Annotated in this window: 53 protein-coding genes and 1 pseudogene (2 of these 54 cut by a window edge); 26 read left to right on the plus strand and 28 right to left on the minus strand. The window is 64.2% G+C overall.

The window, feature by feature from the left end; all coding sequences use genetic code 11:
• The 3 genes in view from CHRYSEO8AT_RS14810 to metC are tightly spaced (at most 23 nt apart) and all read right to left on the minus strand, a layout consistent with a single transcriptional unit that may run on beyond the window.
• Window positions 1-474, minus strand: partial view of a DNA topoisomerase IV subunit B gene (locus tag CHRYSEO8AT_RS14810; protein WP_159851284.1) — the 5' portion only. The gene continues 1,608 nt to the left of window position 1, outside the view; the window shows 474 of its 2,082 coding nt (coding positions 1-474); its start codon is at window positions 472-474; its stop codon lies beyond the left edge, outside the window.
• Window positions 449-1,795 carry an O-antigen ligase gene (locus CHRYSEO8AT_RS14815; protein WP_159851286.1) on the minus strand — a complete coding sequence of 449 codons (1,347 nt, stop codon included), beginning with the start codon at window positions 1,793-1,795 and terminating at the stop codon, window positions 449-451. The genes CHRYSEO8AT_RS14810 and CHRYSEO8AT_RS14815 overlap by 26 nt, the downstream gene beginning before the upstream one ends.
• A gap of 23 nt (window positions 1,796-1,818) precedes the next feature.
• Window positions 1,819-2,997 (minus strand): cystathionine beta-lyase, encoded by a 1,179-nt coding sequence (metC, locus tag CHRYSEO8AT_RS14820; protein ID WP_159851288.1) that lies wholly within the window; start codon window positions 2,995-2,997, stop codon window positions 1,819-1,821.
• 80 nt (window positions 2,998-3,077) lie between these two features.
• Between metC and CHRYSEO8AT_RS14825 the strand changes: the two genes are divergently transcribed.
• Both CHRYSEO8AT_RS14825 and CHRYSEO8AT_RS14830 read left to right on the plus strand, forming a co-directional pair.
• Entirely contained in the window at window positions 3,078-4,169 is a 1,092-nt protein-coding gene (locus CHRYSEO8AT_RS14825; protein ID WP_236547564.1) for an amino acid ABC transporter substrate-binding protein, read from the plus strand.
• A gap of 33 nt (window positions 4,170-4,202) precedes the next feature.
• Window positions 4,203-5,525: a dicarboxylate/amino acid:cation symporter gene (locus tag CHRYSEO8AT_RS14830; RefSeq protein WP_159851290.1), complete on the plus strand. Its 1,323-nt coding sequence runs from the start codon at window positions 4,203-4,205 to the stop codon at window positions 5,523-5,525.
• Window positions 5,526-5,528: 3 nt separating this feature from the next.
• Here CHRYSEO8AT_RS14830 and sseA read toward each other — a convergent pair whose 3' ends face one another.
• Genes sseA through CHRYSEO8AT_RS14845 form a run of 3 tightly spaced genes read right to left on the minus strand, consistent with a single transcriptional unit; the run spans window position 5,529 to window position 9,043 of the window.
• Window positions 5,529-6,353: a 3-mercaptopyruvate sulfurtransferase gene (gene sseA, locus CHRYSEO8AT_RS14835; protein WP_159851292.1), complete on the minus strand. Its 825-nt coding sequence runs from the start codon at window positions 6,351-6,353 to the stop codon at window positions 5,529-5,531.
• On the minus strand, window positions 6,350-7,570 hold the full coding sequence (locus tag CHRYSEO8AT_RS14840) for a cyclopropane-fatty-acyl-phospholipid synthase family protein (protein WP_159851294.1): 1,221 nt from the start codon (window positions 7,568-7,570) through the stop codon (window positions 6,350-6,352). Before CHRYSEO8AT_RS14840 ends, sseA begins: the two co-directional genes overlap by 4 nt.
• Window positions 7,571-7,588: 18 nt before the next feature.
• A complete protein-coding gene (locus CHRYSEO8AT_RS14845) occupies window positions 7,589-9,043 on the minus strand; it encodes a deoxyribodipyrimidine photo-lyase (protein ID WP_159851296.1) in 1,455 nt (484 codons plus the stop codon).
• Window positions 9,044-9,155: 112 nt separating this feature from the next.
• Here CHRYSEO8AT_RS14845 and kdsA point away from each other — a divergent pair, with 112 nt between their 5' ends.
• The 7 genes from kdsA to CHRYSEO8AT_RS14880 all read left to right on the plus strand — a co-directional run bounded on the left by kdsA (window position 9,156) and on the right by CHRYSEO8AT_RS14880 (window position 16,576).
• Window positions 9,156-10,025, plus strand: a complete 870-nt coding sequence (gene kdsA / locus CHRYSEO8AT_RS14850) for a 3-deoxy-8-phosphooctulonate synthase (RefSeq protein ID WP_370514246.1) — start codon at window positions 9,156-9,158, stop codon at window positions 10,023-10,025.
• Window positions 10,026-10,052: 27 nt separating this feature from the next.
• Entirely contained in the window at window positions 10,053-11,510 is a 1,458-nt protein-coding gene (gene rfaE2, locus CHRYSEO8AT_RS14855) for a D-glycero-beta-D-manno-heptose 1-phosphate adenylyltransferase (RefSeq protein WP_159851298.1), read from the plus strand.
• Complete coding sequence (rfaD, locus tag CHRYSEO8AT_RS14860; protein ID WP_236547565.1) at window positions 11,507-12,508, plus strand: ADP-glyceromanno-heptose 6-epimerase; 1,002 nt, start codon at window positions 11,507-11,509, stop codon at window positions 12,506-12,508. The genes rfaE2 and rfaD overlap by 4 nt, the downstream gene beginning before the upstream one ends.
• The gene (locus CHRYSEO8AT_RS14865) at window positions 12,508-13,599 is read left to right on the plus strand and encodes a DUF3089 domain-containing protein (RefSeq protein ID WP_159851300.1); all 1,092 of its coding nucleotides are present in this window, start codon (window positions 12,508-12,510) and stop codon (window positions 13,597-13,599) included. The genes rfaD and CHRYSEO8AT_RS14865 overlap by 1 nt, the downstream gene beginning before the upstream one ends.
• 76 nt (window positions 13,600-13,675) lie before the next feature.
• On the plus strand, window positions 13,676-14,671 hold the full coding sequence (locus CHRYSEO8AT_RS14870; RefSeq protein WP_159851302.1) for an SPFH domain-containing protein: 996 nt from the start codon (window positions 13,676-13,678) through the stop codon (window positions 14,669-14,671).
• A 17-nt stretch (window positions 14,672-14,688) separates the two neighbouring features.
• Window positions 14,689-15,147, plus strand: coding sequence for an NfeD family protein (locus CHRYSEO8AT_RS14875; protein ID WP_159851304.1), 459 nt, complete (start codon window positions 14,689-14,691; stop codon window positions 15,145-15,147).
• 31 nt (window positions 15,148-15,178) lie between these two features.
• Entirely contained in the window at window positions 15,179-16,576 is a 1,398-nt protein-coding gene (locus tag CHRYSEO8AT_RS14880; RefSeq protein ID WP_159851306.1) for an MFS transporter, read from the plus strand.
• Here the strand turns inward: CHRYSEO8AT_RS14880 and rnhA are convergent.
• Entirely contained in the window at window positions 16,573-17,025 is a 453-nt protein-coding gene (gene rnhA, locus CHRYSEO8AT_RS14885; protein ID WP_159851308.1) for a ribonuclease HI, read from the minus strand. The two genes, CHRYSEO8AT_RS14880 and rnhA, sit on opposite strands and share 4 nt — an antisense overlap.
• 110 nt (window positions 17,026-17,135) lie before the next feature.
• On the opposite strand from rnhA, the gene CHRYSEO8AT_RS14890 reads away from it, so the two are divergent.
• The 3 genes from CHRYSEO8AT_RS14890 to tatC are packed head-to-tail and all read left to right on the plus strand — an operon-like array spanning window position 17,136 to window position 18,834.
• A complete protein-coding gene (locus tag CHRYSEO8AT_RS14890; RefSeq protein ID WP_159851310.1) occupies window positions 17,136-17,354 on the plus strand; it encodes a twin-arginine translocase TatA/TatE family subunit in 219 nt (72 codons plus the stop codon).
• Between the two features lie 23 nt (window positions 17,355-17,377).
• A complete protein-coding gene (gene tatB / locus CHRYSEO8AT_RS14895) occupies window positions 17,378-17,947 on the plus strand; it encodes a Sec-independent protein translocase protein TatB (RefSeq protein ID WP_159851312.1) in 570 nt (189 codons plus the stop codon).
• On the plus strand, window positions 17,944-18,834 hold the full coding sequence (gene tatC, locus CHRYSEO8AT_RS14900) for a twin-arginine translocase subunit TatC (RefSeq protein WP_159851314.1): 891 nt from the start codon (window positions 17,944-17,946) through the stop codon (window positions 18,832-18,834). Before tatB ends, tatC begins: the two co-directional genes overlap by 4 nt.
• A gap of 107 nt (window positions 18,835-18,941) precedes the next feature.
• Here tatC and glnA read toward each other — a convergent pair whose 3' ends face one another.
• Both glnA and CHRYSEO8AT_RS14910 read right to left on the minus strand, forming a co-directional pair.
• Complete coding sequence (gene glnA, locus CHRYSEO8AT_RS14905) at window positions 18,942-20,348, minus strand: type I glutamate--ammonia ligase (protein WP_159851316.1); 1,407 nt, start codon at window positions 20,346-20,348, stop codon at window positions 18,942-18,944.
• A gap of 83 nt (window positions 20,349-20,431) precedes the next feature.
• Complete coding sequence (locus CHRYSEO8AT_RS14910; protein ID WP_008261682.1) at window positions 20,432-20,770, minus strand: P-II family nitrogen regulator; 339 nt, start codon at window positions 20,768-20,770, stop codon at window positions 20,432-20,434.
• 114 nt (window positions 20,771-20,884) lie between these two features.
• Between CHRYSEO8AT_RS14910 and CHRYSEO8AT_RS14915 the strand changes: the two genes are divergently transcribed.
• Entirely contained in the window at window positions 20,885-21,709 is an 825-nt protein-coding gene (locus CHRYSEO8AT_RS14915) for an NAD(P)H-hydrate dehydratase (protein WP_159851318.1), read from the plus strand.
• 108 nt (window positions 21,710-21,817) lie between these two features.
• On the opposite strand, the gene CHRYSEO8AT_RS14920 is transcribed toward CHRYSEO8AT_RS14915, so the two are convergent.
• The 4 genes from CHRYSEO8AT_RS14920 to CHRYSEO8AT_RS14935 form a co-directional block, all read right to left on the minus strand.
• Window positions 21,818-22,015, minus strand: coding sequence for a hypothetical protein (locus CHRYSEO8AT_RS14920; protein ID WP_159851320.1), 198 nt, complete (start codon window positions 22,013-22,015; stop codon window positions 21,818-21,820).
• Window positions 22,016-22,094: 79 nt separating this feature from the next.
• Entirely contained in the window at window positions 22,095-23,081 is a 987-nt protein-coding gene (locus CHRYSEO8AT_RS14925; protein WP_159851322.1) for a hypothetical protein, read from the minus strand.
• A gap of 544 nt (window positions 23,082-23,625) precedes the next feature.
• The gene (locus CHRYSEO8AT_RS14930) at window positions 23,626-23,928 is read right to left on the minus strand and encodes a nucleotidyltransferase family protein (RefSeq protein ID WP_159851324.1); all 303 of its coding nucleotides are present in this window, start codon (window positions 23,926-23,928) and stop codon (window positions 23,626-23,628) included.
• 6 nt (window positions 23,929-23,934) lie between these two features.
• Window positions 23,935-24,516, minus strand: a complete 582-nt coding sequence (locus tag CHRYSEO8AT_RS14935; RefSeq protein WP_159851773.1) for a recombinase family protein — start codon at window positions 24,514-24,516, stop codon at window positions 23,935-23,937.
• A gap of 404 nt (window positions 24,517-24,920) precedes the next feature.
• Here CHRYSEO8AT_RS14935 and CHRYSEO8AT_RS14940 point away from each other — a divergent pair, with 404 nt between their 5' ends.
• Complete coding sequence (locus CHRYSEO8AT_RS14940) at window positions 24,921-25,217, plus strand: hypothetical protein (RefSeq protein WP_159851325.1); 297 nt, start codon at window positions 24,921-24,923, stop codon at window positions 25,215-25,217.
• A gap of 60 nt (window positions 25,218-25,277) precedes the next feature.
• Here CHRYSEO8AT_RS14940 and CHRYSEO8AT_RS14945 read toward each other — a convergent pair whose 3' ends face one another.
• Entirely contained in the window at window positions 25,278-25,511 is a 234-nt protein-coding gene (locus CHRYSEO8AT_RS14945) for a hypothetical protein (RefSeq protein ID WP_159851327.1), read from the minus strand.
• Between the two features lie 186 nt (window positions 25,512-25,697).
• Here CHRYSEO8AT_RS14945 and CHRYSEO8AT_RS14950 point away from each other — a divergent pair, with 186 nt between their 5' ends.
• On the plus strand, window positions 25,698-26,405 hold the full coding sequence (locus CHRYSEO8AT_RS14950; protein ID WP_159851329.1) for a hypothetical protein: 708 nt from the start codon (window positions 25,698-25,700) through the stop codon (window positions 26,403-26,405).
• Window positions 26,406-26,678, plus strand: coding sequence for a hypothetical protein (locus CHRYSEO8AT_RS14955; RefSeq protein ID WP_159851331.1), 273 nt, complete (start codon window positions 26,406-26,408; stop codon window positions 26,676-26,678). It begins immediately after the preceding gene.
• A 265-nt stretch (window positions 26,679-26,943) separates the two neighbouring features.
• On the opposite strand, the gene CHRYSEO8AT_RS14960 is transcribed toward CHRYSEO8AT_RS14955, so the two are convergent.
• Both CHRYSEO8AT_RS14960 and CHRYSEO8AT_RS14965 read right to left on the minus strand, forming a co-directional pair.
• Window positions 26,944-28,005 (minus strand): PIN domain-containing protein, encoded by a 1,062-nt coding sequence (locus tag CHRYSEO8AT_RS14960; protein ID WP_201304454.1) that lies wholly within the window; start codon window positions 28,003-28,005, stop codon window positions 26,944-26,946.
• 88 nt (window positions 28,006-28,093) lie between these two features.
• Entirely contained in the window at window positions 28,094-28,825 is a 732-nt protein-coding gene (locus tag CHRYSEO8AT_RS14965; protein WP_159851333.1) for a hypothetical protein, read from the minus strand.
• Between the two features lie 189 nt (window positions 28,826-29,014).
• Between CHRYSEO8AT_RS14965 and CHRYSEO8AT_RS14970 the strand changes: the two genes are divergently transcribed.
• Entirely contained in the window at window positions 29,015-29,608 is a 594-nt protein-coding gene (locus CHRYSEO8AT_RS14970; RefSeq protein ID WP_159851335.1) for a sce7726 family protein, read from the plus strand.
• On the opposite strand, the gene CHRYSEO8AT_RS14975 is transcribed toward CHRYSEO8AT_RS14970, so the two are convergent.
• The 3 genes from CHRYSEO8AT_RS14975 to CHRYSEO8AT_RS14985 are packed head-to-tail and all read right to left on the minus strand — an operon-like array spanning window position 29,565 to window position 32,289.
• Window positions 29,565-30,650, minus strand: a complete 1,086-nt coding sequence (locus tag CHRYSEO8AT_RS14975; protein ID WP_159851337.1) for a beta family protein — start codon at window positions 30,648-30,650, stop codon at window positions 29,565-29,567. The two genes, CHRYSEO8AT_RS14970 and CHRYSEO8AT_RS14975, sit on opposite strands and share 44 nt — an antisense overlap.
• Window positions 30,641-31,915, minus strand: a complete 1,275-nt coding sequence (locus CHRYSEO8AT_RS14980) for an XRE family transcriptional regulator (protein WP_159851339.1) — start codon at window positions 31,913-31,915, stop codon at window positions 30,641-30,643. Before CHRYSEO8AT_RS14980 ends, CHRYSEO8AT_RS14975 begins: the two co-directional genes overlap by 10 nt.
• Window positions 31,912-32,289: a hypothetical protein gene (locus CHRYSEO8AT_RS14985; RefSeq protein WP_201304455.1), complete on the minus strand. Its 378-nt coding sequence runs from the start codon at window positions 32,287-32,289 to the stop codon at window positions 31,912-31,914. Before CHRYSEO8AT_RS14985 ends, CHRYSEO8AT_RS14980 begins: the two co-directional genes overlap by 4 nt.
• A gap of 659 nt (window positions 32,290-32,948) precedes the next feature.
• On the opposite strand from CHRYSEO8AT_RS14985, the gene CHRYSEO8AT_RS14990 reads away from it, so the two are divergent.
• Window positions 32,949-34,448 carry an FRG domain-containing protein gene (locus tag CHRYSEO8AT_RS14990; RefSeq protein WP_159851343.1) on the plus strand — a complete coding sequence of 500 codons (1,500 nt, stop codon included), beginning with the start codon at window positions 32,949-32,951 and terminating at the stop codon, window positions 34,446-34,448.
• 157 nt (window positions 34,449-34,605) lie between these two features.
• A complete protein-coding gene (locus CHRYSEO8AT_RS14995) occupies window positions 34,606-39,138 on the plus strand; it encodes a sacsin N-terminal ATP-binding-like domain-containing protein (protein WP_159851345.1) in 4,533 nt (1,510 codons plus the stop codon).
• Window positions 39,139-39,692: 554 nt separating this feature from the next.
• On the opposite strand, the gene CHRYSEO8AT_RS15000 is transcribed toward CHRYSEO8AT_RS14995, so the two are convergent.
• Complete coding sequence (locus tag CHRYSEO8AT_RS15000; protein ID WP_159851347.1) at window positions 39,693-40,508, minus strand: hypothetical protein; 816 nt, start codon at window positions 40,506-40,508, stop codon at window positions 39,693-39,695.
• 363 nt (window positions 40,509-40,871) lie between these two features.
• Between CHRYSEO8AT_RS15000 and CHRYSEO8AT_RS15005 the strand changes: the two genes are divergently transcribed.
• Both CHRYSEO8AT_RS15005 and CHRYSEO8AT_RS15010 read left to right on the plus strand, forming a co-directional pair.
• On the plus strand, window positions 40,872-41,861 hold the full coding sequence (locus tag CHRYSEO8AT_RS15005; RefSeq protein ID WP_159851349.1) for a hypothetical protein: 990 nt from the start codon (window positions 40,872-40,874) through the stop codon (window positions 41,859-41,861).
• Between the two features lie 75 nt (window positions 41,862-41,936).
• On the plus strand, window positions 41,937-42,287 hold the full coding sequence (locus CHRYSEO8AT_RS15010) for a hypothetical protein (protein WP_159851351.1): 351 nt from the start codon (window positions 41,937-41,939) through the stop codon (window positions 42,285-42,287).
• Window positions 42,288-43,107: 820 nt separating this feature from the next.
• Here CHRYSEO8AT_RS15010 and CHRYSEO8AT_RS16185 read toward each other — a convergent pair.
• Window positions 43,108-44,079, minus strand: a complete 972-nt coding sequence (locus CHRYSEO8AT_RS16185) for a serine hydrolase (protein ID WP_236547621.1) — start codon at window positions 44,077-44,079, stop codon at window positions 43,108-43,110.
• On the opposite strand from CHRYSEO8AT_RS16185, the pseudogene CHRYSEO8AT_RS15015 reads away from it, so the two are divergent.
• Window positions 43,999-44,370, plus strand: a pseudogene (locus CHRYSEO8AT_RS15015) (recombinase family protein); the annotation flags it as partial. The gene CHRYSEO8AT_RS16185 and the pseudogene CHRYSEO8AT_RS15015 sit on opposite strands and share 81 nt — an antisense overlap.
• 285 nt (window positions 44,371-44,655) lie before the next feature.
• Here CHRYSEO8AT_RS15015 and CHRYSEO8AT_RS15020 read toward each other — a convergent pair.
• A complete protein-coding gene (locus CHRYSEO8AT_RS15020) occupies window positions 44,656-44,868 on the minus strand; it encodes a hypothetical protein (RefSeq protein ID WP_159851355.1) in 213 nt (70 codons plus the stop codon).
• Window positions 44,869-45,046: 178 nt separating this feature from the next.
• Window positions 45,047-45,586, minus strand: a complete 540-nt coding sequence (locus CHRYSEO8AT_RS15025) for an arylesterase (RefSeq protein WP_236547566.1) — start codon at window positions 45,584-45,586, stop codon at window positions 45,047-45,049.
• A 240-nt stretch (window positions 45,587-45,826) separates the two neighbouring features.
• On the opposite strand from CHRYSEO8AT_RS15025, the gene CHRYSEO8AT_RS15030 reads away from it, so the two are divergent.
• Both CHRYSEO8AT_RS15030 and CHRYSEO8AT_RS15035 read left to right on the plus strand, forming a co-directional pair.
• Entirely contained in the window at window positions 45,827-46,519 is a 693-nt protein-coding gene (locus CHRYSEO8AT_RS15030) for an ABC transporter ATP-binding protein (protein WP_159851357.1), read from the plus strand.
• Window positions 46,516-49,029 carry an ABC transporter permease gene (locus CHRYSEO8AT_RS15035; RefSeq protein ID WP_159851359.1) on the plus strand — a complete coding sequence of 838 codons (2,514 nt, stop codon included), beginning with the start codon at window positions 46,516-46,518 and terminating at the stop codon, window positions 49,027-49,029. The genes CHRYSEO8AT_RS15030 and CHRYSEO8AT_RS15035 overlap by 4 nt, the downstream gene beginning before the upstream one ends.
• A gap of 387 nt (window positions 49,030-49,416) precedes the next feature.
• Here the strand turns inward: CHRYSEO8AT_RS15035 and CHRYSEO8AT_RS15040 are convergent, their stop codons facing one another.
• Both CHRYSEO8AT_RS15040 and CHRYSEO8AT_RS15045 read right to left on the minus strand, forming a co-directional pair.
• Entirely contained in the window at window positions 49,417-50,247 is an 831-nt protein-coding gene (locus tag CHRYSEO8AT_RS15040) for an alpha/beta fold hydrolase (protein ID WP_236547567.1), read from the minus strand.
• Window positions 50,248-50,518: 271 nt separating this feature from the next.
• Window positions 50,519-51,094, minus strand: a complete 576-nt coding sequence (locus tag CHRYSEO8AT_RS15045; RefSeq protein WP_159851363.1) for an AraC family transcriptional regulator — start codon at window positions 51,092-51,094, stop codon at window positions 50,519-50,521.
• 197 nt (window positions 51,095-51,291) lie between these two features.
• Here CHRYSEO8AT_RS15045 and CHRYSEO8AT_RS15050 point away from each other — a divergent pair, with 197 nt between their 5' ends.
• Window positions 51,292-52,956 (plus strand): cyclic nucleotide-binding domain-containing thioredoxin-disulfide reductase, encoded by a 1,665-nt coding sequence (locus CHRYSEO8AT_RS15050; RefSeq protein ID WP_159851365.1) that lies wholly within the window; start codon window positions 51,292-51,294, stop codon window positions 52,954-52,956.
• Window positions 52,957-53,007: 51 nt separating this feature from the next.
• Here CHRYSEO8AT_RS15050 and CHRYSEO8AT_RS15055 read toward each other — a convergent pair whose 3' ends face one another.
• From CHRYSEO8AT_RS15055 to CHRYSEO8AT_RS15065, 3 genes are read right to left on the minus strand one after another with little or no spacing between them, the layout of a single operon-like run.
• Complete coding sequence (locus CHRYSEO8AT_RS15055) at window positions 53,008-53,307, minus strand: UBP-type zinc finger domain-containing protein (RefSeq protein ID WP_159851367.1); 300 nt, start codon at window positions 53,305-53,307, stop codon at window positions 53,008-53,010.
• A gap of 11 nt (window positions 53,308-53,318) precedes the next feature.
• A complete protein-coding gene (locus CHRYSEO8AT_RS15060; protein WP_159851369.1) occupies window positions 53,319-53,684 on the minus strand; it encodes a response regulator transcription factor in 366 nt (121 codons plus the stop codon).
• Window positions 53,685-53,726: 42 nt separating this feature from the next.
• Window positions 53,727-54,248 (minus strand): Dps family protein, encoded by a 522-nt coding sequence (locus CHRYSEO8AT_RS15065; RefSeq protein ID WP_159851371.1) that lies wholly within the window; start codon window positions 54,246-54,248, stop codon window positions 53,727-53,729.
• A 185-nt stretch (window positions 54,249-54,433) separates the two neighbouring features.
• Between CHRYSEO8AT_RS15065 and CHRYSEO8AT_RS15070 the strand changes: the two genes are divergently transcribed.
• Window positions 54,434-54,682, plus strand: partial view of a sensor histidine kinase gene (locus CHRYSEO8AT_RS15070; RefSeq protein ID WP_159851373.1) — the start only. 1,314 nt of this gene lie beyond the right edge of the window; only the first 249 of its 1,563 coding nucleotides appear in the window; it begins with the start codon at window positions 54,434-54,436; its stop codon lies beyond the right edge, outside the window.

Below are 54,682 nucleotides of genomic sequence, written 5' to 3' on the forward strand. Positions count from 1 at the left end.
ATAGGCCTTGCCCGAGAACTTGCCGCCAGAGTGGAGGACGGTCATGACCACTTCCAGCGCCGACTTGCCGGGGTGTTTGGGGTGAGGATCGACAGGGATGCCGCGCCCGTCGTCGCGGACCGACAGATAACCCTCAGCGTCCAGATCGACGGTGATCAGCTTGGCGTGTTTGGCCACCGCCTCGTCCATGGCGTTGTCCAGAACTTCGGCGAACAGGTGGTGCAGGGCCCGCTCGTCCGTGCCGCCGATATACATGCCGGGGCGTTTTCGGACGGGCTCCAGCCCTTCCAGCACCTCGATGGAGGAAGCGGAATAGGCGTTGGCGCTGCCGGCCGTCGGCGCGGCGGCTGCGTTTGGGGCAGGGGATGGCGTAGGCGCGGGCGGCGCCTCGGGCGGCTTCACCGCAACACGTTTGGGAGGCTCGGGTTTGCGAGCTTCGGGTTCGTCGTCAAAAGCGAAGAGGTCGGCGGCCATTCACATAGTCTGAGGCGATTCGGGACCGGGTCTGGTAGGCCCGTGAGGCCGGTCGAGCAAGCGGCGCGCGAACAGGGGCCGGATCGAAGGTCACGGCGCGGGCCATGATCGCCAGCATTAGGATCCACGGCAGGTTGGCGTGGGTCAGCAGGACGCTCTCCGACAGGCTCAGCGCCGTGAACACTGTCAGATAGGCGATGCTCCAATAGCCTTCGCGCGCGCCCTGGCCGTTCAGCCGCGCCACGATCAGGATCGCCGAGATCGCCATGACGGCGCCCACAGCCACCGCGCCGGGCCAGCCCAGCTGGACCAGAAGGTCAATCCAGCCGTTGTGCGCGGACGGCACGGGCCATTGGGTCTCGATGCGGATTTCGCGAGCGGGAATGGAGTCCACGCCCCAGAAGGCGCTGAAGCCGTAGCCGGTCCAGGGACGTTCGGCGACCTTTCGCATCAGGGCTTCCCAGATCAGGGTGCGGCCTGTCAGGGACGGATCCTTGCCCAGGGCCTCCAGGATCGCCGCCGAATCCGAGTTCCACAGCCAGGTCGCCGCCGCCGCCGTCACGACGCCCAGCCAAATTCCGGCGACCGTGATCACCGCGCCGCCCTGTTTCAGCGTCCACCAGCCGCCCACCATGCCCAGGCCCAGGCCCCAGCAAAGGAGGGAGGTCTTGGATTGGGTGGCGAGCACCAAGAGCGTGGTCAGGCCCAGAGTCAGCAGGCACACCCAGAAACGGTTGCTGCGTCCGGCGATATGATCGGCGGCCAGGGTCGCTGCGGCCGAAACGGCGCCGATCACCATGACCAGCCCCATCTGGTTCTTCTCGTACCAGAGACCACGCCAAAGGCCGGCGTTGTCGAACTGGTGCACACCCACCTGGGGATAGCCGAACACCATGATCAGGCTGCCCACGGCCATCACCAGACATGTGTACATCAGAACGCGAGGCAGAGCGTCGTCGCGGAATCGGGTGCCCAGATAGATGGCGAAGGCGCTGTTGATGGCCATCGCGATCACGCGGCGCTCGGTCACGCCGGGATCGATGGACCAATATTTCGACACGAAACACAGGGCGACCAAGCCAAACATCATCAACCAGGCCGGCCAGGCCCGAATGACCTTGTCGAAGCGAAAGACGATCAGGCCTGCGATAACGGCGTAGACGGGCAACCAGATGAACCGCAGGATCGGCGTCTCGACCTGGGTCGGCGCGATGACGGGGGCGATCAGGGCGCCGGTCAGCATGAAGACGACGAAACCGGCCGCCCACTGTTCCCACAGGGGCGGCGAATCATCCGGGGTCTGAACGGGCGGTTCGCGCACGGGCGCACACTCTCTTGCGTCGCTTAAGGAACCGTGAGTGCAGCGGTGAAGGCGGCGAGGCCCCGTTCCAGATCGGCGATCAGGTCGGCGGGGTCTTCAAGCCCGACATGGAGGCGGATCAGTTCGCCCTCCAGCACGGGCGGGTGGTCGCGATAGGCCATCTGATGCGTCTCGTGGGTGATCAGGCTCTCGAACCCGCCCCAGGAATAGCCCAGACCGAACAGGGTGAGAGCGTTCAGGAAGGCCTCGCCCGCCGCCTGGTCGCCGCCCTTCATGACCACGCCCATTAGGGAAGCCGCGCCGGTGAAGTCTCGCCGCCACAGGTCGTGGCCGGTCGAGCCGGGCAGGGGTGGGTAGGAGACGCGAGAAACCTCGGGCCTGGCTTGAAGCCATTCCGCGACGATGAGGCCCGACCTTGCCTGTTCCGCATAGCGCAGCGGAAGGGTGCGCAGGCCGCGAAGCGCCAGCCAGGCGTCGTCGGGCGAGACGTGCCAGCCGAGATCCTCGATGGTGTCGCCGATGGCGCGCAGACAGATGGGGTCATTCGAGGCGATGCTGCCCATCAGCACGTCCGAATGACCGCCGACGTATTTGGTGACGGCCTGGACGCTGACATCCACGTCATGGGCCAGCGGGCGATAGGCCAGGCCGGCGGCCCAGGTATTGTCCACCACCGTCAGGACGCCTCGCGTGCGGCAGGCTTGGACCACGGCGGCGACATCGACCATTTCGAACGTCAATGACGACGGCGACTCCATCAGCACCAGTCGCGTGCGGTCGCCTAGGGCGGCCACGATGGCGGACGCGTCGGCGCCGGCGGGAAGGAAGCGGGTCGTGACGCCGCGCGCGGTCTGATAGCGGCTGAGAAAACGACGCGTCGGGCCATAGACGGCGTCCGTGGTAATCACCTCGTCGCCCGATCGCAGCAGCGCCAGCAGCGGAACCGTGACGGCCGCCAGGCCGGAGGGAACCAGAAAGGCGTCCTTGGCGCCCTCCAGATCGGCCAGAGCGCGGCGGAGATCGCGGGCGGCGCTGGTTCCGCTGAGACCATAGGTCGGGCCATCTGTCTCGTCGCGCATGACGCCGGCGGTGTCGCTGAGCATGGTCGAGGCGCGTTCGATGGGCGGGTTCACACCTCGCCGCCCTTGCCCCCGGCGTGTGGCGGCGGCGATCAGGCGTGTGCGGTCCGAATGCGGCGACATGGCGTTTCCGATGGGTTGCGGATCGGGGCCTAAAGGCCTCTAAAGCCAGCGGGGCGCAAGCGGCGAGGGATTGAAACGCGATGCGGTGCTGGATGATCGGAGCAATGGCGGCGGTGCTGCTGACGGCCGCTTGCGGGCGACAGGACGCCGATCCGACGCCGGAGACGACAGTTGTCGCGCCGACAACGACCACACCCAGCGCCGTCCCCGAAAGCCCGACACTGGCGGCGATCAAGCGACGCGGACGCCTGAACTGCGGCGTGCATCAGGGACTGGTCGGGTTCGCCTATACCGACAATCGCGGTCAGTGGCGCGGGTTCGACGTCGATTTCTGTCGCGCCACGGCGGCGGCCGTATTGGGGGATGCAAACGCCGTGCGGTTTGTGCCTCTTTCAGCGTCGGATCGGTTCGTGGCGCTGAACGACGGACGGATCGACGTGCTTTGGCGCAACTCGTCCTGGACCATGAGCCGCGACGCCGGCGAGGGTTTCATCTTCGCCGGCATCAACTATTACGACGGCCAGGGTTTCCTGGTGAGGCGCTCGCTGAACCTGAACAGCGCGACGGAGCTGAACGGGGCGCGGGTTTGCGTGCAGTCCGGCTCGACTTCGCAAGCCAACGCCGCCGACTATTTCCGCTCGCGCGGCGTGGAATATCGGCCTGTGGTCTTTGAAACCGAAGAGGCGGCGCGCGACGCCTATGGCCGTGAGGACTGCGACGCCTTCAGCGCCGACATCTCCGCCCTCGCCGCCGCCCGGACCGTTTTGACCAATCCCAACGAACATGTGATCCTGTCGGATGTGGCGTCCAAGGAGCCGCTGGGACCGGTCGTCAAGGCAGGCGATGAACGCTGGGCCTCGACCGTACGCTGGACCCTGAACGCCCTGATGCTGGCTGAGGAGCTGGGGGTGAGCAAGGCCAGTGTGGAGGCGCAATCAAAGACCGCGACCGACCCGCGCGTGCGGCGTTTGCTGGGTGTCGAGGGCGAGTTCGGACCTATGCTGGGGCTGTCCAAGACCTGGGCCAGGGACGCTGTCGGGGCGGTCGGCAATTACGGCGAGATTTTCGAGCGGAATCTGGGGTCGCAATCGGCGCTCGACCTGGCGCGTGGTTTGAACGCACAATGGAACGCGCGCCCGGCTGGCTTGATCTATGGTCTGCCGATCCGATAAGCGCCGACGTTTGTATCGCTTCCTGGGGGATAGATGACCGAGACGAAACGTGGCGGCCTTGCGCTGCACTGGCTGATGCTGATCGGTTTCGCCGTGGGTTTGGGGGGCGGCCTGATCGTCAATCTGACGCTGGGCGCCGACACGGGCTGGGTCGTCTGGTTGACGGACAACGTCACGGGGCCGTTGGGTCAGATCTTCCTGCGCCTGCTGTTCATGATGGTCATTCCCCTTCTGTTTTCGGCCCTAGTGGTCGGGGTGGCCGAGATGGGCGATCTCAGCTCGCTGGGGCGAGCGGGGATCAAGACCCTGATGCTGACGATCCTGGTGTCCAGCATCGCCGTGGTGATCGGCCTGGTCATGGTCAATGTGTTCCAACCCGGACGTGGCGTCGACCCCGTGCTCGCGCAACAACTGCTTGAGCAGGGCCGCGACGGCGCTGCCGGCATCGTGCGCGGTGCGCCCGAAACCATCCAGTTGGGCGACTTCTTCCTGGACCTGATTCCGTCGAACGTCTTCACGGCGGCGGCCGAGAACCAGATCCTGCCAGTGATGGTGTTCGCCCTGTTCTTCGGCATCGGCCTGGTGATGGCCAAGTCGCCCGCCACTGACCGGCTGCAGCAGGTCATCGAGGGCATGTTCGAAGTCACGATGAAGCTGATCAACCTCTTCATCAAACTGGCCCCCATCGCCATCGCCTGCCTGATGTTCAACCTGGCGGCCCTGTTCGGATGGGACCTGCTGGTGCGGCTGGCGGCCTATGTCGGCGTCGCCGTTGGGGCCATGGCGATCCATATGTTCGTGGTCTATCCGCTGGTGATCTGGATCCTGGGCGGCCGTTCGCCCATCGCCTTCTTCAAGGGCGTGCGCGAGCCGATGGTTGTGGCCTTCTCGACCGCCTCGTCCAATGCGTCGTTGCCGGTGTCGTTGAAGGCGGCCGAAGAAGAGCTGAAGCTGCCGCGCAAGATCGCGCGTTTCGTGTTGACGGTCGGCGCGACAGCCAACCAGAACGGCACGGCCCTGTTCGAGGGTGTGACTGTGCTGTTCCTGGCCCAGTTCTTTGGCGTCGATCTGACCATCACGCAGCAGGTCATTGTCATGCTGGTGTGCGTGCTCGGCGGGATCGGCACGGCGGGGGTGCCGGCAGGTTCGCTTCCGGTCGTGGCGATGATTTTGGTGATGGTGAAGGTGCCGCCGGAAGGGATCGGCCTGATCCTGGGCGTGGATCGCTTCCTGGACATGTGCCGCACGACGCTGAACGTCACCGGCGACCTCGTCTTGGCGACTGTGGTGTCGCGTGGTGAAGAGGACGAACCCGTCGAAGCCGACGATGTCGTCCCTGTCGCGCCGCCGGCCTGAGATTCAGCCTGTCTCGACCGGGGTGTCCTCGCGGGCGCCCCATTCGGACCAGGAACCGTCGTAAAGTTTTGACGGTCGGCCCAGCTCTGCCAGGCCCAGGGTCAGGATGGCGGCGGTGACGCCGGAGCCGCATGTGGTGACGACGGGCTGGTCGAGGTCCACGCCAACTTCGATGAAGGTCTGCTTCAGCGCTGAACCGCGCTTCATCGTGCCGTCCTCGTTCAGCAGACGACCGTAGGGCAGGTTGAACGCACCTGGCATACGACCGCCACGAACACCGGGGCGGGGTTCGGCGGCCTGACCGTTGAAGCGCGCAGCGCCGCGCGCATCGACGACCTGAATGCCTTGGGCCAAGGCGTCTCGAACATCATCGATCGAGGCGATGGCCTTCCCGGGATCTGCGGCTTCGAAGATGGTCGCGACGGCCCCGGATTCGCCGGTCTGCACCGGTCGGTCCTGCGCCAGCCAACGTGGGAGACCGCCGTCCAGAACTTGAACGTGCTTTGCGCCCATCGTCTTCAACATCCACCAGACGCGGGCCGCCGAGAACAGGCCGGCCGTGTCATAGACGACGATCCGATCGTCGCTGCCGATGCCGAGGGCGCCCACGGATGCTGCGAACGATTGCGGCGACGGCATCATGTGGGGCAGGGGGCTGTCGCGGTCCGACAAGGCGTCCAGATCGAAGAAGACGGCGCCGGGAATATGAGCCTGCTCGAAGTCGGCGCGCGCGTCCCGTCCGTCCAGATTCCAGCTGCCATCGACGATTCGCAGGTCGGGTTCGCCGAGGCGGGCGGCGAGATCTTCGGTGGAAATTAGAAAGCTCATGGTCGGGACAGGGCCAGTTGGATGACGTCGGTGCGGCCGGAGCGGAAGCCGGCCTCGCAATAGGCGAGATAAAAGCGCCATAGCCGCCGGAAACGCTCGTCGAAACCGGGAATCCTGCTGATGTAGGACCAACTGGCCTGGAAGCGCTCGTCCCAGCGTTTCAGGGTGGAGGCGTAGTCGAGGCCGAACCGCTCGACGGCCTGCCATGACAGGCCCGCCGCAGAGGTGACGGGCGCCAGTCGCTCCTCCGACGGCAGCATGCCGCCAGGGAAGACGTACTTCTGAATGAAGTCGGTGCGGGCGTTGTACTCCTCGAACAGGACGTCCTGGATGGTGATGATCTGTAGCCCCGCGACGCCGCCCGGCTTGAGGACATCGTGGACCTTGTCGAAATAGGCGGGCCAGTATTCCTTGCCCACTGCCTCGAACATTTCGATGGAAGCGACACGGTCGAACTGGCCCTGAACATCGCGGTAATCGACCAGATCGACCTTGGCTTTTTCGGCCAGCCCCGCATTGAACAGCCGTTGCTGCGCAAAGTCGTGCTGCTCTTTCGAGATGGTGATGCCGGTGACGTTGGCGCCGACCTCACGCGCTGCGAACTCGGCGAAGCCGCCCCAGCCGCAGCCAATTTCCAAGACCGACATGCCGGGTTTCAGGTCCATCATCCGAGCCAGGCTGGCGTATTTCTCGCGCTGACCGGCTTCCAGCGTCTCGTCCTCGCGACTGAAACGCGCCGACGAATAGGTCATCGAGGCGTCCAGCCAGTTCAGATAGAAGGCGTTGCCGAGGTCGTAATGGGCGTGGATGTTCTTTTTGGACCCCGTGCGGCTGTTGCGGTTGCTGCGGTGCGACAGCCAGTTGACCGCCATCATCAGCCAGTTGCCGTCGAACAAGCGGCGGATGTGGTCGTAGTTATCGACCAAGGTCTCCAGCAGGGCGGCCAGATGCGGGCTTTCCCATTCGCCGGCCATATAGCCCTCTGCGAATCCGATATCGCCGGCGGCCAGGACACGGCGCGCGAAGCCGTAATCCTTGACGTGCATCACGCCGCTGGGGCCGGGCTGTTTGCCTTCCAGCACATGCGCTTCGCCATTCGGTAGATGCACCGTTAGGCGCCCGAAGGTCCAGTTGGAGGCGAGCAGGCGAAGCAGCATCGCAAAGACGCGGGGCGTCCGGGCGGCGGCGGCCTCTAGGTCGGTCGTGGCGAGACTCATGATGAACCTTTCTACGCGTCAATCACGGTCGGTCGTGTCGTCGCCGCGTCCCGACACCGTCTTGAGGGCGTCGAGGGCGCGGGCGCGAGCTTGGCCATGATTCAAGATGGGGTGGGGATAGTCTTTGCCAAGCCTGACACCGGCGTCGCGCAACACTTCGGCCGGGGCGGTCCAGGGAGCCTGGAGCCAGCGGTCGGGCAGGGCGCGCAACTCGGGAACCCAGCGGCGGACATAGCCGCCCTTGACGTCGAACTTTTCGCCTTGGGCGATCGGATTGAAGATGCGGAAATAGGGCGAGGCGTCGGCCCCGGACCCGGCGACCCACTGCCAGTTCTGCACATTGCTGGCCAGATCGGCATCGACCAGCGTGTCCCAGAACCAGGCCTCGCCCTCGCGCCAGTCGATCAGCAGGTGTTTGACCAAGAACGAGGCGGCGACCATCCGCACGCGATTATGCATCCAGCCGGTCGTCCAAAGTTGGCGCATGCCGGCATCAACCAAAGGATAGCCCGTGCGGCCGCGCTTCCAGGCCTCCAGGCCCTTGGGATCGTCACGCCAAGGCATGGCGTCGTATTCAGGGCGGAAGGCGCGCTCGGGCATGGTCGGGAAATGGTGGAGTAGGTGGGCGGAAAAATCGCGCCAACCGATTTCGGCGACGAACTTTTCGGCCTCGGCGGCGGGGACCTTGCCTATCTCTGCCGCATCGCGCGCACGCTCGACAGCGCGCCACGGACTGATCTCGCCCCAATGCAGGTGCGGCGACAGGCGGCTGGTCGCGGGACGGTCAGGGTGGTCGCGGCCGACCGCGTAGGTCTTCAATCCGCCGGACAAAAATTCGGACAGGGCGGCCGAGGCGCCGTCTTCGCCCGGCGTCCAGTCGAAGCCTTTGGACCAGTCCGGTTCGGTCGGATGCAGCTTCAAATCGTCAATCGATTCGCTTTCGATGGCGGATGGCGTGTCGATGTCACGAGGGCCAGTCGTGTGCGCGGGCGCCTCGGCCTTGGCCAAAAGCGCCTTCAGAAAGGGGGTGAAGACCTTGTAGGGGCCGCCCGTGCCGTTCAGCACTGCGCCGGGGCGGCACAGCAGCGATCCGTTGAATCCGCGGCAGTCGATGGCGTCGGCTTTCAACGCATGGGCGATCTCGGCGTCGCGTTCGAACGCCTGGGGTTCGAACAGCCGGTTCATGAAGACCACGTCGGCATCTGTCTCGTCGATCAGGCTCTGAAGCTGGACCAACGAATCGCCGCTGCGCAAAATCAGCCGCGAACCGCGCGCCTGAAGCGATGCGTCGAGCGCCCGCAACGACTTGTCGAGCCACCACAGCGACGCCGCGCCGGTTGGGCGGTCGGGGCTGTGATCCAGGATGAAGACCGGCAGGATGGGCCGGCCCGTCTCGGCGGCGTGATTCAGGGCGGGGTTGTCGTGCAGGCGCAGGTCGCGGCGGAACCAGAGGATGACAGGCTTGGTGGCCACGCGGGCGAACTCCGTGATAACTTGCGCTCAACCATTCAGAGCGCCACCTGATGGCCCAATAGCTGCGGCAAACGCCGCCTCCACAACACCCGAACTTCGAAAGAGCCGCCTCGTGAGCCGACCCAACGCAGTCATTACGTTGTCCGAAGGTCTTCGGACGCCTGTCGTCATCGGCGGCGGCGCCAGAATCGCCTTTATCGCCGGTCCTTGCCAGATGGAGAGCCGTCAGCACGCGCTGGAAACGGCCCATGCGCTGAAGGAAATCGGCGAGCGGCTGAACGTCGGCATCATCTACAAGACCAGTTTCGACAAGGCGAACCGCACCAGCGCCAGCGCCGCGCGTGGCATTGGCCTGAAGGAGGCCATGCCGATCTTCGCCGAGATTCGCGAAGTGACCGGCCTGCCGACCCTGACCGACGTCCACTCCGAGGCCCAGTGCGGTCCGGTGGGCGAAGTGGTCGACGTGCTGCAGATCCCCGCCTTCCTCAGCCGCCAGACCGACCTGCTGCTGGCCGCCGCCGCAACCGGCAAGGCGATCAACATCAAGAAGGGTCAGTTCCTAGCCCCCTGGGACATGAAGAACGTCATCGCCAAGGTCGTCGGCGCCGGTAATCCCAACGTCATGGCCTGCGAGCGGGGCGCCAGCTTCGGCTACAACACCCTGGTCAGCGACATGCGGGCGCTTCCGGTGTTGCGTGAAATCGGCTGCCCTGTCGTGTTCGACGCGACCCACAGCGTGCAACAGCCGGGCGGGCAGGGCACGTCCTCGGGCGGCCAGCGCGAGTTCGTGCCGGTGCTGGCGCGCGCCGCCGTCTCGGTCGGGGTGGACGCGGTGTTCGTGGAAACCCACCCGGACCCGGACAATGCGCCGTCGGACGGTCCCAACATGGTGCCGCTGGACCAGTTCGAGGCCCTGGCCGCGCAACTGATCGCCTTCGACGACCTGGCCATCAAGATCGGGGCCAAGGCGCCGGTGGCGTAGGCCGCCTGAATCCTCTAGGTCGGACCCATGTCTGACACCCTGGACCTGGGCGCCCTGCAAAGCCTGCTGGAGCGCGTGCGCGGCCTGAAGATCGCCTGCGTCGGCGATCTGATGCTGGACCGCTACGTCTATGGCGAGGTCAGCCGCATCTCGCCCGAGGCGCCGATACCGGTGCTGCGCGCCGCCCGCACCGTCGCCATGCCCGGCGGCATCGGCAATGTGGCGCGCAATATCGCGGCTTTGGGCGGTGTGGCCCGTTTGGGCGCCGTCGTCGGGGACGATGCGGCGGGCGCGGAGCTCACTGCTCTCATCGCCGCCGAGCCCCGCATCGAGGATGCACTGACACGGCCAGCCCAAGCCGCCACCATCGTCAAGACGCGGTTCGTTTCGGCGGGACAGCAGTTGTTACGTCTGGACGACGAAGCTGCCCCAGTATCCATCGATAGTTCCGACGCGTTTACAGGTGCTTCCGTCTATCTCCTCTCCGACTATGCTAAGGGCGTTGTCGGCGACGAGCTGATCGCCTCGGCTCTGACGGCGGCTCAGACGTCGGGCGCGCCGATCGTGGTCGATCCCAAGGGACGCGACTTCGCCCGCTATGGGGCGGTCGATGTGATCAAGCCCAATGGTTCGGAACTGGCTGGCGCGACCGGCCTCCAGGTCGGGACGGACGCGGAGGTCGAGACGGCGCTGGAGGCTCTGCTAGCCGCCACGACCGCCAAGGCCGTGATCGTCACGCGCGCGGGCAAGGGCATGAGCCTGGCCCGGCGAGGCCAGCCGGTAAAGCATTTCCCCGGACGCGCGCGCGAAGTGTTCGACGTCTCGGGCGCCGGCGATACCTGTCTTGCCGCCATCGGCCTGGCCCTGGGCGCGGGAGCCCCGCTGGAGACGGCGGTCGAGTTCGCCATCCTGGCTTCGGGCGTGGTGGTGGGAAAAGCCGGGACGGCCGTGGTGACGCCCGCTGAACTGATCGAAGCCGAACTGGGCCAACATGCCACCGCCGCCGTCGCCAAGGTCACGCCGCTGGACGAATTGGCGGCCGAGGTCGAGGCTTGGCGGCGTCAGGGGCTGAAGGTCGGTTTCACCAACGGCTGTTTCGACATTCTCCACCGGGGCCACGTCGCCTATCTGGCCCAGGCGCGCAGCTGGTGCGACCGGCTGGTGGTGGCGCTGAACACCGACGCCTCGGTCAGGCGGCTGAAAGGCGAGGGACGGCCCGTCAACGATCTGGACAGCCGGGCGGTCGTCATCGGCGGCCTGGCCAGTGTGGATCGCGTGACCAGTTTTGACGATCCGACGCCGGTCGCCTTGATCGAACGGCTGCGGCCCGACGTGCTGATCAAGGGCTCCGACTACACGCGCGAGGGCGTGGTCGGCGGCGATCTGGTCGAGAGCTGGGGGGGCGAGGTCAGGCTGGCGGACTTCAAGGACGGCTATTCGACCACGCGGACGATCGAGAAGATGACCACAGGATCCCAGCAATGACGCCTCGCATGATCGTCGTCACCGGCGGTGCCGGCTTCATCGGCTCCAACATCGTGGCGCGCCTGACGGCCGAGACGGCCTATGACGTCGTGGTCTGCGATCGGCTGGAGACCGCCGACCTGGCCAAGTGGAAGAACGTAGCCAAACACGCCATTGCCGACTTCTGGTCGCCCGAGGAGTTGTTCGAACAGTTGGAGCGTCACGCCGAACGGATCGAGGCTGTCGTGCACATGGGCGCCATCTCTTCGACGACTGAACCAGATGCGGACCTGATCCTGCGAACCAACTTCACCTTGTCGCGGGAGCTATGGGACTGGTGCACGATCCGGGACGCCAGGATGATCTACGCGTCCTCGGCCGCCACCTATGGCGACGGCGACGCTGGATTCAACGACGATGATGATGCGGAGTCTCTATCGAAGCTCCGGCCGCTAAACGCCTATGGATATTCGAAAATGCTGTTCGATCAGCATGCCGTGCGCCAGTCGGATCGCGGCCAGGCGCCGCGCCAGTGGGCCGGACTGAAATTCTTCAACGTCTATGGGCCGAACGAGGGTCACAAGGGCGGGATGAAGTCGGTCGTGGCCCAGATCTGGCCCAAGGTCGAGGCGGGCGACGCGGTCAGCCTGTTCCGGTCGTACAATCCGAGCTATCCCGACGGCGGCCAGCTGCGCGACTTCGTCTATGTCGACGACGTGGTCGATATCATCGAGTTCCTGCTGCAATCGCCCGAGGTGTCCGGCGTCTTTAACGCCGGGTCCGGTCAGGCGAGGTCGTTCGCCGATCTGGCGCGCGCCACATTCGCTGCCGCCGGCAAGGAGCCGTCGATCGAGTACATCGACATGCCCGAGGTGATCCGCGACCGGTACCAGTATTTCACCGAGGCGCGCATGGACCGCATCCGCGCCGCTGGATTTGAGGGGCAATCCACGCCGCTGGAAGAAGGTGTGCGTCGCTACGTCCAGGACTTCCTCTCTATGGCCGATCCGTACCGCTGATGCGCCGGCTGACCTTCAGGCAATGGGTCGGCTATGCGGGCTTCGCCGCCGTGTTCGCCCTTACGGTCGCCGTCGCGGTGTGGAGTGGTGACATCCTTCGCGCCGGGCTGGACCCTCAGGTGCCGTTCCAGACCTATCAGCCGCCGCCTGCGCCGGATTATCGGTCGGCGTCGTCCTGGGCGCTGATGGACGAAGGCGCGCCGGACCAGGCGGCCGTCTTCTTCGTCATGCCGACCACATTCGACGGCGGCGCGGAGTGGAACGGGCCGATCGACGATGCGCGGGCGAACGCCTATCTGCGCCGCGTCGTCCTGCCGAACTACGCCTCGCCCTTCGCCAGGGAAGGCAAGGTCAGCGCGCCGCTCTATCGCCAGGCCAGCCTCTATACGCGGCTGACCCTGCGCGACGATGCGCGTGAGGCGCGGGCCTTCGCCTATGAGGATGTAAAGGCGGCCTTCGCGCTATGGCTTCGCAATCATCCGACCGGGCCGATCGTGATCGCGGGGGTGGAGCAGGGCGGCGAACTGTCCGCGCTACTGGTGCGCGACGCGCTTCGCTCCGATCCGAAGCTAAAGGACCGGCTGGTCGCGGCCTATCTGATCGAGACCATGGTCAGTCGCGAGATGTTCCAGCAGAGGGTTGCGCCCTGCGACGCCTCGGACGAGACGGGCTGTATCGTCGCCTGGTCCTCGGTCGAGAACGGCGACGAATCGGCGGCGCGGCGCAAGCTGCGGCGGGCGCTGGACTGGAACGACCGGGGCGAACTGGTCGGGCTGACGACCGCGCCGATCTGCGTCAATCCGGTGACCGGAGCAACGGCTCCACCGCGTGCCGAGGCTCGCCAGCACAGCGGGGCGACCAATGCGACGGGGCTGGAGTGGGGTGCGCGTCCGGCCCTGACCGGACGACTGATTTCGACCGAATGCCGCGGCGGGCTGCTGTGGCACAGCGCGCCCGACGCCGACTTTCTGACGGCCGGTGGAAGCTGGGCGGATCGGCGCAAGATCGTGCCCTACAACCTGTTCTACGGCGACATCGAGCGTGACGTCAGCGTCCGCTTGGCGGCATGGCGGGCCAAGCGCGGCCTTTAGCATCTATTACGTCGTCCGGTTTCTATGGCGCCGCTCGCGTCCAGCGCGTAGGTTGACCGCCTCAGGGAGGATCTGAATGGACGTCACCACCATATTCGCCGGCGTAGTGTTGCTTCTCGCCATCGTACTCTTGATCAGCGTGATCAAGATCGTGCCGCAAGGCCGTGAATTCACCGTTGAACGCTTCGGCAAATACACCAAGACGCTGAGCCCCGGCATCGGCTTCCTGACCCCGTTCGTCGAGCGGGTGGGCCGCCGCATGAATATGATGGAGCAGGTGCTGGATGTTCCGACGCAGGAGGTCATCACCAAGGACAACGCCATGGTGAAGGTCGATGCGATCGTGTTCATTCAAGTCATGAACGCCTCAGCGGGCGCTTACCGGGTCGAGAATCTTCCTTATGCCATCACCCAGCTCTGCATGACCAACCTGCGAACGGTGGTCGGTTCGATGGAACTGGACGAGGTCCTTTTTCAACGAGACTCGATCAACACGCGATTGCTGACGGTCATCGACGCTGCGACCGAACCCTGGGGCGTCAAGGTCAACAGGATCGAGATCAAGGATCTTACTCCACCTGTCGACATCACGAACGCCATGGCTCGCCAGATGAAGGCTGAGCGCGAAAAGCGCGCAATCATCACGGAAGCAGAGGGCGAAAAACAGGCCGCTATCGCGCGCGCTGAAGGCGCCAAACAGGCCGCCATCCTTCAGGCCGAAGGCCGCAAGGAAGCCGCTTTCCGCGACGCAGAGGCTCGTGAACGCGAAGCTCAAGCGGAGGCAAAGGCCACCGCCATGGTGTCCGAGGCCATCGCGCGCGGCGACGTGAACGCCATCAACTACTTCATCGCCCAGAAGTATGTCGAAGCCTTCGCCGAACTGGCCCGCAGCCCGCAGCAACGCACCGTCATCGTGCCTGCCGAAATGGGCGCTCTTGTCGGCACCATCGCCGGCATCGGCGAGATGGTCGGCTTGGCCAAGGAGCAGAACTCCGGCGCCGCTCCCACGCCGCCCGTCCGTCCCGCACCGCCGCGTCGCCCTGCGGGCGCCGCTGTCCCTCCCTCGGCCTGATCGAAGGACGCTGACCGATGCTGTCGCTCGCTGATCTCTATGCCGCCCAGCCGTTCTGGATCTGGCTGGCTATCGGGGTTCTGCTGCTGGCGGTCGAGGCGATGTTCTCGACCGAATGGCTGCTGTGGCCCGCCGTTTCGGCCGGTGTCGTCGCGGTCATGACGGCGGCAGGGGTGCGACTGGGTCTGCCGGGCGAGGTCGCCGTCTTTGCTGTTTTGACGGTCATCGCCACGCTTTTGTCTCGGCGGTTGATTGCCAAGGCTAATCCCGACGGTCCTGACATCAACGACCGCGACAGCCGTCTGATCGGCCAGCGGGCTCGTGTTGTGGAGGCCTTCGTCTCCGGGCGCGGCCGTGTCTTCATCTCGGGCGCAGAATGGCCGGCCGAGGTCGAGGGCGAAGCGCCGGTGGAGGGGCAGGACGTCGTGGTAACGCGCATCACCGGGTCTTTGTTGACGGTTCAGTCCCCCGTCTGAAACGAGGCGGCCCGAGAGGCGTTCGTCAGAAATGACAGCCAGCCAGAACGCCGCCTCGGACGGCCTGCCCAAGCCTCGGCGGTATTGGGCCATCGTGTCCATCGGCCTGGGGATCACTCTGGCGGTCTTGGACGGGGCCATCGCCAACGTCGCCCTGCCGTCAATCGCACAGGATCTGCAGGCGTCGTCGGCGGCCTCGATCTGGATCGTCAACGCCTATCAGATCGCCATCGTCGTCGCCCTGTTGCCGCTCGCGTCGCTGGGCGAGATCGTCGGCTATCGACGGGTGTCGCAGGCGGGGCTGGCCGTCTTCACCCTGGCGTCCATCGCCTGCGTCTTCGCCAACTCCATCGAGGCGTTGAGCCTGGCCCGTGTGATCCAGGGGTTTGGCGCGGCGGGCATCATGAGCGTCAACGGCGCCCTGGTGCGGTTCACCTATCCGCAGAGCCTGCTGGGTCGTGCGGTGGGCATCAACGCTGTGATCGTATCCCTATCGGCCGCGGCCGGCCCGACCATCGCCAGCGCCATCTTGGCCGTGGGGCACTGGCGCTGGCTGTTTGCGCTGAACATACCCATCGGGCTGTTGGCCGTGTCGCTGGCCGGGTTCACCTTGCCGCACAATCCGCTGCACAAGCGCAAGCTGAACTGGACCGGAGCGGCGCTGAATGCGGCGGCGTTCGGCTTGGTCATCACGGGCTTACAGGCGCTGGCGCATGGCGAGGCGGCCGTGTTGGGGTTCGGTTTGACGGGGGCAGGGCTGGCGGCTGGTGTGCTCCTGATTCGTCACGAGCGGTCGCGCGCCTCGCCTCTGATCCCGCTGGATCTGTTGGCGCGGCCGATGTTCAGCCTATCGGTGGCGACCTCCATCATTTCCTTCACGGCGCAGATGATGGCCTTCGTGGCCTTGCCCTTCTTCCTTCAGGGGTCGTTGCGGCTCACGGCGGTCGAGACGGGCCTGTTGATGACGCCTTGGCCGCTGGCGACGATGATCGCTGCGCCCTTGGCTGGCTATCTGTCGGATCGATATTCGGCGGGCGTGCTGGGCGCGATCGGCTTGAGCGTCTTCGCCTGCGGCCTGATGGCGTTGAGCTTCCTTAACGCCGATTCGACGCACTTCGACGTCGTGTGGCGAATGGCGGTCTGCGGTGCAGGCTTCGGCTTTTTCCAGTCGCCCAACAACCGCGCCCTTCTGTCGGAAGCGCCGAGGGAGCGCGCGGGCGCTGCGGGCGGCACGCTGGGCATGGCGCGTGTCTTGGGCCAGTCGCTGGGCGCGGTCGTGGTCGCCTTCCTGCTGTCGGCGGCGCCCATCGGCGGGGTCGGGCACGGGTTTCAGATCGCGGCCGTCACGGCCCTGTTCGGCGCGGTCATGAGCGGATCGCGCGTGCGGCGTCGTCCGTCCGAGCCAGAAAAGGAAGTCGAGGCGGTCTAGCGCCGCTTCAGGTCGGCGACGCCGCGATTCGCCAGCTGGTCCGCGCGCTCGTTCAGCTCATGGCCCGCGTGGCCCTTCACCCAGCGCCATTTGACGTCGTGACGCAGGCGGGCGGTATCCAGGCGCTGCCACAGTTCGGCGTTCTTGACCGGCTTCTTGTCCGCAGTCAGCCAGCCCCGCGCCTTCCAGCCGCGCATCCATTCGGTGATTCCCTGCATAACGTATTTGCTGTCGGTATGCAGTTCGACCTTGCAGGGCCGCTTCAGCGCTTCCAGCGCCATGATGGCGGCCATCAGCTCCATGCGGTTGTTGGTTGTGTTGGCTTCGCCGCCCCACAATTCCTTTTCGTGACCGCCGCCCGTCTGGAGCAGGACGCCCCAGCCGCCGGGGCCGGGATTGCCCTTGCAGGCACCGTCGGTGTGGATGATGACGTGATCGGAGAGACTCATGGTCGCGCAGACCTACAGCGTCCCTTGGCGTGGGGCCATCACTGCGCCTATATGCGGATCGAAGAATAGTGGATGGGATCGGATGACCGGTCCCCGCGAGGAGATTAGCCATGGGCTCCATGAGCATCTGGCATTGGGCCATCGTAATTGTCGTCATCGCGCTGCTGTTTGGCGGCCGGGGCAAACTGTCGGGCATCATGGGCGACGCGGCCAAGGGCATTCGCGCGTTCAAGGATGGCCTGAAAGACGAAGACAAGAAGGACGGCCCGCACGACGGCGTCAGCTCGCTGCCGCGCACCGAGGCGGAAAAGGAAGAGCTGAAGCGCTAGTCGTCGTCTGTAAGGGCTGACGCATGGGCGGGCTCGGCCCCGGTATCGGGGGCTTCGAATTAGTGGTGATCGGTCTGGTGGCCCTGCTTGTGGTGGGGCCAAAGGATTTGCCTGTTCTGATGCGTCGCGTCGGCCAGATGGTCGCCAAGGCGCGCGCCATGGCCACCGAGTTCCGATCGAGCTTCGACGAGATGGCGCGTCAGTCCGAGCTGGACGACCTGCGCAAGGAGGTCGAGGCGCTGCGGACGGGGCAGGGGGCCATGTATCCCCTAGGGGCCGAGGCGGACGCCGCCTTCAAGGACATCAATGCCGGGCTGAAGGCGCCGACGCCCACGGCCGCACTGCCTGCGCCCGAGCCGGAAGCGCCGGTCATGACGCCCGCCGCCGACGAATGGCCGGATACGCCGGCTGAGCTCGTCGCGGAAACGAAACCCAAACGGGCGGCCGCGAAGGCGAAGCCGGCGACGACCGCCAAAGCCTCGACGACCAAGCCGCGCGCATCGGCCAAGCCCAAGGCGGCGGCCCCGGCCGCCAAGACAAAGCCTTCGACCGCCAAGCCCAAGACCCCGCGCAAGAAGGCCGCTGACCTGTGACGTCTCCCGATCGTGACGAGGCCGAGATCGAGGCGTCGCGCGCGCCCTTGATGGATCACCTGATCGAGCTGCGCGGGCGGCTGCTGATTTGCGTCGTGGCCTTCTTCCTGGCGTTCATTTTCTGCTTCGCCTTCGCGAATCAGATCCAGATCGCCCTGATCAAACCCTATCAAGCGGCGGTCGCGGTCCATGCTGCGGCCATGGCGAGCGGCGGTCACGCCAATCCCCTCGAGCTGATCGCCGTGATGACAGGGCTGAAGCCCTATCCGCCCGGCAGCGCGGCCGTCGTGCAGCTGATTGCGACGGCGCCGCTGGAGCAGCTGTTCACCAAGATGAAGATCGCGGCCTTCGGCGCCGCCGTCCTGACCTTCCCGGTCATGGCCTGGCAGATGTACCGCTTCGTCGCACCGGGCCTGTATCGCAACGAGCGCGGCGCCTTCCTGCCGTTCCTGATCGCCGCGCCGGTCATGTTCTGCCTGGGCGGGGCGCTGGTCTATTATGTCATGCTGCCGTTCGTGATGCTTTTCTCGTTGAGTCAGCAGGTGGCCAGCGACGGAATTTCCGTGGCCCAGACCACCAAGATCTCCGACTATCTCAGCCTGGTGACCTCGCTGCTGCTGGCCTTTGGCCTGTGCTTCCAACTGCCGGTCGTCACGACCTTGCTGGGCCTGGCTGGGCTGATCAATTCCAAGGTCATGGCCTCGGGCCGTCGCTACGCCATCGTCGCAGTGGTGGTGGTCGCCGCCGTGGTCACGCCGCCGGATCCGATCAGCCAGCTGATGCTCGCCGTGCCTCTGGTCATCCTCTACGAGGTGTCGATCTGGTGCGTGCGTCTGATCGAACTGCGCCGCAAGAAGGCCGACGATCTGGAAGCCGAAGTCGCCTGAACCGCCCAATACGACGGCTTGTAGTCAAAACTCAGATTCCATGGATGCGGACATGAAAAGGGCCGGGGATTGCTCCCCGGCCCTCTTTCGTTGCTGCGATCTGTCGATCAGCAGCTGTAATACATGTCAAATTCGACCGGGTGCGGGTGCAGTTGCAGACGCATCACCTCTTCCATCTTCAGCTCGATATAGCTGTCGATGAAGTCGTCATCCATGACGCCGCCCTTCTTGAGGAAGGCGCGGTCCTTGTCGAGGTTTTCCAGCGCTTCCTTTAGCGAGCCGGAGACCTCGGGGATCGAGCCGCGCTCTTCGGGCGGCAGGTCGTAGAGGTTCTTGTCGGCGGGTGCGCCCGGATCGATGCGGTTCTCGATCCCGTCCAGACCAGCCATCAGCAGGGCCACGAAGGTCAGGTAAGGGTTGCCCATCGGGTCGGGGAAGCGGGCTTCCAGACGCTTGGCTTTGGGCGAGGAGACGTGCGGGATGCGAATCGAGGCCGAGCGGTTGCGGGCCGAATAGGCCAGCTTGACCGGGGCTTCATAGCCTGGGACCAGACGCTTGTAGCTGTTGGTGGTCGAGTTGGCGAAGGCGTTGATGGCCTTGGCGTGCTTGATGATGCCGCCGATGTACCACAGGCATTCCTGCGACAGGCCGGCGTACTGGTCGCCGGCGAACTGGGGCTTGCCGTCCTTCCAGATCGACATGTGGACGTGCATGCCCGAGCCGTTGTCCGCGAACATGGGCTTGGCCATGAAGGTCGCCGACTTGCCATAGGCGGCGGCGACGTTGTGGATCACGTACTTATAGAGCTGCAGGCGGTCAGCCATGGTCAGCAGGTCCGAGAACTTGAGACCCAGTTCGTGTTGGGCCGGCGCCACCTCGTGGTGGTGCTTCTCGGGCTGAAGGCCCAGGTCGCGCATGACGCCCAGCATTTCGCCGCGCAGGTCCTGGCCGCTGTCGACCGGGTTGACCGGGAAATAGCCGCCTTTGGCGCCGGGGCGGTGGCCCATATTGCCTTCGGTGTATTCGGCGTTCGTGTTGGCCGGCAGTTCAGTCGAATCATACGAGTAGGACGTGTTGTGCGGCTGGGTCGACCAGCGCACGTCGTCGAAGATGAAGAACTCGGCTTCCGGGCCGAAATAGACCACGTCGCCCACGCCCGACGATTGCACGTAGGACAGCGCCTTCTTGGCCATCGAGCGGCTGTCGCGGTTGTACGGCTCGTTGGTGTCGGGGTTCAGCACGTCGCAGAACAGAAACATCGTCTTCTGCTGGTAGAACGGGTCGATATAGGCCGTGGTCAGGTCCGGCTTCAGCAGCATGTCGGACTCGTTGATGGCCTTCCAGCCGGCGATGGACGAGCCATCGAACATCGTGCCTTCGTTCAGGAAGTCCTCGTCGACTAGGTCGACGTCGAAGGTGACGTGCTGCAGGCGGCCGCGCGTGTCGGTGAAGCGGACATCCACATACTGGACCTCCTCATCCTTGATCTCTTTGAGGATCTTGCTGGCGGTCATTCTCGGAAGTCCTGTTTCTTGGCGTTTGGGGAGGAAACCGGTCAGCGACCCGAGGGGCCGAGGGCCGGGGAGGGGGGGCGAACTCAGACGGCCTGGGCTCCGGTCTCGCCGGTGCGGATACGAATCACCTCGGCGACGTCGGACACGAAAATCTTGCCGTCGCCGATCTTGCCCGTGCGGGCCGAGGTCTGAATGGCCTCGACGACGGCGGGCGCGAGGTCGTCGGCGACGACCACCTCGATCTTGATCTTGGGCAGGAAGTCGATGACGTATTCGGCGCCGCGATACAGTTCGGAATGACCCTTCTGGCGACCATATCCCTTGGCCTCCAGCACAGTCATGCCTTGCACGCCCACGTCCTGGAGCGCCTCTTTGACGTCATCCAGCTTGAAAGGCTTGATGATGGCTTCGATTTTCTTCATGGCGACCCCTGAGCGGCGCACGGAATGCAGCGGCGCTCGGGCCCAAATGGGACACAGCAAGGGCGTTCAAAGCAAGCGATTTTCGCAGAAAAGCCACGGATAATCGGAACGCGGATGATAGAAACCAACGACCCGGCGATCTGGCGCGATTTTCTGCCTTGGCCAGGCGCGGAAACGCACAAGCATACGCGGGGGCGATTGGTCGTCGTCTCGGGAAAGGCGCATCAGACGGGCGCTGCGCGGCTTGCGGCGCACGCGGGGCTGCGAATGGGCGCCGGCGTGGTGCGAATCCTGTGCCCCCCGGATGCCGTCGCTGTCATCGCGTCGGCCGTCCAGGCGATCATGCTGACGCCGTTCTCTTCACCTGAAGTCTTAGGTCGTGAAGCCGTCGGAAGCGACGCCGTCGTGATCGGACCGGCTGCCGGACTGGAAGACGCGACGATCGCCAACATCCAAGCGCTGGCATTGAGCGGCGCTGTCCTGGTGATCGACGCCGACGGCCTGTCGGTCTTCAAGGGCCGAACCGCGGAACTGTTCGCCGTCCTTGATCGCGACGACATCCTGACGCCACACGAGGGCGAGTTCGAACGGCTGTTCCCGGGCCTGCTGGCCCATGGCCGAGAGACCGCCGCCATCGAAGCTGCGCGCCTGACCCAGGCGACCATCGTCCTGAAAGGCGCCCAGACCATCATCGCATCGCCCGACGGCCGCGTCCGTCGCAACGAGAACGGCTCGGCCTGGCTGGCCACGGCTGGAACCGGCGATGTCCTGGCCGGAATGATCGGCGGACTGGCGGCCCAGCGGATGGACAGTTTCGATGCGGCATGCGCGGCGGTCTGGATTCATTCCGATGCGGCGGAGCGTTTTGGGCCAGGATTGACCTCTGACGATCTGAGCGATGTTTTGCCCAAGGCTCTGTCGTCTTTGTGGAAAGGCTAAGAAGAAAGGCTGCAGCGCCGTTGTGAGCGCTCCATAATCTCAAGACTCTAACTGGTGGAATTTCCAACGGTTTCATTCGCCGACGCGAGCTGTGCAGCAGCATGTTCTTTAGGGCGACAGATATCGCAACAGTCGCATGCTGACCCAAAACAACAACACGCCCGCGATCACCCCGATTTTGATCTGGTGATCCATGAACCGAACGCCCAACACGGCGAAGAATGCGCCGGCCAGCCCACTGTTGGCGACGCGATCAACCGCCTCGCGCTTGAAAGAATCCGGGAAGTTCCAGCGTCGAACACTCATCAGACACTCCTCTCCAGCCCCGAAAAGCTGGCATGGGTGTCTACTAAAGCGAGGGAGGATCAATCCATACCGCCCAGCATCAGGTTGTCTTCAAGCGCACGATTTCCTGTTTGAGAAACGCGAGAAAAGCGGTGCGAAGCTCGACCTCCAGGTGGGCGGGTAGGACGAGCGTCACATTGGCGCTGTTCAGCAGCTTGTCGCCCTTCTCCGACAGGCGAAGGTCGTCGGGATCGAGGGCGGTCAAGGCGACGTGCTGGGGGTCGTCCATCAGATCCTTACTGTACAGGCCATGAGCCGTGACACCGAGGCCGTAGGGGCCGCCGAAAAGGGGGAAATCGACCAGGGCAAACAACAGCGGCTCGTGTGGCGGAACCTTGAGCTTGGCGGCTACCTTGGCAAGTTTCTTGGTCAGTGCTGGGTTGGCGGGGTTCAAAAGAGTGTCGCTGGCACTGTGTCCGGAAACTAGATCGGCCAGGGTCAGGGCCTTGATCGAGGGTTGGCGCTGACGGTGATGCAGCAGGTTGTATTCAACAACCGATCTGACGATCTGGTTCAGTAGTCGCCCGCAGTGCGACATCAGAGCGGGTTCGGTCGTGTTGGCCAGAACCGACCAATCCTTCCATTCTCTGTACTGCGTCAAAAGCAGTTGGATGAAGGCTTCGGTGTCCCTTGACTGCGCTGGTAGCGAGTGACCCTTGGCCGGTGGAAGACCGAGCAGCAATCCCGCCATTTCGTCTTGAAGATAGATGGCCTGATCGGTCAGGAACAACCCCTGGGCCGTCCGTTTGCCGGTCAGGCGGTTCATGGCGTGATAGCCGAAAAACAACAGCGGGATTTCGTCCCCGACCCACGGCTTTCTCAGGTACATCTGCTCTGCAGCTTCCGCGAAAACCTGGGCTGCATCGTCGAAATGGGGATGATTGTTCTGGTCGGGCAAAAACAGAAACGCCGACAAGTCGGCGTCATCCGGCTGAGCGACCGCGGCACTGACCAACGTCCTTAGAGCCTCTCCGTGGGCTCCGAAATCCGCCGGGAGTGTTTTTAACGAGGTGGAGGTCAACGACATACCCATGACTCCGAATGGTCGAATTGAAGCAGCGGCATAGCAGCAGAAGTCGGTCGGTCTCAAACGCGAGCATACGCCAAGCATAGATTCGATATCATCACCTCCAAAGGGTCGAATACGGAAATGGGGCTTCGTTGGGAAGCGAGCCTCCGAATCGCCACCCGGCCACAATCGCTTGGCCTTTCCGTCTTACGTGCCCACGGCTCAGCAGTCGAAGAGTCAAGCAGCGTCCTTCTACGACGGCATTCCCGAGTCGATCTTTGCGGCTCTTGAAAACGATGCTAATGCTGTGACAATCGCCGTACCTTCGACATTTCCGTCAATTGTTCGCCAAGCTGCGCGCAGCCGAAAGGTTAGTCCAAACGAACTGATACACGGCGATGATCCAGCACCTCGACGAGCAGCAGAACACTGGGCCCGGATGAAGCGAGGATATCAGACATGTGTGAGAGTTCCGAGATCGTGAGACTCGAACCGATTGATATCATTGAACGTGATTGTTCCAGGTTCTTTGGATTCCAAGAGCTGAGCGCGGATCGATAGATCAGAAAATGCGGATCATATCAGTGGCGGCCGATGCGCCGATGCGCGGCCGCAAATAGCTCCGCTCCACAAAGTCTATCTTGCGGTTCAGCTCTGCTGAGAGTTCCCGCCTGATGCGCGCTTGATCAATCAGAGAGAACTTCATTTCAAACTCGGGCAGCACGTCAAACGCGAGGTCGATATCCGAAAGCTCGGTAGCCTCATCTCGGGCGAACGAGCCAAACAAATACATATGCTCAATGCCCTCGCGCGTCAGCTTCTGCTCAAATGATCGCAGCGCCTCCACTAACCCTTCGCGGTTCATCGCTGGCTACACCGAAGAGGATGAAATGGGACGATTGGCGGAGCCACGCAGGGCCCGGTAGAGCGTGCTGCGCGACACGCCCAAGGTGGCTGCAATCTCGGCCATTGACTGGTCAGGATGCTGGATCAGATGCCGGGCTTGGATGAGTTGCTTAGCCGAAAGTGCAGGAGGCCTTCCGCCATTTCGACCTCGCCCACGAGCAGCGGCCAGACCAGCCATTGTTCGCTCACGTGTCAGATCGCGTTCCATCTCGGCGAGAGCTGCCATCATGTGGAAGAAGAACCTCCCGGCGGGCGTGGTTGTGTCGATACCGTCGGTCAGGCTTCGAAATTCGACGCCGTTCTGATTCAGCCTGGCCACAAACTCGACGAGTTGACGCACCGTGCGCCCAAGGCGGTCGAGCTTCCATACAACCAGCGTATCGCCGGATCGAAGGTGAGACAGGGCGTCGGCCAATCCAGGACGGTCGAGCCTGCTCCCGCTGAGCTTGTCGGTGAAGATCCGAACGCATCCGGCGACCTCGAGCGCGTCAGTCTGGAGCGCCAAGTTTTGCTCATCAGTTGAGACTCTCGCATAGCCTATGAGCATCTGTGTCAAAAGCCGTCGCCGAGATGTGGGTTGAGACGCTGATTTCGCTACAGGCTACTGCAACATGAAGGCCATAGGAATCCTTGACGCGAGATGGCCTCAGCCGTGCCGTGTCAAAAACGGTCGTTTATGAAACGGCGGGAAGGTCTGGTGCTGACTCATTGCGGCGGTTCGAGGCGACGGCTTTTGGTGCCGTCTTTCTAGTTCCGAATCCTAGTTCTCCGGCCTTGCTCTACTGGCTGAGAAATCGATCCGAGCCGATGCCGATGTCCTCTACCGTTCAGGGGGCGATCGAGCTTGTTCGCTCGACGCTGGGCGCCGCCGTTCAGCCTCGATCCCTAGCTGAATGTGGACGGCCCGCAGGGGTGGATTAAGGTGCTAACCTCAACCGGAGGATGACGCTCATGATGGCCTATGGCTTGAACTACCAATACTTCCCGAAAAACAGCCCGAACGGTCGTCCGCTCGATTCAGGAGCGGCCCTGCTGGATCATCCTGTGAAGGCTGAGGAGTTGGTCCTCCTCCCCAACGTGGGCGACTACGTCCAGGTCGATAACAGCGTCAGGGGCGGCGATACCTTCGCTGGCAAGGTGCGTAGCAAGCTCTTCCGCTACACTGTCACCAATGACCAGCAGTGGTGCCAGATCAACATCGTCGTCGAGGAGGATGACGACGACTGGGGCTTGCTGATCAAGGAGTAAGGGCGGGTTTGTCCCGTGAGATACAGAAGCCCCCCAGCGAATGCCGAGGGGCTTTTCTCATTATTCAGGTGTGTGGTTGGCGTCGGCCGACACAATGATCGCGTTGTTGCCGATCCCGATGATGAGCCCCTGACCCATGAAAGCTTGGCGGAGTTTCTCGTGCCGCTCGTTGGCGAAACGCTGCATATCGTTGGCTTTGTAAAACTCAGGCCAGGTCATGGTCATCACCTTCTCCCCGGTGGCGCGCAGACGGTCGGCGAGTTCAGCGGCGACGACAGTTTCTCTCTTCGGCATTGGGCTTTACTCCAGTCACTCCCCGTGTGGAAGTGATCCATAAGCGACGTATAAGATCGCCATAATGAGTGTGCAAGAGATATATAGCGGTCTTGTAAGGTTGGGCTTAGCCCATTCCAACGTGTGCGGGTTTCGCCTTCCTCAACGTGTGATAGCGTTGCCGTTTCTAAATCGTCGAGGGGAACAATGCGTCCAGCCTTTGCCTTATTCGCGCTACTCATGATCTCCGCCTGTGGTCCCACAGCGGAGCCTGAGGCTGAGAAGACAGCCACGGCCGAGGTCGCACGCTTCGAAGGCCTGATCGTGGAAGGGACGCCAGTCGAGGCTCGGTCGTCGGGCTTCACTGACTGTGTGGCGGAGGGGAACAGCTACTACGGCTTTACCTGCGCGAGCCCTGACGCGACCATCTTGCGTGTGAAGCCTCTCCGGACAATCGTCCGGCTCGAATATCCATCGGATCTTCCATATGACGCTGAGCGCAAACCAGAAGCGACGGCCTATCGGGGTTTGAAGTTTCAATTCTTGAAACCACTCTCTCGGTCGGTCGAAGACTGCGAATACGACCTGACCAATCCCTACAAATGCTACGCCGATCAAAGCGGCGGCCTGCCGCGCCTGATGACCGCGTTGAAGGCCAACGGATGGCTTGGCGGAAGCCATCGGTCAGGCACCAGCTTCGTGAAGCCTGGCGTTCCCTTCACGGTGTCGATCAACACGAGAGAGGTCTACCAGGAGATCGCTGGCCAACGCCGGTTGATCATCCAAGTTTCTGTCTACCCCACGGACTTGGAGGAAGTTGCCGCCGCCGTCGAGCGGCTTCGCGCTGAAGAACGGGCGTCGCAATTCAGCGCGAATGCGAACACGGATTTCGTTGAGAGCATGAAGGCGAACTAGATGGACTTGCTGGCTCACGTGGAGGCGCGATCCTTCCAGACCCGCGAGGAATGGATCGCCGATCTGGTCCGGTTTGGCGATCAGGCTGAGCGGACGTGGAAGGCTCTTGCGAAGAGCAAATCAGAACGGCAACTCGGGATGTCGGACGACGCCTTCAACGCGATGGAGAAGGTCGGAGGCGTATTATTCTGGCTGCGTCACAACTCGCCGCCGACGCCGATGGGAAAGATCGTCGACAGGTCGATCGAACACATCCGCAAAAATCTCGCCTGACCCTGCCGAAAAAAAGAGGTGGCGATTTCGCGGGCGTTCCAACAGCTGGGGCGAACGGTAGGCGGACAGGAGCCGATCGGAGCTTCCGACCCACCCCCTCCCTTCGATGTCGCCGCGCCCGACCTCATAACCGGGGTGGCCACCCGGCGAGGTGGTGACCTCTTTGGGAGAGTCCTTCACCACCTCGCCATCGATGCGATTTGACGGCGCATCACCGTCAGCGAATGAACGACCCGGGCCGCTCAGATATATTTATTATCCGGCGTCAGTAGTCGTAGATGTCCATGCCAGCTTGGAGCGTGATCCACACGAAGTCGTCGTTGCGGAAGTTGATCTCTTCGATCTTGACCGGGTTGCCGTCCTCATCGACCGAGATCGTGAGGGAGACATCGATCTGGATGTCGATCTCCTTCTGACCGCTCACCGTGTCCCAAGGGATCAGGACGCCGTCTTCCGAGTCGTAGCTGGCGTTGTCCCAGTCTGGATGATTGTAGGTCACGACCGTGGTGGCGGTAATCTCTGCAAGGACTAGGATCGGATCGCCCTTAGTGGTGGGCTTGAACGCCGCTGTCACTCTGTCGATCTTGACCCCGGTGACATCGGACTCCTCAATCTCAGAGTCTTCGATCTCGCCTTGCAGACCCCAGCCGTCCATCTCCTCGTCGGTCAGACTGATGAGATCATCGGCGTGCTCGTCGAGCCAGTCGTCGATGTCAGCATCCTGATATTCGAGCTTCAGCTCGTCGAAGAGCGCGCTCCATGAAGACGCGAGTGTGATGAAGGGCTCATCCGCTGAGGGCTTCGTGAAATCCTTGTCGGCCGACACCACGATGATGGGCTGATCCTGGGACGCTTGCGCTTTCAGACTTTCGAAGATGAAGGCGTCAGGGAACTGATCCTTCTTGCCGTGGTCGAAGAATCCCTGACCGGCCGAATAGGCGGAAAGGACGGTAGATGCCTTCACGTCGTCCACGCTGAGTTGCGACGCCTTGAGCGACGCCATCATCGCGTTCACCTGGTCGAGATAGCCCTTTCTGATTTTGGCCTTCAGGTCGGCCTTTTTCACTTCCGGGATCGTCACGCCCAAGTGTTGCTCAACCAGCTTGCGAACCTGAGCGGTCGTGACGTCGCCCAGAGCTTCGAAGTCATGCGTCGCGAAGTGCTTGGCTACCTCGATCAGGGTGTGGTCCGTGGTAACCACGCTGATGAGGCTTGCCTCAACTAAGTTCCGAACGCGCGTGATCTCGGGACCGCCTGGGGGCTTCCCCGCGCTGATGAGGATATTGGCGTCCAGAAAGACTTTGGGCGTATTAGGCATAGCGGCCATCGGTTGGTTCACCGATCAAGGTTAGCTGGGTTCGCCCTGCAGGTCTCGCCCCACGGGCGCGCGGCCCGGTTTATCATCCTGCCGCGTTTCAATCAGCTTGGATAACGGCTCGCAGTTTGGTCCCGCGCTCGACTGACTGTCTGACCGTCTGCTGGAAATGGCGACGAAGCGTGATCGTGGCTGTGTCTTTGCCGCTGAGTATCAGCATCCCGCTGGCCAGGTTAATGATGTTGCCGGTGGCCATGAGTGTTGCGCGCGTCTCGCGTGGGTCGGGCGCATCGAAGAACCGCTGGTCGGCGTAGCCTTCCTGATCGGTGTAGTCATACACAGCGGCGGTAGCGAACACTGTCGTATGGCTGCGGTTGCGGTTGATGTGGCTCTTGTAAAACCGAAGATCGCCGTCGATGCCTGGATAGGTCTCCGTCACCCAAGCCAACGCTGTCTTCAATAGTTTCTCGTTGGCCTTGAAGAGATCGGCGTGGGCCATGTTGGGCTGGCTCATGTCGTGGGGGACGCCAGGGTGGGCGGCGAGATAACCCATCAGGCACGTCCCTTCGATGACTTGCCTGAGGTTGAGGCCGTTCTCGATCCGATGCTGGCGCAGGGCCGATAGGACGGCCAGCCCTGCCATCGTGCGGGTGTGGCTGTAGGCTCCACGGAAGAGAAGGCCTTCTTGGATCGAGTCAGTGACGCCGGTCGCAAAAATCTCGAACGCGTTCTGAGCGTAGATGACAAAGGGCTCAGCGACCTCATTGGTCCACGCCATGGCGTCAGGCTCTGAGGCGACGATCTCTTTGAGCATGCGGGACAGGTCGGCCATCCGACCTTGTCGCACCTTACGGCTCGTCAGTCTCGCGTCGGCCAGTTGGACGGCGGCTTGGGCGTCGGCCGGAATCGACCCTTAGGATATATCTCCCAACACGCGTGGAGTTCGCTATGGCTTATGACGCCAAGGTCTTAGCCGGGCATGGTGATTGCCTCGACGCTTTGCCTCCGGCATGACACCACAATGAGATCACGGCTGAAGGATGCTGACCTGCGAGCAGCGGCGATGCGCCGCCTCCTTGCGCATGCAGCCAGCGCTCCGGACACTCTAATAGTCAGCGAGCTCGGCCTCGCCCACGGGGCGTCGCGGGTAGACATCGCGGTTATCAACGGCCACATCCGGGGAGTCGAGATCAAGGCGGAGGCCGATAACCTCGACCGCCTCCCGCGTCAGGTTGAGGCTTACGGCCGGGTGGTTGATCGGGCCACCCTGATCGCCGACGAACGTCATCTGCCACAGGCACTTTCGCTGCTACCGGACTGGTGGGGAGTTGTCTCGGCCCGTCGCGCGGCCAACGGAGCCGTTGTCTTCCGGCGGCTTCGGGCGGAGCGGACCAACCGGTCGACAGATCCGATGACCGTGGCGCGCCTGCTCTGGCGCGACGAGGTCCGCGCCATTCTTGAGCGCCATGACTGCGATCCCCGCCTCCTTCGGGCCCCCCGGGCAGTCCTCTACGCCGAACTGGTAGCTCGCTATCCAAAGACGAAGCTGGCTGACCTCGTTCGCCGGACCCTCAAGGACCGTGGAAACTGGCGAGATCGTCCACGACCCGCGTGATGTGGTGATTGGTGCCCACCCATCGCCAGGTCGTCAGATTACCCGTGCTTTTCGTCTTGGCGTGGCAGTCGCGGATGTAGTCGCTGCCGGCCGAATAGCCCGTCGCCGCCATATGGCCTGACGAGATCACCTTCCCGCACTGACCCCGATATTGGTCGAAGCCGTTGTCGCGAACATTGTTGCCCTTGGTGATGAACCAGCCGTCCGTCACCGTGTAGCGAATGGTGGCCGAGGGCTTGAGCAGCCGCATGTCGCCTCCGGGAATATCGGCGGAGGCGATGGCGTAGTCGCCGAAAGCGAGCGGCCGGAAGCCGGCGGGGAGGACGCCCACGACGCCCTTGTACAGTTTCCACTCCTGCCGCGGCAGGGTGTGGCTGCCGATCTTCACTTCGCCCATGGAGGCAGGGAAGGAGGTGCCGACCAAGATCAGGCTCCGCACCTGGACATAGACGGGGCTCGACTGCAGCAGGGCGCTCACCAAGGCTGTCAGATCGGCGAGCGGCTCGAAATTCTTCGCGGCCAGATCGATGATCAGGTCGGTCTGCGGCGGGGCCGCGCCTAGGGATCCCACCAGGCTAGCCAGGGTCGCCGGAAAGCTCGGGTCCGCGATGTCGTCCAGGCTGACGCGGACGGCGACGCCCCGACCGTCCATCGCCAAGGCGGATGCGACCGCATTGTAGTGGGCGAGATCCCGCCCCAGGCTGGTGACCGGGGTCAGCGTTTCAGCCCGGGACCGTGCCCCGTCCAGCAGATAGGTCAAAGGATGCACGCCGCCGATCATCCGCGCGACGGGATCGAGGAGGCTCGTGTCCAGAAAAGCCGGACGTGTCCCCCATTTCTTCTCAAGCCGTGAGGCAAAGGGCGCCAGCTGGCTGTCGATGGTCTTTTTGAACTTGTGGGTTTCAAAGTCCCATTCCGGCGGCGTCACCTCGATCAGGGGCATGACCTGCGCCTTGGTGGCGGCATGAAGCCGCATCAGGGCCTGGTACTCGCCCTGCCGCCACTTCAGCACCGGAACATAGGTCTTGGCGCTCACTTCCATGCCAGCCCCCTCTGCGCCGCCTGCCGTCGAACCTCGCCGGCGCCGACGAGACCGCGCAACAGAGTGTAGTCCCGGGCTTCGCGGCGGATCCGACCGGCGATGATCGCCGGATGGACACCGAGACGGGCGGCGTCGGTCGCGACGGCCTTCGCGGTGCGGGTGAAGCGCGACACGCAGAGACGCCACTGTTCGTCAGGGATCAGCGCCTCCTGGGCGAACCGATCCGCCTCGTCCTCGACTGGGGAGGCGTCCGGGGCGTCCGTATCATCGAAGATGGCTTGGTAGCCGCCTTCCCGGATGTGCAGCGTTAGGTGGCCGACCTCGTGCAGCAGGGTGAACCAGAAATTATCCAGCCGGTCATAGCGCAGGGTGAGGGCGGCGATCGCGATATGCGATGGACTGCGCATCGCCGCCCCGTCGAGCAGGGTGCCGGGCAGGTGAGGTTCCAGGACCAGGGCGATGCCGGCGTCGAAGAGATACCGCCGAGCGCGCCCGACGCCGTCTTCGTAAGGGCTCAGACCGACAAGGCCGTTCAGCCAGTCCGGCGTGACCGTCGTCGGGTCGAAAGCCGAAGGCGGGCGTTGACGCTCGGCCAGGATACAGACCCGGGCTTCCCATGCCGCCAGGGCACCCATCTGCGGGTTCGAACCGCTGCGGAAGGTCCGACGATGCAGCGCCATCGGCTGCAAGGCGTAGGCCGCTTGCCGGAAGAAAGCGGGAACAAGGACCTCGGCAGTCTTTCGCGCCTCGGCGGCATTGCCTCCGAAGTCGTCGAAATAGCCGCGCTTGAACATCTCGGTGATCGGATAGGTGGCTAGGGCGGCGTCGGCGGCCGGCGGGCCGGTGCGAATTTGGGCGCTTTCCCGCACAGTGATGTCGAGCGCGGCCGTCACCTCGGACAGTCGTTCGAGACTGGCTGACCGGTAGCGTTCGGCCTCGTAGCGCTGCACCTGCTGTTCGGCGATCCCGAGGAAAGCGCCCAGGTCCTTCTGGCTCATTCGACGGGCGATCCTGGCGCGGATCAGGATGTCCGGAAGGTCGTGCAGACCCTCGGCCTCGAAGTCGGTGACGGCGCCGGACTGGAGCGCGTCATACTCCGCCACCTCGGCCTCAAGTTCATCGATCTGGCTCTCCAGCCCGTCCGACTGGGCCTTGCGCAGAAGCGGATGAACCTCGGTCGTCGCCTCGCCGAGACGGACGAGATCGGCCTTGAGCCGTTCGATGGCCGCGCGGGCCGACCGGTACTGTTTGTCGTTGGTGATCACAGGGTCGCTCCTTTCGGCGCGTTGAGGGTGATGCGGATGATCCCCTTGGGGCGATCGGTGAATTTCTCGGTCTGGAAGAAGCCCAGAAGCCCAGGGTCGTGCGGCAACTCCACGAGGAACATCTCGCCGAGATACTTCGCCTTCTGCGCCGCCCGCTTGTTGTTGAAGTCCAGCAGCACGGGATCCAGCTTCAGCGGATCGACGCCGGTGAGGTCCCAGCACCCGTCAAAGTCCCCGGGGTGGGGTTTGGCGGTGATGAAACTGCCGTCAAGAAAGACAGTCCTGCATCCTGCCGCCTCAAGGTTTTCGACGACGCGCAGGAAACCGCCATATAGCCAAGCCCGGTGAGGCGTCGTGGCGAACCGCGCCGACACCTCGGCGAGAGTTGCGTCGTGAACGCCCCGCGGGAGGACCGGCCAAGGGGCCGGCGAGCCCAGATCGATGAAATCAGGGATCATATAAACACAATAATATTGTTGTGTATAAAGTCAACCTTGGCATGATCTTGGCATGACCTTGGGCAAGCGCCGGGGTCAATGTCTGATCGCGCACCGAGAGTGAGGCCGTCACCGCGTCGACTCCGTCGGCAACTCGAAGGTGCGCTTCTCGGTAAGAAGCGAACGACCCTTCTGGCGAGCGGCCGCCGCGCTGAATCTTGAGATCTTCACGAAGCGGTCCTAGGTTCGCGCTAGGAGTTCGGCGGCAATGCTCGCCCTCGGATGTCCAATCAGTCTCGCGGCGTGGGGTGCTGTCCTGACCGGCTTCATTTTGGCGAAACCCAAGGTGAAAATGGAGATGGATATGAAGGTCAACGTCAAAGCTAAGCTTGGGACAAGGGTGCTGCTTGCGGTCACGTGGAGCCATGGTTGGGTGCAGCGCCCCACGTCAGCTAGATGGTCGGACCTCTCAGTAGGCGAGTAGCCGGAGTGCCGCAGGGAGGGGTTCGATTCCCCTCCCTCCACGCCATCGTTCACACTACTGCTTCTCGACGATAGCGCGATGTCCGCTCCCGGCGCAAAAAGATCCTAATGCAATGACGATGTCAGATCAGCAGATACTCGATGCCTTAATCTGGCAGGACTTCGAGGGGCTGCAGGACGTTATCCAGAAGCCCTCGATGAACGGCGGCCGGTACGAGTTCGAGGCAGCTGACGTCGGCGAGGCGGTAGCGCTGGCCGAGACTTTGAAGACGCGCGGGCGCTATCAGTACTTCCGGGGCCAGGCCGACGCGAGCTGGAGCATGACCTCCACCGTTTCTCGGTGCACGCCTGCTGGAAGGGAGGCCGAGCTGGAGAAGGTGAGGGCATTCTGGTCGTGGGTCCGGAACTCTCCGGAGATAGTCCCTTATCTCCAGTCCGACGATCAGATCCTCGCCGCAATCCAGCACCACGGCATCGCCGCTACCCCGCTTCTAGATCTGACGCGCGAGCCGCCGGTCGCAGGATGGTTCGCCACCGAGGATGTTGGCACCGCGGGGTACGGGGCGATCTATCTGCTCGACCACGACCGCCTGTCAGACTTTTTCCGGATGATGTCAGGCGGGAGGCTGCAGTTCCGATTTTTGGAGGTCGATGTCGCCAATCTGTGGCGCCTTCAGGCTCAGTCCGGGCTGTTTCTGGAGGGCAACGCGGATCTTGAACAGTTCTGGCCTGTCGACCGGATCGTCTTCCGTCAGACGGGCGCTCGCTCGCCGATCACCCGAAGCGAAATCTATCCGGATCGGGAGAGCCATCTGGAGCAGATGATCCGCCTTCATGCGGTGCTGGACGAGCGGAGCCGCCGGTTCGAGGCGCTCATCAACGACCCGAAATCGCCGCTAAGGGTCTATCACGTGCAGGCAGAGCCTGCTGCTGCGCCTGCCGAGAGTGCCCCGCCGAGCGAAATCTGGGTGGCCGGTCCCGACGAGCGGTGGAATGCCGTGGACCTGTCGCAGGCTGACGTCACACTGGCTTTGAGCACGCTCGAGAGCGACGGGAATGTCGTCATCGATCTGATCGAGCGACGCCGACGTTGCACCGATCTTCTGAACGTCACTGTAGATGGCGAGGTTGTGCCTGGTCGCTTTCAGCGCTTGCTGGATGCTCTCTGGACCGGTATGCGGCCGTATCCGTACACCGCCCAAGAGATCGCGCGGGCAGTGTCCGCCTTGGCCCGCTTTGACGGCTTCTTCCGCCAGTTTAACCTGAATGCCGGCAAGGGGACATTCGAGCTTGCACAGGCCCATCTTGAGTCGCCTCTCGAGATCGAGATGGGTCTGTTCGGGGGCGGTTCCACACGCTGCTGCGTCAGCGGTGCGCGTCTCCTGGCGGCCTTTACAAACGCTGGCCGTAGACTGTTGAGCTTGCCCGAGACTGCGACCGTTGAACATATGAAAGCCGCGCTCATCGTTGCGCAGGGCGTGCGGATGGGGCTTTTCGACGAGGAGCGTTTCAGGTGCCTGCTGGTCGACGAGATCATCCCTTGGCAGGTCCTCTCGAAACGCGATCCCACGATCTATGCCGCCAGCCAGATCGAGGTTCTTGGCGTCCCCTGATCCGGGGATGGCGGTCGACAGTTGATCACGCCACCATTGGCTGAATGTCTGGTTTCCGGCTCAGCCTCAATGTCCGCTGGTGGCGCAGCGCCGGCTTTGGCAGGTTGCGACTAATCGATGACTTTCGTTCAAACTGTCCGCGATCTAACGTGAGGCAATGACCGCCGTGGTTGATTCTGAAGATCTCGCGGGTCGTCAGGCCGCCGACCGTCTCAGCGTCGAGTGGCCGGATACCTCTTGGGCGCCCACCGAGCCCTCCCCGGCCTGGGCGAGGGGAGCCGTGGGACGCTTCGCCGAATTGGTCCGCGATCAGCCGGCCATCTTCCGGGCCAGCCAGAAGAATGCGGAAAGGAAGGCGAAATCCCTGTCGCCCCGCCCGTTCCAGGGGCTGACGGAAACCCTTCAGAACGCCAACGACCTCGGTGCGACCGTCGTTCGTTTCGCTTATGAGGGCGGGACACAGCCTCGCCTGCACGTCGTGCATGACGGCAAGCCCGTGACGCTCAAGGACATGGGGGCGATGGTCATGCCGTGGTTGTCCTCCAAGGAGGATGACGACGAAGCGTCAGGACGCTTCGGTATCGGGCAGAAAACCCTGCAGGCGCTGGGCGGTCCGATCGCCATGCACTGCGAGCCTTATCATTTCGAGATGCGCTCGGATCACCCGGTCGGCGTGGCGCCGCCCGCGGCCATTCCCGGGGTTTATGACCCGGGCGCGCGCGAAACGATGGTGAGCCTCCCATTGCTCACCCGGTATGACGTCAAATCCGTGGAGGTCGCCGTCGCCGAGATGGGGGTGGAAAGCCTGCTGTTCCTGAACAGCGTTAGGCGACTGGAATTCCACGACCTCGAAAGCGGGAAGCCGACGACGTCATATGCGATCAAAGCAGAGGTGCCGATCTCTGAGCTCATGGTGTTGGGCGATATCAAGGTCGACGTCGAGATCTCGCGCCTTCAGGTTTCGGCTCCGGAAGACCAGACCGGCCGCGCCTTCATCCGCTACTGGGCGCGGCGACCGGTTCCCGCCGGCGAGGAACGGATCGACAAGAACACCGGCGCCGTCACGCCCCTTGGCCTCTGCGTCGAGCAAGGCGGGGCAGGGGAAGGCCACCTGTTCGACCGGGTGCGGATGCCGGTGAAGATGCGCTTCCCCGTGAACCTCAACGCCCAGTTCGATCCCGACGCGGCGCGCACCACCATCATGCCACTGCAGTGGAATGAGAGCCGCTTCAAGGATCTAGGGGCGCTTTTGGGCTCAGCGGCTTTGATCGCCTTCGATCGAGAGCCGTCTCACGCTTGGTCGCATGCGCCGCTCCGACCCGAGGTCGAAGGGCAGGAGGGCTGGGTCGCAGAGCGCCTTGAGGTTGATGTCGCGGATCAGGCGCGAGATCGCCTCATGGGCGAGCTACGCCTTCCGGATCAGGACGGAGATCGGCGGCCGCTGGACGCCTTCGTCTACGAGACTGCGGATCTGGACGGTCTGTTGACGCCGGATGACCAGATCGCGATCAATATCTTTTCAGCTGTCTTGACCGAAGAGCACCGCGATAGCGGGGGGCGGTGGCGCGACGTCCTATCGGAGCTCGGCCAGTCGCGCGAACTGGATTTCGACGATGCGCTGGACATCTTCGAACATCCTGACCGCATCAACGGCCGCGAACCGAACTGGTTTGTCAGGATGGCCGCGCTCGCTGGGCGATCGGGGTCGATACCGGGCTTCCTGTTGCATCGCTCGATCCTTCTGGCGGATGGTTCGGTCGTCCGGGCGCCGGCGCAGGGCGGGGCCAAGGTCCTGGTGCGATCCGGATCCGCCGACTCACTGGCTGTCCGGCTCGGCCTCGCCCTGCCTCTGCATCCCGCCTATCTCGGCGAGGACGATGTGGCGGTCGAGGCCTGCGCAGCGTTCGCCCAGGCCGGCGTGCTGGTCGATTCTGCGGACAGCCCGGACGACGCCCTCGCCTTGCTCGGCCAGGCGTCGCCCTTTCTCGGTGAGAACTTGGCGGCCGCCGTCGATGTCAGCGATGCGGATCTGCTCGCGATCCGCGACGCCTGGGCCCGCAAGCCGCGAGACGATCAGAGAGCCTTGGCCGGCAGGATCGGTCGCAACATCCGCATTCGAGCCATCTATTATGACGGGCGCTCGGTGATCAGCGACTGGACCCGGCCGGTCGAGCTCTACATGCCGTTCTCGATCGACAAGGAGAGTGACGCCTTCGCCAAGATCGCGGACCGGACGCCGGGTCTGAAATGGGCGGATCCAGGCTATTCCCTCGTGCTCAAACAGGCCGGGGGCCGCTCCGAGGTCGGCGCTCGGCGATTCCTGAGCGCACTGGGCGTCGCGACTGCGCCGCGGCTGACGGCGCCGGTGGGGGAGCGGGCGATTTATGCGCGGGACTCGCGCAAGGTCAGTGCGCTCAATGTGCCGAACAGGCCGAGAGCGCAAACCGCCGCTGTTCGGGCGCTGGAGGCGACCCATCTGATGAGCGACCGCTGGTCGCCCGACATCGAGGCCGTCGTCGCCGACATCCGCAGTGCGCCTTCGAAGGTGCGCCGCAAACGGTCCTTGGACCTGCTCGCTCTGCTGGCCCGAAACTGGGAGAGGCGATACGCCGAACATCAGTCGGCGGAAGCGGTCAGTGGCTACAACGGGTCATTGCGCAAACGCGGGGAAGTGCAGTCGACCTGGCTGGCCCAGCTGGCCGAGGCCGAGTGGTTGCCGCACGGCGGAGGAGGCTTCGCGGCCCCCGGCAAGCTGTGCCTGCCGACGCCAGCCAACAGGCTGGCGCATGGCACGACACGAAGCGCCTTCCTCGCGACGGTGGCGACGGAGGTTTCGAACAGCGGACTGCTGACGGCGCTCGGGGTCCGGAAAGGCCCGACGACGGTCGATCTTGTCGATCGTCTGCGCGCCTATCAGGGCGAGGCATTGACCGAAGGCGTCCGCCAGCAGGTCCACGGCATTTATCAGCTTCTCGCGGACAGCCTGCGCGCGTCGAAGAGCGAGGCGGCGATGGGGCGTAGCTTGACCCCGCAACAGCTTCGCAACGCCTTTCGCTCGACGGCGACCGCGCGAGGTCTGGTCCTCGCGCAGGATGGCTGGCACGCGCCCGAGGCCGTGTTCTCCGGCCCGCAGGTTTTTGGATCTTTGCGACCGTTCGCGCCGCATATCGCCGGCTTGGAGGTTCTCTGGAGCCGTCTGGAAGTCCAGGCTCCGGGGCCCAACGAATGCGTTCAGGTTCTACGCGAGCTCGCCGCCGAGCCTCTCACGCCCGCGCGCAAGGGCGTTATGCTCTCGACACTGAGACGGTTGGCGGAGACATTTGACCAAGCGACGCCGCAACTGCGGGCACGGCTGAACACGCTGCCCCTCTGGTCGGGCTCGGAATGGTCAAAGGAGAGGCCCGCCTTCGCCTTCGAAGGCGAAGGATTGGCGGACGCGGACGTCGCCACCGCCATTGTCTGGCGTCCCGGTCTCTCCTCGTTCCAGGGCCTCGAGGCGATACTCCCGGCCCTTGGGGTGACGCTGCTACGTCTCGAAAACTTCACTCCTGTTCAGATGACCACGCTCGGATTGGCCTCCGGTCGGGAGCATCGCAGGCGGTTTGGCCATGCCGTTTCACTGCTCGATCAAGCCCTGATCCGGTCCGACGTGGCGCTTCATGAGTCGCTCTCCGTGGCGTGGCCGGCGTTGCAGAGCGCCGAGTTCCTACTGGAGCCCGAACTGGAGATCGAAGCCGCGCTCGATGGTAAGGCGCCGATCCGATTCGCCGCCGGCGCCCACCTCTCCCTGGACGCCCGGCACTTTGTCGCCCGCAGCCTCAATGAGGCCGGCGACGCCCAGGCCGGCGGTCAGGCCATCGCCTCCCTGTTCGACGGTGACCGTCAGAAGGTCGCCTGGGCATGGAGTTCGGTCTGGGCGCGGGCGACCGCCGACCAGGCGGAGGCGCAGATCGTGCTTCCTCAACTGAAGGTGGAACAGGCCGGCGGCCTTGAGCGCCTTGAACAGCTCAAGGCTTCGGCGGAAGGCCGAGCCAAGGGTAAGGCGGGCGCGGCGTCACCTCCGAAGCCGAAAGCACCGCCGGCGCGGCAGCCGAAGATCGAGGTCCGACAGCTGCGAGACCTGTCCACGCTCCAGCCGACTCAAGGCACCATCGTCAATCAGGGTGTGGCCAGTCAGGGCGTCGTCTTCCCGAAGCCCAAGATGACCGACCTCTCGCGGACGTTCACGCGGCCCAATCTTGGCACCGCCTCCCGTCCGCCTGGCAAGCGGTCGGTCCTGCCGCCAGCCAACGACCGCGAAGCCATGGCGCTCGACGCCATTCGACGAGCCCTCCAGCTTGATCCCGAACAATTCCGCGACGTTCGGGAACGCCGGGGACTGGGCGTGGACGCCATCGACGAAATGCGCCACCTGTACGAGTTGAAGATGACCTCGGGACCGAAATTCCTTGATGAGGTTAATCTTGAAGCCTCGCAGGTTAAGGCGGCGATTGAGGAGCCGGATGACTTCTTCCTGGCCCTGGTGGCCGGTCTTGAGGACGGGGAAGGCGAACTGCGCGTGCGGTTCATTTTCAGACCGCTAGAGAAGCTGCAGACCCGGATTCCCGCCGTCGTCACCTTGACGGGCGTCGATACTGTCGAGGCGCTGGAATATGTGTTCGTGAAGGCGGATCCAGGGCAGGACGGCTGATTAGTCCTTCGACGCTGAGTGAACGGATGATCCGGCGGGTCATGCCAGACGATGCTAAGTTCGAACACCTGCTGACACAGGCAATCGCGGACTGTTTGACTACCTATCCCGCGCTTCAGCTTGACGCACCTTGTTCGCGTCCACGCAGGCCGTAGCTGCTGCTTAGCCTCGTCACACAAGGCGGCGAAGGCGAAGGTCAAGGTGTTGGAGCGCGCGGCCTGCCTCGGTTAAAGCCAGCGTCCGGTTCTTGGCCCTCGCCGAATGTCCGCTGCTGGCGCATCTGCGACATCAGCAAATGACCGTGCCTGACTCGGAGGCGACGTCCGGAAAGTCTGCTCTGCAGAAACAGCTCGACAGGATTTCGAGGCGCTACGAATGATTCGATTAGCCGATAGTTAGCCCTTCTGCTTGCAGAGGTAGTCTCGCAGCGTGGTCCCACGGGACAGATGATATGCGCCTTAGCCACTGCCATCCATGTGACGAGCCCATCGTGTGGATCTTCAGGCCCTGGCGCCTGATCCTAGCGCGTGGCCGACAACTGCGACGGACCTACTTTAGACCCTCTTGGGCTTTGCATGGCGGGCCGCGCCGGGCCTCACCGCGCCCGTCCGGGGATCGACTCTCTGGAAGAGTTCGTCGAACCACTCGAACCCATCAGGGTTGGCGGCTTGCGCGAGAGGAAGGCCATGGAGGTAGGGCTTCCCCTGGTGGAAGGCTCCGACCGTTCGGCCTCCACCCTTTGGGTAGAGCGAGGCCATTTGGGGAGCCCCTCCGGACAGAGGGTCAGAACCGCTGGAGATGGCCTCGCAGAACGCGCTGTAGATCGACCGGCTCGTCCCGCCAATGTAGGATTCCTTCCAGCGGAGGGCCTCCGCCTTCAACGACTTGGAGCCCGAGCCAGCGATCGTGATGACGCCCGGAGCGGCCTCGTCGATCTCGACCGCCTCGTCCGTCCAGGTCTTCCCATCCTTGTTGAAGGAGGTCCGCCACAACAACGGCCTCGCCTCGGCGCGCTCGCCGTCGCGGCTCGCATGAACCACGGTGAAGTTCTCGTCCGGGGCGTCGTGGCGCAGCTGAAAGGAGCTCTTCAGTCCCTCCACGACGATCTCGTGCCGTTCCGCTACCGTGGCTTCCGCGCTGAACAACGCCCCTTTATCGGCGGCGCTCGTCAGCTGGCTCAGGACGAGAGCGGGGAACACCACGTCCCCGCAGTAAGCCCAGATGTCCGGCGTGGTTGTCGATGCGAAGACCTTCCGGCCTGCATCCCAGCGTCTGGAGGATGACCCCCACGAGATGCGGCTGTCCGTGGCCACATGCAGCGCAGCGAACCGGTCCTGGTCGCGTGACCACCAGGCGATCAGGGTCGTCATCGTTTCCTCCAGTGGCCTGTGGCCGCTCTTTTGCTAGAAAGACCTGCCGCTGCGGCAGCCCACTTCCTGGTCAGTGAGCATGCTGGAGAGCGCCTATGAGTTGACCGGTGGATATGTCGGTCGAGCCTCGTACCTGGTGCAGGAGGCAAGCGCCCAAGCGGTGCTTTCAGGCACCGAACAAATCACGGAGACCATCCTTAAATCTAGCGAGCTAAGCAATAGCCTCGCCGCACTAAGGAATGCAGGGGCCCGAGCGGGAAGACGAACCCGACGGGCCGCGATCTGATGACGCTTTCATATCCTGACGAAGCGCTTGGGTCGGTTGTCCTCCGATGGTCAGTAAGAAGGCGGCTGGATCCATTGTTGGCTGACCAAGCGATACGGGGCGGCGGGACCTACCTTTCACCTGATATCCTAAAGGCCATGCAAAAGGCTGGAGCATCCTCGGTCGAGTTGGACAGGCTGGCATCCCTTTGGATTAGCAAATGGCCTAAGGTTTCCGTCGGCGATCTGCACATCCCGCCGGATGGCGGATCAGGCATCGGTAAGGGGTGTGAGGCATGTCTCGCCGATGATGCGTCAGCGGGCCGTGATCACTACCTGCGCAACGAGTGGTGCCTTTCTTGGCGCGTTACCTGCGAACGACACCGCACCGCGCTCGTAGAGTTCTCGGCGGCGGAGTTGATGCCCGTCATGATCGCGGGCTGCCGAGATCACAGGATCCGGTTTATTCGCGACGTCGATCAGGTCGCAGATCCTTTTCGGCGTGCCGGCCAACGAAGGGGAGGGGGCAGGGGTTCGATTTCAGTGCTGGGGGCCTGCCTGGAAAACGATATCTGCTCGACGCTACGAGGCGCGTCATTTCCTGACTACTGGTGTGTCAGTCCAAGCTGGCCCGCCGCACGTGGCGTCTTGATCGATCTCTCCGATTTACTCCTTAAGCAGGCGAGGGGAAGCCGCGAGCGTCTCATCCATACGTTCGCGGATGGCGACTGGATTCCGGCAGTACAAGCTTTGAGCTTTGCAGAGGGAGCTTACCCCTCAATCGGCGCCTTCTGGCAGCGTCGGCTTCTCGAAACCTGCGCCCGAATCCTCATTGATCCGTCGCGGTTTGAACACCTATCTGATGGTCACCAAATGAGTGTGCACGCTGAACTGGCTTACGGTCGGATTGGCCAGCAGCGAGCGCGTAGTGCGCTCGGCCGGCTTGCGACATCTGACCTTCTCAGTCTGCTGTTCGCCTACGTTCAAGAACGCCATTTGGCAGAGATGGAGCAGCGGATCAGAGGATGGCCAGCCCCCTTGATCAACCGCGTTGCTGCAGCTGCGTCGGTCGCGCTTTATATACAATAGTATATAATCTGCCGCTCTGGACGACAGGGCCCGGGTTTGCGAATCTGCCTGGACCAACTGCATAAGGGAGCGAAAGTGGAGACCTCAAGCGACGCCCACTCCGTGGAGGAAAGCGGCCATCGTTCGATGAGTCTTCGTCTGCCCAGGCCGATGCACGAAGCCATGAAGGCGTTAGCGGCTCGCCGTGGTTCGAAAGCTGCGGACTTCTACGTCGAGACCGTGGAGACCTTTATCCGGGACCACATGGCCGGATATCGGCATCTTTTCGCAATCGAGAACGACGCTGTGCACATCAGCGTCAATGTGCCGGTTCGGTTTGCTCATACTGTTCGGGATGCGGCGCTTGGTCGACGGGTGACGCCGAACGAGCTAGTTTTCACTGCTGTCAGCCATGTGCTGGAAAGCGTGAATGCGGAAGCCGCTTAGCGCCTGAGTCCAACGAACTTGGAACCGGAGTCCAACGAACCCGGAACCAAACTGCCGCTCAGGCCCAGAGTCTCAAGAACCTGGAACACCGACAACATGCAACAAGTTCGAACTTGGTCAGCCTTCGCATAATATATCTTAGGCGATAAACTGGGCGGCCGCGAGCGCGGCGGTTGTTGCGCTTGGAGCGTGCACAGCCACTGACGGCCCAAGGACTGATGAGTCTGGGCGGTCTCCGGTATTGCCGCCGACTTCGGCCCTGATCATGGAGGCGAATCCTCCTCCGCCCTTCACCTACTGGGCCGCCCCAGGCTCGACCATACGCAACCATGGCCGACAGCCGGGAATCTGGATTGCGCAGGCCGGCGGAAAGCCCGACCGATATTATTTCGGCGATGGGTGCTTGGCCTCGCGACAGCAGCAGTTTGTCGGTCGACCGGTCTCGGAGATGCCGGTGCCGCCGAGCGGCGCGGAGTGGCGAACCCATTGCGCAAGCTGCGCCGTCAACCAAGACCTAAGATGGAACCGAATGAACATCACCTTCAATGACGACAGCCGAACGATAGAGGCGATCGCCTGCGGATAGCGCGTATTTTTTCGCCTCATCGATAGCTTGGCCAACTGTTTACGCGGCAATCGTCCGAGAAAGGAATTGTGATGCCGGATGATGCTGTAGCCAATTGGCTATACTAACAGAAACTTTGGTAACGCTCACCCAGCGTGAAGCGAAGAACTTGGGCCGGGACATATTGAATGGCCGCTGACTTCTATTTCAGACATCAGCGTACTCAGACTGAATGCTGCAACGGCCCAAAGGCATTTATGCCCAGTCTGCGCGTAGCAGCCGAAGCGCGATGCGGTCCATGCTCTGTTGTGACATGTCCGTGTTGTTGAGCAGGACAACGGTCCGACGCTGGTCTAGCACGTGCGCCAAGACCGAACGGTAGCCGTCCGTTCGTCCTGTCTCCCACGCAGCCAAGCGCGTTCCGCCTGGCGTCGCGAGACGGGCGACCCGACCGCCGATGGCGTAATGCTGATCAGGCGTTGTGATCTTCAGCATTTCCGCGCGGGATTGCGGCGTCAACAGGGGGGTGTCGAAAACACCGGACGCGGCGCGGAGAAGATCGTTGGCGGTGCTGGAGTAGCCGCCCGCAGCGGCTAGGAACGCCGGTCGCGGAGACATCTTGAGCACGGGCGGCGAGATCGAACTATAGGCCTTTGCCGTATCGGGACGCCCGTCGAAATCGAACTTCGCCACATCGGTGTCCGGAAGCCGCAGGGGCGTCACGACCAAGTCATCGACAACGCGCTCGAACGGTTTCCCAGTCGCGGCTTCCACCATCGCGACGACGAGGATCCAGTTCGTGATCGCATAGTCGAAACGGGCGCCGGGTTCGAAGATCAGTTCGCCGGAGCAGAACAAGCTGGCCGCCTCTGCGGCGGTCATGGTCGATCGCTTGAGGGTGGGATCCGCCTCGACGGCGGGTCCATAGAGGTTAGGAACGCCACTGGTGTTGCTCAGCAACTGGCGGAGTGTGACCCGCCCTCCCGCGTCCTTCCGGAAGCCTGGCAAGGTGTCTGCGACTGACGCGCCCAGACTCATCACCCCCTGCTCCACCAGTTGCAGGATCGCTGCGACGGTGAGCCATTTGGATATTGAGGCGATGACGTATCGATCTCGGGCTGACGCGGCTCTCCCAGTCTCGGCGTCGGCGACGCGCTTGTAGTTTGGAAACTGGACCGACTTGGCAGAACGGTTCGCCAGCTCGTCGAGTTCGTTGCGGACCTTCATAACCGAGACGTGCAGTTCGTCAGCCTGACCGACGGGATCGACACCGCAACATCGGCTGGCCGCTTCTTCTTTCACGTTATGGCCGCGCTTGCTGAAATGGAGCGAGACCTAGTGCGGGAGCGAACCAAAGCGGGCCTACTAGCCGCCAAAGCGCGAGGTCGTTTAGGTGGACGGCCAGCAAAGCTGACGACGCAGCAACTGAGGCACGCAGCTCGGTTGCTAAAGGATCCCGAAACAACCGGTACGGAAGTGGCTCAGACCTTGGGTGTCGCCCGATCGACCCTCTACCGATCCTTGGAACGACTAGAGAAGCGGAAACGAACAACGGACTGGAAGCCGTGCGAAGGTCCGCTACGCGCCAGAAGCGGACATTCACACCGATCCCGGAAGTGGACCTTCGCGCAGCTTGTTGAAGCGACGCTTTCTCCTCAAGGGCCGTTCACGCACTGCGTGTTGACGCGCCTCAACCGCGGGAGGAAAACGAGAACTGTTGCCTGCCGCTATCGGCCAGCAACACTTCTTGGGGCGTCGGCGTCTGGGACATATCCAAGTGGACGAGATAAAAACGCGGTCCGATCAGGGTCTCGACCGGACCTCGAAATCGAGGGTCCAGCGGCCCTCCCCTGCCCGGCGAAAATCGGCGACGCGCGCGACGATCTGGCGATCCAGGCCATCGAGCAGCGCGGTCCCCCCGCCGACCGTGGCGACCGTGGCGTTCGTCTGCCAGAACGGGCCGCTCTCGCCCTTCAGGGTGAAGCGCAGATGGACGGTGTCTTTGGCTTTGGGCATGGCGCGCTCGGACAGGATGTCGTTCCGGACAAAAAACAGCCCCGTCGCACGAGGCGACGAGGCCGGAAGTCGATTGGGAGGAAACGCCCAAGAAGGGCAGTTCCAAGATGGCGATGGCCTGCCGGCGGTTCAAGGGCGATCCCCTGACCGTCGCCGTGATCCGTCGTCGTCCCAGCTCCTAGCCGCCCGACAGTGCGGCCGCCACGACCGGCGCCAGACCGTCGGCGATGATGCGCACCCCCTGGGCGTTGGGGTGGATGCCGTCCGGCTGGTTGTAGCGGCGATCCAGGGCCACGCCTTCCAGCAAAAAGGGATAGGCCGGCACGTCGTCCTGGCGCGCCAAATCCGCGAAGATGCGGTCGAACTCGGCGGCGTAGGCGCCGTACTGCGGCGGCGCTCTCATTCCCGCCAGCAGGACGGGAATATCGCGCGCCTTCAGAGATGCGATGATGGCCTCCAGATTGGCCCGGACCGTTTTTGGATCCACGCCCTGCAGCATGTCGTTGCCCCCCAGGGCGACGATGCACAGATCGGTGTCGTCCTGGACGCTGTAGCCGACCCGGGCCAGCCCGCCGCCGGTCGTGTCGCCCGACACCCCGGCCCCGCGAACCCTCACCCTGAGCCCCTTTGCACGCAGCGCCTCTTCGAGTTGCACCGGCAGAGCCTCGGCCGCAGGTAATCCGAAGCCGGCCGTGATGGAATCGCCCAAGAGGGTCACGATCTTCTCCGGCGCGCCCGAAGGGACCGTCGTGGGCGGAGCCGAAGCCGAGGGCGTGTCCGGCGAATCTGGCGCGTCGTCCTTCGAGGGACTGCATCCGGCGAGCACGAGCCCCAGCCCTCCGGTCAGGAGCGTGCGACGAGGAATAGGCGGCATGGGCGAGGAGGGCGTTGGAGTCATGATCTGCGCACCCATATAGGGACCGACCTTCCTCCTCCCAATGCAGCAAGCGACAGATCGATGGCTTCAGCCGCTCCGCTCGTCCTTGACGGCGTCGTCCTCACCCTGCCCTCTGCCGCCGGTTCCGTGGAAATCCTTCGCGGCGTGGACCTGGTCGTGGCGCCTGGGGAGACGGTCGCCATCGTCGGCCCTTCCGGGTCGGGCAAATCCTCGCTGATCTCCATCGCCGCCGGGCTGGAGACGCCGACCCGGGGCCGGGCGATGCTGTTCGATCAGGACCTGGCCGCTCTGGGCGAAGACGGCCGCGCCCGCCTGCGTCGGGGGCGCGCCGCCCTGGTGTTCCAAAGCTTTCACCTCCTTCCCAATATGACGGCCGAAGAGAATGTGTCCGCGCCGCTGGAACTGGCCCACCGGCCTGATGCGGTCGCACAGGCGCGCGCCTGGCTGGAGCGGGTCGGCCTCGGCGCCCGGCGATCGCACTATCCCCACCAGATGTCGGGCGGCGAGCAGCAGCGCGTGGCCCTGGCCCGCGCCCTAGCCGTCGGGCCGGAACTCCTGTTCGCCGACGAACCGACCGGCAATCTGGACGGAACCAACGGCGCCCTGGTCGCCGACCTGCTGTTCGACCTCGTGCGCGACAGCGGAGCGGCCCTGGTCCTGGTGACCCATGACGACCGTCTCGCTGCTCGGGCGGACCGGATCGTAACCATGCGCGACGGTCAGGTCGTCGCCCCGTCGCCGATCTCCGCATGAGGCTCGCCTTCCGCTTCGCCCGCCGCGAGCTCCGCTCCGGGATCGCGGGGTTCCGCATCTTCCTGGCCTGTCTGGCCCTGGGCGTGGCGGCGATCGCGGCCTCGGGCTCGACCGCCGAGGCCTTCCGCCAGGGGCTGGCCAGTCAGGCGCGGGAGATCCTCGGCGGAGACGTCGTCTTCAGCCTCGATCAGGGCCGGTTCAGCCCTGACCAGCGCGCCGCCTTCGCCGCCCTGGGTCCGGTCGCCTATTCGGTGCGAGCCAACGCCATGGCCGAGACCGGCGCGGGCCGGCGTCGCCTGGTCGATATGCGCGGGGTCGACACCGCCTATCCCCTGGTCGGCGCGGTCGAACTGTCGGGCGCGCCCGATCTGGCCACGGCCTTGCGCGTCGACAACGGTGTGGCAGGCGCCGTCGTCGAACAGGGCCTGCTGGATCGGCTCGACCTCAAGCTCGGCGACACCTTCACGGTGGGCGGAACGCCGTTCGTCGCGCGCGCCGTCCTCCTGGCCGAACCCGACCGGCTGGGCCGGGGCTTTGCACTTGGCCCCCGCGTGGTGACGACGGTCCCCGCCGTGGAACGGGCCGGCCTTCTCGCGCCTGGCGGCCTGTTCGGCGAGGCGGTGCGTATCGCCCTTCCCGCCGACGTCGATCCCAAGGCCGCCATCGCGGCAATAGAAAAACGGTTTCCGCAGAGCCGGCTCGAAGCCCGGGATCGGTCCGAGGCCGCCGCCGGGGCCGGACGACTGATCGACCAGCTTGAATACTTTCTCGGCTTCATCGGCCTGGCGTCGCTCGTGGCCGGCGGGCTCGGCGTCGGAGGCGCCGTCTCGGCCTATCTGGAGGGCCGCAAGCCGTCGATCGCGACGCTGAAGGCGCTCGGCGCGGAGGGCGGGCTGATCCGCGACATCTATCTGATCCAGATCGGCGTGCTGGCCGTCGTCGGTGTCGCCATCGGTCTCGTGATCGGCGCCGTCGTGCCGCTCGTCATCGGTGTGCTGGCGAAGGACAGCCTGCCCATCCCCGCCCTCTTCGCCGTCTATCCCGCGCCACTCGTCAAGGCCGGGGCGTTCGGCCTTCTGGCGGCCGCCGCCTTCGCCCTGGCGCCGCTGGCGCGTGCGCGGGCAACCCCACCGTCGGCATTGTTCCGTCGCCAGCTCACCGACCGACCCGTCCTCGGCGTCGAACTGGTCTTCGCCATTCTGGCGGCGATCGGACTGGCGTGTCTGGCCCTATGGACCGCACCGTCGAGGCTTGCAGCGGCCGCCTTGATCGGCGGCACCGTCGTCGCCTTCGCCCTGCTGTGGCTGCTCGGTCGCGTAGCGGCGGCCCTGGCCGGACGGCTGAGGCGACATGCCGGCGGCGCGGTCCGCCTGGGACTGGCCAATCTCGCTGGCCCGCGTTCGGCGGCGCGCACCGCTTCGCCCGCCATCGGCCTGGGCGTCGCGCTTCTGGCCATGGTCGTCCTCATCCAGTCCAGCCTGCTCGGCCAGATCACCGAGGTCGCCCCGCGATCGGCCCCGTCCGTGGTCTTCACCGAAATCCCGGCTGATCGCGGCGCGGCGTTCGATGCCGCGGTGGCCAAGGTGATGGCGAACCCCGGACCGGATCGCTACCGACGCCTTCCGCTCCTCACGGGGCGGATCGTGCGGTTGAAGGGTGCGCCCGTCGACCCAGAGGCCCTGCCTCAGGGCGAACGCTGGGCCTTCGACCAGGACATTCTCCTGACCGCCCTGGCCGGAGCGCCGGACGATGCGAACCTCGTCTCCGGCCGGTGGTGGGCCGCCGACTACGCCGGTCCGCCGCAAATCGCCCTCTCGCAAGATCTGGCCAAGGCGGCCGATCTCAAGGTCGGCGACAGCCTGACCCTGCAACTGCTCGGCCGAGAGATGGACGTCCGCATCGCCGCCCTGCGCCGGACCGAACCGGGCGGGTTCGGGACCAACTTCCTGCTCGTCCTCAACGCCGCCGCCGTCGAAGGCGCCAATCCCCGCAGCGTCGCCATCGCCCGCGCCTCACCCACCGAGGAAAGGGCCCTGACCCAGGCGCTTGGCGCGGACTTCCGCGAAGTGAACATCATCAGCGTCCGCGAACAGCTTGAGGCCGCCGCCACCCTGTTCGACCGCCTGGCCCTCGCCATCCGCGGGGCAGCGGCCGTCGCCGGTCTCGCCGGACTGCTCGTTCTGGTCGGCGCCATTGCGGCAGGCGTGCGCGAACGGGCGCGCGAGGCGGCCGTCCTCAAGGTGCTGGGCGGCTCTCACGCCCAGATCCTGACCGCCTACCTCGTGGAATACAGCCTGGTCGGCGCCATCGCCGGCCTGGCTGGGCTGCTCCTCGGCGCCGCCGGCGCCTGGCCGGTCGTGACCCTCGCCTTCAAGGCCACGTGGAGCATGGACTGGACCGGCGTCGTCCTCCTGCTCACCGGCGCCACGGGGATCGCGGCCCTGGGCGGCGGTCTGGCGGCCTTGCACGCCTTGTCGCGACGCCCGGCGCCGGTTCTCCGATCGGACTGACTACGGCGAAGCCCATTAATCCGCACGCCCGCCAAGGACAAGGGGCACCGCAAGGGCGGCGAGACTGATGATCAGCAGCGTCGTCGTGATCGATCAGGGTCCATGGCCTGCGCTGAATTGTGAACGGCCCCTAAGCGCCAGATGCGGACATTGTCGCTTCGCCTAAAAGTGGAAGTTCCGTGAAGTATGGTGTTGGCGGAAAGTTGCCATTGCGGTCAAAGACGTTTGCCTCCCTCTTTCGATCAAAGCGGATATGACTTGGCTCCGCTTGTGATTCATCACCATTTCTGCCCACGAATTCTGGGCGATGTCCTCATATATGCGACGGTTCCCATTTGTGAGGTGCCGCCCAGCATCTCTGCCGGGCGGCTTTTACAGCTTGGCCGATCAGGACTGGATGAAGGCCAGCAGGTCCGGGTTGATGACGCCGCCGTGCGTCGTCAGCATGCCGTGCGGGAAGCCTGGATATATCTTGAGCGTGCCGTTTGGCAGCAGGGCGGCGGCTTTGACGGACGCATCCTTGTAGGGAACGATCTGATCGTCATCGCCCTGAAGAACCAGGGTCGGCACGGTCATGACCTTCAGCTCTTCGGTGAAGTCGGTCTCCGAGAAGGCCTTGATGCCATCGTAGTGGGCCTTGGCGCCGCCGGTCATGCCTTGGCGCCACCAGTTGTCGACCACCGCCGGCATCTGCGTCGCGCCCGGACGATTGAAGCCGTAGAAGGGGCCGGAGGCGACGGCCTTGTAGAACTCGGCGCGGTTGGCGGCCAGGCTGGCGCGGAAGCCATCGAACACCTCGATCGGCGTGCCTTCCGGGTTGGCGGCGGTCTTCAGCATCAGCGGGGGGACGGCGCTGACCAGCACGGCCTTGGCGACCTTGCCTGCGCCGTGTTTGACGACATAGCGAACGACCTCGCCGCCACCGGTCGAGTGACCGATGTGGACCGCGTTGGTCAGCCCAAGATGTTCGTAAACCGCAGCGGCGTCAGCGGCGTAGTGATCCATGTCGTGGCCGTCTGAGACCTGGGTCGAGCGACCATGGCCGCGCCGGTCGTGCGCCACGACGCGGAAGCCCTTCAAGACGAAATACATCATCTGGGCGTCCCAATCGTCCGAGCTGAGCGGCCAGCCGTGGTGGAAGACGATGGGCTGGGCGTCCTTGGGGCCCCAGTCCTTGTAAAAGATTTCAACGCCGTCCGAGGTGGTGACGTAGGCCATGGTGTCGTCTCCGGTTGAGAATGCCGAGGCGGTCGAGGCCGCCGAGGCGAGGGAAGGAAGGAGGGAGGAAAGTCCGAGCGCGGCGCCGCCGGCCAGAAGGCCACGACGAGACGCCTGGGGGAAGTCGGATACGAATGCCGTCATTTGCACAGGTCCCAGTGGGTCGCGCGGTGCGGCCGCGCCCGTAATCGACGCCGGCAGATTGACCCTGGGGTCCGGCGCGGTCTTGGACCGAACGGCTACACTTGGCGCCGCTGCATCGGCGAGCGGATCAGGCGGCCATGCGGCTTTCGCGGCGCCATTGGAACGGCGTGGTGTTCAGGTGGCGGCGGAACAGGCGGGTCAGGTGGGCCTGGTCGGCCAGGCCGCAGGCGTCGGCGATCTGGCACAGGCTCTCGTTCGTTTCGAGCATCAGGGCCTTGGCCTTATCCAAGCGACGACGCATGACGTAGGCGTGCGGCGTCTCGCCGGTCGTGACCTTGAAGGCGCGGCAGAAATGGCTGGGGCTGAGGCGAACGCGCGTGGCCAGGTCCTCGACATAAATCCGCTCGTCCAGGCTGGCGTCGACGAAGGCCGCCACCTGCTTCATCTGCCAGGGCGCCAGGCCGCCGCGCGTCGGTTCGACGGCGCGGACCGGTTCACGCGACCGATCATAGGCCTCACCCGACCACACCGGCAGGGCGCGCAGCAGGGCCTGAAGCTGACCCACGCCGTGGCGCGCGGCGGCGGCGTTGCGATCCAGCGCGCCTTCGACTTCAGCCAGGATGCGGAACGCGGTCGGTCCCAGGTTTTCCACCGTCGGCGCGCCGATGCGGGCTTGCGGGAAGATAACGAGTGCGTCGGTCATGGCGGCCTCCAGGGATTTGTCCTGCACCCAAACTGATCGACCCCGCCCCGGTCCGCCATCGCACGAACGGTTGCTGGAATACCGACTTGGTCTTGCCCCCCTATCCTTTGGTATGGGTTTGGGCCGCGCGGGTTTCATCCAAGCTTGCAAACGCCGCTTCAGCGATGATGTCGTCATCGCCAGCTTGAAGGATCGCCATGTCATCCGCCGACCCCATGATCACGGACGACCCCTACGCCCGCACGGCGCAGGTCTATCCCCGGCTGAGCGAAGAGATGATGGCGCGCGTACGCAACTACGGCGAGGAGGAAGCCGTCGCCCCGGGCCAGGTGCTGTTCCGGCGCGGCGATCGACGGGCGGACTTCTTCGTCGTGGTGACTGGCGAGATCGCCATCGTCCGCCAGAGCGACACCGGCGGCGACGAAATCCTGATCACCCACCAACCGCATCAGTTCACTGGCGAACTGGATCAGGTGTCGGAACGCGCGCTGCTGGTCGAGGGGCGCTCGACGGCAGACGGCCGGGTGATCCGCGTGCATCACAGCGACCTTTCGCGGTTGATGTCGTCCGAACCGGACATCGGCGAGCTGATCATGCGCGCCTTCATCCTGCGTCGGATGGGCTTCCTCTATCACGGCCAGGCGGGCGTGGTTCTGATCGGAGAGCCCAATGACGGAGACACCCAGCGACTGGAGCGGTTCATCATCCGCAACTCCTACCCGCTGCGCACCGTCGATCCCAAGACCGACCCGGCCGCCGCCAATCTGATGGAGATATTCTCCGTCGGCGAGGGCGAGTTGCCCGTGGTGATCTCGCCCGACCGTGCGGTGCTGTCGAACCCCAGCCTGCCGGATTTGGCCGACCACCTGGGCCTGACCGAGCGGTTCGACCCGGCCGAAGTCTGGGACGTGGTGGTGGTCGGCGCCGGGCCTGCAGGTCTGGCGGCGGCGACCTATGCCGCGTCGGAGGGGCTTTCGACCGCGATGATCGAGACCTTGGCCCCTGGCGGTCAGGCGGGCACCAGCTCAAAGATCGAGAACTATCTGGGCTTTCCCACCGGCATCTCAGGCCAGGCCCTGGCAGGGCGCGCCCTGGTTCAGGCGCAGAAGTTCGGGACCCGCATGTCCATCTCCCGCGCCGCCGTCGCGCTGGATTGCGCCGCACATCCCTTCACGATCCGGCTGGAGGACGATCAGGTCGTCCAGGCCCGCGCCGTGGTGGTCGCAACCGGCGCCCATTATCGCAAGCTGGATGTCGCGGGCTATGCTCGGTTCGAGGGGCACGGCATCCATTACGCCGCCACCGCCATGGAGGCAAAACTGTGCAGCGGCCTGGACGTGGTCGTGGTCGGCGGCGGCAATTCGGCCGGTCAGGCGGCCATGTATCTGTCCCAACACGTCGGCCATGTGCATCTGCTGGTGCGTGGGGCGGGACTGGCGGCGACCATGTCCGACTATCTGGTCCAGCGTATCCATCGCTCGCCCCGCATCACCCTGTATGCTCACAGCGAGGTGACGAAGCTGGAGGGCGACCACCTGCTGTCCGGCGTGACCTGGACGGATCGGCAGAGCGGCGCGCAGACGCAGGTGCCGGCCCACGCCCTGTTCGTCATGATCGGCGCGCGGCCCAATACGGACTGGGTCAAGGACTGCCTGCCCCTGGACGACAGCGGGTTCGTGATCACGGGCATGCCGTCCGAGACCGCGCCCGGCGCCTCGCCCTACGAGACCAGCCGGCCCGGCATCTACGCCGTGGGGGACGTGCGGTCCGGCTCGGTCAAGCGCGTGGCGGCAGGCGTGGGCGAAGGCTCGGTCGTGGTTCAGGCCATCCATGCCTATCTGGCGAGCGTCGATCAGGACTGACACAAACCATAACGGCCGCCTCGCGAAAGAGGCGGCCGTCTGATACGTCGTTCAGAAGAAGCGCGGGATCGGCCCTGGATGCGGCGTCGGCGCACCGACATCCACCTCCTGCTCGTCGATGTAGCACCAGCCCCATCCCTCGGGCGGATCATAGCCCTCGATGATCGGGTGCCGGGTCGCCTTGAAATGCGCGCGGGCGTGGCGGTTCGGCGAGTCGTCGCAGCATCCGACGTGCCCGCACTCGCGGCACAGCCGAAGATGCACCCACCAGCTGCCGGTCTTGAGGCATTCCTCGCATCCCGCCGCGCTGGGCGTCACGTGCGCGATGGTGTTCAGGTGGGAGCAGGTCATGGCGGCCTCGGTCACAGGTTGAGCGCGCGGTCGAGGCAGCGCGACAGATCATCGGCGGAACACGGCTTTTCCAGGTAGCAGCCCGCCCCGTCCGCCAGCGCGCGCTTGCGGGTCATGGCATCGGGAAAGGCGGTCATGAAGATCACCGGCAGGGCGGGACGATTGGCGCGTATCACCCGCTGCAGAGCCAGACCGCTCATGCCGGGCATCTGCATGTCGGAGATCACGCAATCGACCGCCTCGTTCGACCCCGCCAGAAAGGCCTCGGCGGAGTCGAACGCGCGCGCTTGAAGCCCCATGGACCGCAGCAGCCCCATCAGGCTGGAACGAACCAGACTGTCATCATCGACGACTGCGACAAGAGGGGGCGACTGCATTACACGATACTCGGCGACCGTCAGGGCGGCCAGTTGGGACGATCAGACGTTTCCGCGTCGGCTGATCTCGAACAGGAACCAAACGCGGCGTTCCGTCTCGTCGATCCAATTTTCCAGCAGGCTGGTGGTGGCCACGTCCCCCAGGTCGCTGGTGGTCGTGTGGGCGGCGCGCATGCGCTGGGCCAGGTCGGCGTTGTCGTCGCGCAACTCGGCCAGCATATCCTCGGGGCTGACATAGTCGGCGTCGTTGTCCAGCACGCGCTGCAGCGTCCTGATCTGGCCAATGGAGCGCAGGGTCGTTCCGCCGACCTTGCGCACGCGTTCGGCGATGGGGTCGGTCATGGCGATGATCTGGTCGCCCTGATCGTCCAGCATCAGGTGATAATCGCGAAAGTGCGGGCCGGACATGTGCCAGTGGAAGTTCTTGGTCTTCAGATAAAGGGCGAAGACATCGGCCAGCAGGGCGTTCAGCGCGCCGCTGATATCCTGGGTCGCTTCGGTTGTCAGACCTGTCGGGGTCCGAAGCTGCGCCAGGCGGCGGGTTTTGAGGGCTTGTTCGTCCATGACACGGTCCTTCTTGAGTGATTTGCGTTGTCGTCACCCTAGGCTGGCCGGTCGAACGACTCTTGCTTGGCCCCTTCGTGATTTGGACGGATGCGTGGGCATCTGCCCATCATCCCATCCCCTTGTTGCCCCAAGACGACACCCTGTCCTAAGCGTGCAAGCGGCAGGATAGGGAGGGGCGCATCGTGAGGTCACAACGGACGGATCAGCCATTGATCGGGCGGCTGCGCCGCCTGCGGCTGTGGATCAGCCCGCCCCTGATCGTGGCCATCTTCCTGCTCGACACCTTCACGCCTCTGATCAGCGCCGTCGCCGTCTTCTACGTGGTGCCTCTGCTGATGCTGGGCGAGTTCCTGTCGGTTCGAAAGATCCAGTTGCTGTTCGTCGCCATGATCGGGCTGGCGACCTTCAGCCTCGTCTATGACCACGGCCCC

The sequence above is a fragment of the Brevundimonas sp. G8 genome, from assembly GCF_902506205.1.
Taxonomy (GTDB): Bacteria; Pseudomonadota; Alphaproteobacteria; order Caulobacterales; family Caulobacteraceae; genus Brevundimonas.

What these genes read in the sequence shown, in the direction of transcription:
- CHRYSEO8AT_RS14825 (WP_236547564.1), top strand. Translation starts at nt 3,078, where the DNA reads ATGCGGTGCTGGATGATCGGAGCAATGGCGGCGGTGCTGCTGACGGCC.
- CHRYSEO8AT_RS15065 (WP_159851371.1), bottom strand. Translation starts at nt 54,248, where the DNA reads ATGGACGAACAAGCCCTCAAAACCCGCCGCCTGGCGCAGCTTCGGACC.
- CHRYSEO8AT_RS15020 (WP_159851355.1), bottom strand. Translation starts at nt 44,868, where the DNA reads ATGCCCAAAGCCAAAGACACCGTCCATCTGCGCTTCACCCTGAAGGGC.
- sseA (WP_159851292.1), bottom strand. Translation starts at nt 6,353, where the DNA reads ATGAGCTTTCTAATTTCCACCGAAGATCTCGCCGCCCGCCTCGGCGAA.
- CHRYSEO8AT_RS14915 (WP_159851318.1), top strand. Translation starts at nt 20,885, where the DNA reads ATGATAGAAACCAACGACCCGGCGATCTGGCGCGATTTTCTGCCTTGG.
- CHRYSEO8AT_RS14960 (WP_201304454.1), bottom strand. Translation starts at nt 28,005, where the DNA reads ATGGCCGCTATGCCTAATACGCCCAAAGTCTTTCTGGACGCCAATATC.
- CHRYSEO8AT_RS15035 (WP_159851359.1), top strand. Translation starts at nt 46,516, where the DNA reads ATGAGGCTCGCCTTCCGCTTCGCCCGCCGCGAGCTCCGCTCCGGGATC.
- CHRYSEO8AT_RS14875 (WP_159851304.1), top strand. Translation starts at nt 14,689, where the DNA reads ATGCTGTCGCTCGCTGATCTCTATGCCGCCCAGCCGTTCTGGATCTGG.
- CHRYSEO8AT_RS14955 (WP_159851331.1), top strand. Translation starts at nt 26,406, where the DNA reads ATGGACTTGCTGGCTCACGTGGAGGCGCGATCCTTCCAGACCCGCGAG.
- CHRYSEO8AT_RS14865 (WP_159851300.1), top strand. Translation starts at nt 12,508, where the DNA reads ATGCGCCGGCTGACCTTCAGGCAATGGGTCGGCTATGCGGGCTTCGCC.
- CHRYSEO8AT_RS14870 (WP_159851302.1), top strand. Translation starts at nt 13,676, where the DNA reads ATGGACGTCACCACCATATTCGCCGGCGTAGTGTTGCTTCTCGCCATC.
- CHRYSEO8AT_RS14920 (WP_159851320.1), bottom strand. Translation starts at nt 22,015, where the DNA reads ATGAGTGTTCGACGCTGGAACTTCCCGGATTCTTTCAAGCGCGAGGCG.
- CHRYSEO8AT_RS14950 (WP_159851329.1), top strand. Translation starts at nt 25,698, where the DNA reads ATGCGTCCAGCCTTTGCCTTATTCGCGCTACTCATGATCTCCGCCTGT.
- CHRYSEO8AT_RS15030 (WP_159851357.1), top strand. Translation starts at nt 45,827, where the DNA reads ATGGCTTCAGCCGCTCCGCTCGTCCTTGACGGCGTCGTCCTCACCCTG.
- CHRYSEO8AT_RS14935 (WP_159851773.1), bottom strand. Translation starts at nt 24,516, where the DNA reads ATGCTCATAGGCTATGCGAGAGTCTCAACTGATGAGCAAAACTTGGCG.
- CHRYSEO8AT_RS14910 (WP_008261682.1), bottom strand. Translation starts at nt 20,770, where the DNA reads ATGAAGAAAATCGAAGCCATCATCAAGCCTTTCAAGCTGGATGACGTC.
- tatB (WP_159851312.1), top strand. Translation starts at nt 17,378, where the DNA reads ATGGGCGGGCTCGGCCCCGGTATCGGGGGCTTCGAATTAGTGGTGATC.
- CHRYSEO8AT_RS15055 (WP_159851367.1), bottom strand. Translation starts at nt 53,307, where the DNA reads ATGACCTGCTCCCACCTGAACACCATCGCGCACGTGACGCCCAGCGCG.
- CHRYSEO8AT_RS14975 (WP_159851337.1), bottom strand. Translation starts at nt 30,650, where the DNA reads ATGGAAGTGAGCGCCAAGACCTATGTTCCGGTGCTGAAGTGGCGGCAG.
- CHRYSEO8AT_RS14965 (WP_159851333.1), bottom strand. Translation starts at nt 28,825, where the DNA reads ATGGCCGACCTGTCCCGCATGCTCAAAGAGATCGTCGCCTCAGAGCCT.
- CHRYSEO8AT_RS14970 (WP_159851335.1), top strand. Translation starts at nt 29,015, where the DNA reads ATGAGATCACGGCTGAAGGATGCTGACCTGCGAGCAGCGGCGATGCGC.
- CHRYSEO8AT_RS14890 (WP_159851310.1), top strand. Translation starts at nt 17,136, where the DNA reads ATGGGCTCCATGAGCATCTGGCATTGGGCCATCGTAATTGTCGTCATC.
- CHRYSEO8AT_RS14995 (WP_159851345.1), top strand. Translation starts at nt 34,606, where the DNA reads ATGACCGCCGTGGTTGATTCTGAAGATCTCGCGGGTCGTCAGGCCGCC.
- CHRYSEO8AT_RS14940 (WP_159851325.1), top strand. Translation starts at nt 24,921, where the DNA reads ATGATGGCCTATGGCTTGAACTACCAATACTTCCCGAAAAACAGCCCG.
- CHRYSEO8AT_RS14830 (WP_159851290.1), top strand. Translation starts at nt 4,203, where the DNA reads ATGACCGAGACGAAACGTGGCGGCCTTGCGCTGCACTGGCTGATGCTG.
- CHRYSEO8AT_RS14990 (WP_159851343.1), top strand. Translation starts at nt 32,949, where the DNA reads ATGACGATGTCAGATCAGCAGATACTCGATGCCTTAATCTGGCAGGAC.
- metC (WP_159851288.1), bottom strand. Translation starts at nt 2,997, where the DNA reads ATGTCGCCGCATTCGGACCGCACACGCCTGATCGCCGCCGCCACACGC.
- CHRYSEO8AT_RS15040 (WP_236547567.1), bottom strand. Translation starts at nt 50,247, where the DNA reads ATGGCCTACGTCACCACCTCGGACGGCGTTGAAATCTTTTACAAGGAC.
- CHRYSEO8AT_RS14925 (WP_159851322.1), bottom strand. Translation starts at nt 23,081, where the DNA reads ATGTCGTTGACCTCCACCTCGTTAAAAACACTCCCGGCGGATTTCGGA.
- CHRYSEO8AT_RS14930 (WP_159851324.1), bottom strand. Translation starts at nt 23,928, where the DNA reads ATGAACCGCGAAGGGTTAGTGGAGGCGCTGCGATCATTTGAGCAGAAG.
- rfaD (WP_236547565.1), top strand. Translation starts at nt 11,507, where the DNA reads ATGACGCCTCGCATGATCGTCGTCACCGGCGGTGCCGGCTTCATCGGC.
- CHRYSEO8AT_RS14880 (WP_159851306.1), top strand. Translation starts at nt 15,179, where the DNA reads ATGACAGCCAGCCAGAACGCCGCCTCGGACGGCCTGCCCAAGCCTCGG.
- CHRYSEO8AT_RS15060 (WP_159851369.1), bottom strand. Translation starts at nt 53,684, where the DNA reads ATGCAGTCGCCCCCTCTTGTCGCAGTCGTCGATGATGACAGTCTGGTT.
- rnhA (WP_159851308.1), bottom strand. Translation starts at nt 17,025, where the DNA reads ATGAGTCTCTCCGATCACGTCATCATCCACACCGACGGTGCCTGCAAG.
- CHRYSEO8AT_RS14945 (WP_159851327.1), bottom strand. Translation starts at nt 25,511, where the DNA reads ATGCCGAAGAGAGAAACTGTCGTCGCCGCTGAACTCGCCGACCGTCTG.
- CHRYSEO8AT_RS15045 (WP_159851363.1), bottom strand. Translation starts at nt 51,094, where the DNA reads ATGACCGACGCACTCGTTATCTTCCCGCAAGCCCGCATCGGCGCGCCG.
- CHRYSEO8AT_RS15050 (WP_159851365.1), top strand. Translation starts at nt 51,292, where the DNA reads ATGTCATCCGCCGACCCCATGATCACGGACGACCCCTACGCCCGCACG.
- rfaE2 (WP_159851298.1), top strand. Translation starts at nt 10,053, where the DNA reads ATGTCTGACACCCTGGACCTGGGCGCCCTGCAAAGCCTGCTGGAGCGC.
- CHRYSEO8AT_RS14840 (WP_159851294.1), bottom strand. Translation starts at nt 7,570, where the DNA reads ATGAGTCTCGCCACGACCGACCTAGAGGCCGCCGCCGCCCGGACGCCC.
- CHRYSEO8AT_RS16185 (WP_236547621.1), bottom strand. Translation starts at nt 44,079, where the DNA reads ATGAAGGTCCGCAACGAACTCGACGAGCTGGCGAACCGTTCTGCCAAG.
- glnA (WP_159851316.1), bottom strand. Translation starts at nt 20,348, where the DNA reads ATGACCGCCAGCAAGATCCTCAAAGAGATCAAGGATGAGGAGGTCCAG.
- CHRYSEO8AT_RS15000 (WP_159851347.1), bottom strand. Translation starts at nt 40,508, where the DNA reads ATGACGACCCTGATCGCCTGGTGGTCACGCGACCAGGACCGGTTCGCT.